Below are 53,480 nucleotides of genomic sequence, written 5' to 3'. Positions count from 1 at the left end.
CGCGGAACTGCTGGGGCGTGAGGCTGGCCAGGCCATCACGAGCGGCCTTGGCTTCGTCGGACACATTGATTTCTTCAAACGCCTGGGGCGGCCAGGACACGTCGCCGTCGAGCACCGTGCGCACGGCGTTCTGGATATCTTCCATGGCGCTGGACTTTGGAATGAAACCGCTGGCGCCAAACTCCTTGGAGCGCACCACCACGTCGGCCTCTTCCTGGGCCGAGACCATTACCACGGGGATCTGCGGGTATTGACCGCGCAGCAGCACCAGCCCGGAAAAACCGTAGGCACCGGGCATGTTGAGGTCGAGCAGCACCAGGTCCCAGTCGGATTTTTCGGTGAGGCGGGCTTCCAGCTCGGCAATGCTGGCCACTTCGACCAGGCGCACGTCCGGGCCGAGGCCCAGGGTCACCGCCTGGTGCAGCGCACTGCGAAACAGCGGGTGGTCATCGGCTATCAGGATGTCGTATGTGGCCATTGATTAAATGATCCTGTTTTTTATGGGAGCCCTGATGGGTTCAGGGTTCGCCAGTACACAAGGCGACGGCCAGGCAGCCATCGCCACAGGGCACACTCAGCGTCAAAAACACCTGGAACGACGCTGAAAATTCACGGTTACGCCCCAATCGGCGCCCAGCATGCCCAGCGTAGCCTGGGGGGTCAAGCACTACGCCCGTGGGCATTTTAGCGGGTTACCGGTTTGCGGTGCCATCATGCAAACGTCGTCTGGTTATACCGCCGGGATATAGGGTGCAAGACGAGTATGGACGATGTCCGCAGGGTCCAGCGGCAGTTGGAACTTGGCCGCCAGGTAGTGGGTGCTGAACACATCAAGGTAGGCATCCAGCACTTCACTGGCGGTTTGGTCGTCGGCCAACTCCAGGCACAGCGCTGCCACTTCAGCGGTACAGAAATGATCATCGCGCTTCGATCGGCGCAGCTTGTAGCGAGACAGCTGTTCCGGCGCTAGGCTCAGGACCGGCAGGTGCTCCAGGTACGGGCTCTTGCGAAACATCTTGCGCGCTTCGCTCCAGGTGCCGTCCAGCAGGATGAACAGCGGGCGCTTGCCCGTCTCCACCGTGACCTCGCTGACCACCCGCTGTGGCGCAACAAATTCGCCGGGAAACACGATGTAGGGTTGCCACTGCGGGTCGCCCAGCAAGGTCAGCAGCTCAGGGTCGACCTCGGTGCGGGACCAGGCGAACGCGGTGGTGTCGTCGATCACATCGGCGATCAGCCAGCCGGTGTTGCTGGGCTTCATGGGTTCCACATCGTGCATCAACAGGCACATGGCGGACCGCGCCTGAACCTTGGGGCGCCAGGCACACAGGCAATACTCGGGGATGACCCGGCAACCGGCGCAACGTTCGGCGCGGGAACCACGGTTGAGGAACGGCCGGACGGCACGGGCCAGGCGCTGGGCGCGCAGGCGGGAGACGGCGTGGCTCATCGGATGCGTCGTTGGGACGGGTAAATCGACACGGTGAAAACTCGTGGAGGGCTTAAGTGGCCGCAGTTTACCAGCGATACGCCTGGCTGTAGTGGCAAGGGGTCACCTATAATTGCGCGCCACTGAACGCACAGCGCAGTGGCTGGTCTATGCACCAGTAACCGAATCAGGAGAGTTTCATGCTGCGTTCCATGCTGCGCCTTGTTGTTCCATCCGTCGCCTTGGCGCTGGTCTTGCCCATGGGTGCCCAGGGCGCCTCGTTGCTGGAGGCCCAAATGAACCGCAAGCTGCAAAGCGTCGCGGCTGAAAGCAACAAGGACCTGCCCCGGGAAATCGATGAAAAGACACTGGAAGTGGCCTACACCGTCGAAGGCATGCAGCTGATCGACCACCTCAGCGTGCAGCCTGATCGGGCCGAACAGATGCGCGCCAACCCCAAGGCTGTGTATTTCCAGCTGGGCCAGAGCGTGTGCCTGAACAAGGGCTACCGCGAGCTGATGGCCAAGGGCGCAGTGATGCGCTACGACATCACCGAGAACAAGACCAACCGCCCCGTGGCGTCGGTAAAGTTCATCGAGGCTGACTGCCCGGCACCGGCTGCAGCGAAGAAGAAAAAGTAACCTCGTGACCTGCGCGCACTGCCGTCCGGCGGTGCGCACGCCCCCCCGCTTCAAGTCCTCTCCAGCAGCTAGACTCCCTATCAAGCGGCCAATTAAGTGGTTGCCAGCCAAGGGTTTTCCGGCCCATGATCAAGTCATCCCAACCGTTCAATCACAGCGCTTTTCATGCTGTTCTGTAACATTTTCAGGGCAAAAGAAGGTTGCCCCCTGCGGCAAGCAACGACACATGCAGTGTCGTCGCCTCCGGCGAATGGCTCGTCGGCCACCCGGGCCCTGCAAAAAGGAGAAGTTGAATGCCTTACGAATCGAATGACCGCCTATTACGGCACTTTGAAGAAAACGGGGCCGACCTCACGCAGCAGGTCGACGCACAACTCCAGCTGATCGCCCCCAACAGCCCGAACATCCCCCTTTATCGCGACATGATCCTGACTGTGCTGCGCATGGCCCAGGACGACCGCAACCGCTGGAACGCCAAGATCACCCTGCAAGCGATCCGCGAGTTGGATAACGCTTTCCGCGTCCTGGAGCAATTCAAGGATCGCCGCAAGGTCACGGTGTTCGGCTCAGCACGCACCCCCGTCGAAAGCCCACTGTATGCCCTGGCCCGGGAAGTGGGCGCCATGCTGGCGCAATCGGACCTGATGGTGATCACGGGCGGCGGTGGCGGCATCATGGCCGCTGCACATGAAGGTGCGGGCCTGGAACACAGTTTGGGGTTCAACATCACCCTGCCGTTCGAGCAACACGCCAACCCGACCATCGATGGCACCGACAACCTGTTGTCGTTCCACTTCTTCTTTACTCGTAAGCTGTTCTTCGTCAAGGAAGCCGATGCGTTGGTGCTGTGCCCGGGTGGCTTTGGCACCCTGGACGAAGCGCTGGAGGTGCTGACGCTGATCCAGACCGGCAAGAGCCCGTTGGTACCGGTGGTATTGCTGGACGCACCGGGTGGAGGTTTCTGGCAAGGCGCCCTGGACTTCATCCGTAGCCAGTTGGAGGCCAATCGCTACATCTTGCCCACCGACCTCAAGCTGGTACGGCTGGTGTACAGCGCACAAGAAGCGGTGGAGGAGATCAACCGGTTTTATGCCAACTTCCACTCCACTCGCTGGCTGAAACGTGAGTTTGTGGTGCGCATGAATTATCCGCTCAGTGATCGGGCATTGGCTCATCTGCAGAGCGAGTTTGCCAGCCTGCGATTGAGTGGGGAGTTCCAGCAGCTGGCGTATACGGGTGAGGAGCATGATGAAGCGCGCTTCAGCCATTTGACGCGGTTGGTGTTCAACTTCAATGGACGGGATCAGGGGCGGCTGCGGGAGTTGGTGGATTACATCAATTTGCCGGAGAACTGGGCGCAGGCTCAGGGGAAGGCGCAGCAGCGGGTGGCGCCGGAGCCAGCGTGACTTTTTGAAAGCCGAAAAAAAAGGCCCACTATTTTCATAGTGGGCCTTTGTTTTTTGGTTTGCTCAGTCGTCCAGATCTCGGCCGCTCAAGAGGCGGTTGATCATTTCCATCGAGAAACCGCGATAGCTCAGGAAACGGCCCTGTTTAGCGCGCTCCTTGGCATCGATCGGCAGATGGCCGGAAAACTTGCGACGCCAAGTGTCTTCCAACTGCGCCTGCCAGCTGATACCGCACTCACGCAGGGCAAGGTCGATATCGGCACGCTGCAGGCCACGTTGGCTCAGCTCTTCGCGAATTCGCGCGGGGCCGTAGCCAGAGCGCGCTCGGTAGGAAACGAAACTTTCGAGATAACGGGCTTCCGACAGCAGTCCCTCTTCCGTCAAACGGTCGAGGGCACTTTCGATCATCTCAGGCTCTGCGCCGCGCTGACGCAGCTTACGCGTCAGCTCGACTCGACCATGCTCGCGGCGAGCGAGCAGGTCCATTGCAGTGCGCCGAACGGCGACGAGTGTATCCAGTACAACAGTCATCGTTTGCTTCAGATGTCAGTGTCGACTTCTTCCATCTCGTCAACCGGCTCACGGTTGGCGGCCGCTTTTACGTCTGGTGCGGCGGTCAACAGCTTGTCGCGGATCTGCTTCTCAAGCGTGGCTGCGATGTCCGGGTTGTCCGCCAGGAACTTGGCCGAGTTGGCCTTGCCCTGACCGATCTTGCTGCCGTTGTAGGCATACCAGGCACCGGACTTCTCGACGAAACCGTGCAGCACGCCCAGGTCGATCATCTCGCCGTTCAGGTAGATACCCTTGCCGTAGAGAATCTGGAACTCGGCCTGACGGAAAGGCGGAGCCACTTTGTTCTTCACGACTTTAACGCGGGTTTCGCTGCCGACAACCTCGTCACCTTCCTTCACCGCGCCAGTACGGCGGATATCCAGACGGACCGAAGCATAGAACTTCAACGCGTTACCACCGGTGGTGGTTTCCGGGCTGCCGAACATTACGCCGATCTTCATACGGATCTGGTTGATGAAGATCACCAGGCAGTTGGCGTTCTTGATGTTACCGGTGATTTTACGCAGCGCCTGGGACATCAGACGAGCTTGCAGGCCCACGTGCATGTCACCCATTTCGCCTTCGATTTCAGCCTTGGGTACCAGGGCCGCCACGGAGTCGACCACGATCACGTCGATGGCGTTGGAGCGCACCAGCATGTCGGTGATTTCCAGGGCTTGCTCACCGGTGTCCGGCTGCGAAACCAGCAGGTCGTCAACGTTGACGCCCAGCTTGCCGGCGTACTCGGGGTCCAGGGCGTGCTCGGCGTCGACGAACGCACAGGTGGCGCCCATTTTCTGCGCCTGGGCGATCACCGACAGGGTCAGGGTCGTTTTACCGGAAGATTCAGGACCGTAGATTTCAACGATACGGCCTTTTGGCAGGCCGCCAATGCCGAGCGCGATGTCCAGACCCAGAGAGCCAGTGGAAATAGCCGGGATCGCCTGACGGTCGTGATCGCCCATACGCATTACGGCACCCTTGCCGAATTGACGTTCGATCTGACCCAGGGCCGCAGCCAAGGCTTTCTTCTTGTTGTCGTCCATTAAAGTCCTCACGTAATCAATAAGGCCTGGTCGGCCAACACCTGTATAAGTAGACAGTATTGTTCCACAAAGATCCGGGATCGCCTACCCCTGATTTTCGATTTCTGCTGCAGCTCGTCGCAACAAGCCCTCCAGGGCGGCCTTTACCGTTTGTCGGCGGACCTCGTCGCGGTTGCCGGTGAAGTGCTCACGCTCAGCCGTCACCTCATCACCCACGCCAAAAGCCAGCCATACGGTGCCCACCGGTTTGTCCGGCGAACCACCGTCCGGCCCCGCTACACCGCTGACTGCCACGGCAAAACGCGCCAGGCTTTTTTCCTGGGCGCCCCGGACCATCGCTTCCACCACTTCCTGGCTGACAGCGCCCACTTTTGGAAACAACGTTTCCGGCACATTCAATTGCCGGGTCTTCTGACGATTGGAGTAAGTGACATAGCCCGCCTCGAACCACGCCGAACTCCCTGGAATCCGCGTGATGGCTTCGGCAATACCGCCACCGGTGCAGGACTCGGCAGTGGTGACATGGGCATTGAGCACCTGCAAGCGGCGACCCAGTTCAGCGGCCAGTTGAGTGATTTCCTTCACGGTCGTCTCCAGGAATGGGCGGGGGTTCGACTACCCTACAGGAGCCCATTGGCCATGCAAGTTACAGAGTGCATCAAGACGCTAATGCGCGACGGCCTGCACATACGCCTGGCACGCACGCAGGGCGATCAGCGCACTGTCGCCGTCGTCGGTGATGGCGATAATTCGTTGAGCATGCGCCGGGTCAAGTTGGGCTCGCGCGGCTGCATGAACCACGCCGCCGGTGGGGGTGGCAGCTGGCACTGCACAACCACGGGAGGTGTCGGCGGTGTCGAGAAGGACTGACAACCGCACATCAGCAGTGGCCAGGCGGTCACGCAGAGCCGCCTGATGACGTTGGGCATCGTTCAATTCCTGGGCATGTTGTTGGTCGCTGGCACTGAGCTGTTGCTCCAGCGCCAGCCGTTTTTCCTGCTGTATCTGTTGCTGGTGCAGGGCAGACGCAGATTGCTGACTAAGCGCCTGCACTTGCTCAGCCGCTTGCTGTTCAAGCTGCGCGCCATAACGCCAGGCCTGGATTTGCCACACAACGGCCATCAGCAGGCAAACGCCGACCACGCGACAACCGACTAGGAAACGCATAGCACCGCCTTCGCCCGCGCCCACCGTTGCAGGCGGTCCTCCAAGCCATTGAGCCCGCCATTGATCCGCCGCGTGATCGTGGTGAACTGGTCCTTGTCAGCCAATTCATTCAAACCGTTGCTTTGCCAGAACCAGGCAGCGGATTCGCAGGCCCATTGCGGTTGCTCCAGCAGCTCGGGCTGTCGCAGCAAACGATCATCACCGAACAACGCCTGGCTGCACGCCAGGTAATTACGCCGACCGGTAATCTGTATCAGCCCCCTGCCCCGGTACATCTGGCCATCGCCGTCGGCTTGCGGGGTATTGCCCAGGCGTATGGCCAAGGTGCCGGTGTCGTATTTGCTCAGGTATTGATCACTGCCCAGCTCGCGCACATAGCGCAACTCGCCGGATTCGTGACCGATTTGGGCGAGGAAGGCAGCGATGCGTTTGGGGGTAGTGATTTGATAGCGGGCAATGGCCGCGTTCAGGGCGGATATGAAAACGCCGGCTCGTGGGCCGGCGTTTTGAAAGACCTGCGACAACTGTTGCCGTGTAATAGGCATAACGGTCCTCACGCACTGTCTTCAACAATGTGAACGGGATCAACCGGCGCCTCTGGAACAGGCAGCGGCCTGACCTTGAATCCACCCTCGATGATCACTTCAAGGCCATTGCATAACCCCTCAAGCGCCTCGGCGTATTCAAGCGGGGTGATTTCAATAGCACCCTCAAACACATCCTGGGCGATTCGATTCTTGGCTGCGTAGGGCATTACTTGATCCTCATGTAATAAGTGGCGCCGATGTTTTTAACGCGGGTTTCGTTGGCCTGCCGAGGTACGCCGTTAACGCCGTCATCCACCGGATCACCCAATACCCCGCCGCCGATTGCGGCCAACGACATGCTGTCGCCTCTTCCCAGGTAGTAAGGGTTCCAACCCGTGACTCTGACTTTGTGTCCTTGAAACGCATCCTGCTCAAGCACCCCGGACGTACCTGCGCGAAGCGAGCGCCGCTCCGTGTTCAACAGCGAGACCGACCGTGCGTTGAACGGGCTGCCCGCCAAGTTGACGATCGCACTGGCGACAATCAACGGCGCTACCCCCGCTACGCTCTCGGAGACCAGAACCCCGGCGTTGTAGGGGTCAGAAGCCGTGAGTTTTATGTACCGATACTGGTTGCTGTTAATCGGTGGGATTGCGACACCCGGCACATGATCAAATATCGCAATCGGCACCCCCACCAGTTGCATGGCCCAAGGGTCAAAGCCGGCCAGGCTGGCGGCCGTCACCGGCTTGGCATTGTCCGTGCCCAAGGCAACGTCTGCAGGCGTGGCCGGCGTCATGCCGAAGCCTTGAATCGTGGTGGGCTTGTTGAGCAATTGGGGCCAGGTCACATTCGACGCAGCGATTTTGCCGACGGCTGCGGCAAGCTGATCGGTTTTCAGCTCATCGGGCACAATCCCCGCCGCACTGAGTACGTTCAAAATCTCCTGCGTCACCCCATTCCCCCAACTCGCCGGCACCAGGCTTCCTGGCGTCCCGGTCACGGGGTTCTCGTCCACAAACTTGCCATTTACCAGCCCAACGCTGGGCACACTTTTTGGGTAATCCACTGTTTTATCCCCTAGTCATAATTAATGTTCACCTGCGTGTGTGCAGGTGCGCTGCGATGGATCAGGCATTCCAGGGCACTGCCCGGGTCGGCGCCGAAGCGTTCGCCCCAATAGCTCGCGCCGAACCGACGGCCCAGGTGTTGTCGCCCGCCCGTGTTAAGGGTCCACATGAAGTGAGCGCGCCAGGTGCCGAAGCACGCGGCGCCAAAGCGGGCGTGGCCCATGCGCGGTGCGCGCAGTTCGGTGACGCTGGCGTCGGGGTAGCCCTGACTGCGGGCGATGTCGATGTAGTACGCGGCACGCTGGTTGCCCACGGCCAGCAAGCGTCGACGTACTGCCAGGCGTCGGTCGTCGTAGAGCGGGCTGAGGCCCAGGCACGGGTCAGGCAGTTGCATCACCTGTTCCCATTCGGGCACCAGTTCGCTGACGTTGGCCGGGTCCATTTCGTTTTGCAGGGCCCAGGCACGGGCGTCGACGCGGGCCAACTCCTCGGCAAGCCCGCTGAGCACCTGGCCCAGTTGCGGCACCGTCTCCAGGTCCCAGGCCGGGCCGCTGGGCAGCAGGTCGACCAGTTGCTGCCGATACTGTTTCGCCGTTCTCATCCCACCCATGTGATACCTCCAAACACCAGCAGTTGGTTATTGGCAGCGGTCACATCCGCCACGGGGCTCGCCAGTCGATGATCGGTCTCGCCGGTCGCGCTGCTGATGGCTTCTGCGATGTGGCTGAGCAACAGGGTGTCGCCCAACCCCGCCTCGCGGCTGTGCAGGTCGCGCAACTGGGCTTCCACCGCCGCGCGCACCGCCGTCGTGTCCGGGGTCAGCCGCAGTTGGTAGCTCACCGGTTTCATCACCGGCGCCAGCACATACACATCTGCCGTCACCGGGCGCAGGGGTTCGATATGGGCCTGTACCGCTGCCAGTTGGGCTGCATTGGGGATGGGCTGCGCATCGTCATCACGCATCACGAAGACACCTACCGTGCCCGGTCCCAAATAATTGCCTTGGCACCAGGCTCGGGTGACGCCGGGCACTTCCAGCGCCCAGGTCTCGTAGTCCTGGGCCGAGCCCCCTTGGGGAATCACGCGGTAGGAACGAATCACCCGAGTGCGCAGCGCCTCCAGGCTTTCCCGTGCAACACCGCCGGTCAGCCCCGGCGCCAGCACGGTGAAGGTCGAGCCAATGCCTTGCAGCGGCTGCACCGCCACCAGGTTCAACCCGGCGTCAGCGTTGCCAAGAAGGCCCGCGTCCACCGCCTGCACGGTGGTGGTGTTGAGCCCGGCCTGGGTCGTCACCGCAGCCGTCACGACGTAACCGCGCCCGTCGCTGGCTTGCAATACGCGGCCCACGTCCAGCACCGCACCGGCCGCGGCGGTAAAGCTCACGCTGCCGCTGGCGGCCGTCGCAGCCTTGCGTGGCTGGCTCAAACGCAGTACGGCCATGCGCTCCAGGGTCGCTTCGTCGGCGGTGTCCGGCAGGATCTGCTCGGCGATCCAATCGAGGTAGCCATACAGGCCAAACGCGGCACCGCTGAGGGTGCGCGCCAACACCTGGGCATCGGACTGGCGCAGCGAATCGCTGGCCAGGTCGCTTTGGGTGCGGTTGATCAGCACCGGCAGCGAAGGGGTTTCAAAGGGCATAGATCACCTGCCAACTGTTATCAGGGTTGATGTCCAGGCGCTCGCCGTCGGCCAGGGTCAATTGCGTGCGCAGGTTGAGGCGCTGGGCGTCGATGCGTTCGCTGAGGACCTCAATGGCGCGGCAATGACCGTCGTCGATCAGCCATTGCAGCGCCTCGCGGGCATAGAATTCAGCATCCAGACGGGTTTGGCGGGTCAACTTGACCCGCCTGAGCAACCACAGCCTGGAGCCAATGCGGTCATCGGCCACACTGGGGAAACTGTCGCCCCACCAGCCGAAGCGTTCGTCGTCTTCAACCGGGTCATCGGGTGCCGCACGGCGCCAGGTGAACAGGCTGATCAGCACCGCCCGGGTCAGGGCATTTTTCAAGGTGTCGGATACAAACATCACGGCCCTCCTACCGGCGCACCGGTCTGGCCGTTGCCGGGTTGCACGCCGGGATGCAGGTGCTGGATCTGGCTGATACCGCCCGCCACCTGGTCGCCCTTGGAAACGATCTGCCCACTCTGGGTCAGCGTCGGCGTATCAATGTTCACCGCCGTGCTCGCGCGGATATTCAAAGTGCCGGTCTCAATGTCGATCACCCGCCCACGCTTGAAGTGAATGCGATCACCTTCGTCGGTGTAGATCGCCACTTCGCCCGCGGCCAGCGACTGCAAGCGATAGCGACGGTCGGCCACCACCAGCACCACCGCATGGGAGCGATCCCCCCCGAGAAAGGTGGCGATTCCCTCGGCACCTGCCAGCGGGTTGCTGGTGAAACCGTAGGGTTCGAAATGCTCCATGTCGTCATTCACTTCGCCTGCGGTCAGGCGCATCTGCAGGGTTTGCAGCTTGGAAGCCGACTGGGCGAGCACGACGGTGCCGCGCGCCAGCAGGCGTGTCAGTAGGCTCATACAGGTTCCTTGAAGGTCAGGCAGGTGGCGCCGGGTTGGCGTCGAAGGTGGAAGGCGGCGCCACCTGCAGGGTGGTGATCGAGCCGCTGTCGGACAGCGAGTAAGTGACCTTTGAAATCAGCAGGTCCCTGTCGAACCCCAGCACCGGATCGATCACGCGCACCAGTCGGTTGTGTCGCCAGAGTTCCCCGTTGGATTGGCGCCAGCCCTGCACCCGATAGGTGGTGGTCAGGGCTTTTCCGGTGCGCGTGGCACGCTCCCAGTTCGCACGTTGCTGGGCCATTTCCGGGGTGATCTGCGTGGCTTCGCTGATGACCGTGATGCGTTTGCGCGCGGCCTTGTCGTCCACCGAAACGCCATACACTTCGCTGATCGCCGCCGCACTTTTCTGGTCGTCACCCTTGTGCTGACCAATCACCCGGTATTCGGAAAACACACCGCCAAAGTCCCGGGGCGCATCGGCCGAGAGAATATTCTTGCCCAGCGCCAATGCGTCACTGGCGCGTCCGCCGCTGCCCGGTTGCGCCAGCACCAGGCGGCCTTGTTCGTCATCGGTGGAGAACAGCCGGTACAACGTCAGCAAGCGATCAATAGACTGAAACACCGTCTCACCGGGCACCACGCTGTGGGTATGCAGGCGTGGGGTTTCAGGGATTTCGCTGCGCACCTCGATGCCATAAGGCGCGGCCAGGGCGCGAACAATGCTCGGCAAGGTTTGCCCGCGCCATTGGCCGGGCGTGTTGATGGCCGCGCAATCGACCAGGTCCTGGGTCAGCGAACTGCCCTCGAGGGCCAGGCTGATGCTGTTGCCGTCGTAGGTGACCGGCGCCTTGAACACATACCCGCTCAGCACCAGGTCGCAGCCGATGCGCACCTGGCAACGTGCGCCGGGCTGGATCGGCACCTCCAGGGTTTGCCCCGGCCATTGCCAGGTGATGCTCAGGTTGAAGGTGCGGAACTGGCGCTCCAGGTCCGCGGTGATTTCCACGCTTTTCCAGCCACCGTACTCCAGGCCGTCAACGGTCAAGGTGACGGTATTGTCCAGGTCATTCATGGCTTACTCCCGAACCACTTGCAGGTCAGCCGGTGGCAGGAACCCCGGGTGAGCCACCCGGTTGCGCTGCACCACTTCACCCACGCGGGTGGCATCGCCGAAGCGCTGATACGCCAGCACCAGCGCCGGCATGCTGCGCATCGGCGTGAGATTGACCAGGCGCACACCGGACGATGCCACCGCGTTGAGGTGGGCAAACAGTTGCTGGCGCAGGTCATTGAGCGCCACGTAATGCCCGGCATCGGCCTTGAGCGCGGCGTGCCACAGGGCTTCGTTGAGTTGATCACGCAGCGCCAGCACATCGTCGGCCACCGGTACTTCGCGGCGTTGCACCGGTTGCGTCGCCTGTTGCGCCAGTGTCGGCGTGGTGGTGAGGGTGACAGCCTTGGTTGCGACCGGGGTGTCCGCCAGCCAATGGGCTATTTGCACCCAGAGCGCGTCCTGCACCAGGTTGGCCGTCGCTTGCACGGCGGCAACACTGTCCTTGCCGGTGGTCAGTTTCGGCGCATCAATGCGCCGCGCTGCCTCCACCTGCTGCGAAACGTTGGCCAGCATGCCGCGATAGCCAATGCGGGCAAACTCGCCCAGCTCCTTCACATCGCCGAGCAGGCCCTTGAACTCGGCACTCAGTTCCCGAGGCAGTTCCTTGATGCCTTTGACCAGCGCATTCACATCCCCGTACAACTCGATCAGCGGCGCGAATTGATGCTCGATCACCTGGTAGACATCGGCCAAGCCATTGCGCAGCGCTTGTATGCCGACACGCGCCTGCTGAACAAGCGCCGTCGCCTGCTCAAAACGCAGCATGGCTGAACCCAACAGGCTGTCGGCCGACACCAGCAATTGCTGGCGGGTATTCACGGCAGCGGTGGGAAACTTGAGGGGCGCGTCGGGGTAGAACTTCAGTGCAAACGTCACCAGCCCGCCATCCTGTCGGGTCTGGGTCATCTCGCACTCGCCCACCTTGACCTGCAAGCGTCCCAGCCACGGGTGTACCAGTTCACCCGCGCCTTCTTCCAGCGCCTTGAGCAGCTTGTCGCGCTGCTCCAGGCAATCCTCACCCACCACAAACGCGGTCAGTTCATGCACCCGCGACTGCTGCCCCAGGCGCTCGAAAAACGGTTCGTCGCGCTGGGGGTATTCGTGCAACTGGCCCTTCTTGCCGACCGGGGTTTTCGCCTGGTCGACCCAAAACCCGACGCCGCGAAACGACGCCGGCAACAAACGATCACGCCAGCTCATTGGAGCCTCCAAGGGACAGCGAGCGGTAGCCGACGCGCGGCGTCACGCTCAAGCCCGGTTGATTGGTCTGCGGCGGGCTGACCCGCAGGCCCGCCGGCGCATTGTCGAAGCTCACCCGCAGGTCGCCGTTGAGTTGGGTACGGTTATTCGCGGCGCTCTGCTGCAGCAACGAATGGGAGGTCGATGCCAAGTGCGTTGAGGTCAGCGAATGGCTGTTGGATACCCGGCTCGACGACGTCATCGCCACCGCAGCCGGCGGCAGCAACGAAGCGCCCTGCTCACCCGCCAGCCCCGGCCGCGCAGCGTTGTGCGTGACCTGCACGTCACCGCCCGTGAACAGCGCCATCCAACTGCCCAGGGTTTGCGAAAAGGCTTGTCGGATCGGCTCGAGGATCGCCTTGAGCTTTTCCCAGAGCGCCGAAAACCACCCCAGCACCGGTTCCCAGACTTGGGCGAGCGTTTCCAGCGGCGATTGGCTGAATATCGTCTGGAAGAACTCGACGGCGGGCATCGCTGCCGCCTGCAAGCTGCCCCACAGGTTGGAGAAGAACGCCGAGATCGGTGTCCAGTTGGCGACAATCAGGCCGGCCGCCACCGCAAAGGCCACGGCAACCAGCGCAATGGGGTTGGCCGCCAGCACCAGGTTCATGAAGGCCAGGGCTTTAGAGGCCCCGGTGACCGCCGCCTGAACCACGGAAAACGCCGCGGCACCGGCTGCCAGACCCTGCACCAGTTGCGGGTTGTCAGTCAGCACCTGCGTGACCTTGCCAAGCAACGGCTCCAGCCCAACCGTGACCGCCCCCACCGCCGGCAATAACGCCGTGCCAATGGTCACCGAAACCTTGTCCATCGACGCGCTGAAATCCTTGAGGTTCTGCGCAGCCACTTGCGGCACACTCGGCAGCACGGTGGCCTTGGCCTTGGAACTGACCGAAGCCACTTGTTCCTTGAACGCCACTGCCGACTTGATGCCGCTGACAAAGGGGGCCGCCAACCCGCCACCCTTGACCAACCCGGACACATCCAGGCTACCCAGCCCGCTTTTCGTCAGGTTCTGCTTGAAGCGCTCTACGGTGGCACGCAGCCCGGCGAGTTTGGGCGACAGTTCATCAACACCGTTCAGGCGCACCGCCTTGGTTTTTTTCTTGCGAGATTTGGCCATCACTGCACCTGCTGCGTCGCGTTGATTCGTTGCGCATGCTCCAGGCATTCCCGGAGCACATCCAAAGGCCTGGCCAGCATCTGTTCGGGGTCAACCTTCCAGAACCAGGCCAGGTCATAGGCCACCGCAATCAGCTCGGCGACGGTGCCTGCGCCGCACTCATGAAAAAACCGGCGACCGCCCAGCTCAGGGTGTTGAAGTCCACCAGATCCAACTGGTTGACCGACGATGGCGGGATGCCGGCGCACACGGCGATGTATTTGGCCGCCACGTCGAGGTCCAGGCTGACGTCCTCGCCCTTGTCGATCTTGTACGGCAGCGCCTTGATCGCCCGCACTTCCTGCACCGTCGGGCGGCGCAGGGTGAGTTCACGCAGGGGCTCGCCGTGGGCCTCGATGGCCACTTGCAGGGTTACCGTGTCAGTCATTGCCAGGTCCCCTTGATGCCTTCGAATTTCAGCTCGATCACTGCGTCGTCGCCCTTGGCCACCGGCTCCTCCACCAGGTAGGCGCCGGCCAGCACGTAGACTTTGCCGTTGCTGAATTCGCAGGTGACGGTCATGTCGGTACCGGCGACCAGTTGCTTCAACGGGAAGTCCGGCGTGTGCAATGCACTGACCTTGAACGAGGGGGCGATGTCGGTTTCCTTGTAGAAACCCGGTACCACGGTTTCCCGCTTGATGCTCAACAGCGGTGCTTCACAGCCGCCGCTGATGGTCAGTTGAGCGCCGTCCACTTTGACGTAGCAGGTGCCCGCAATCAGTTGACCCATGATGTTTCTCCCAAAAATAAGCCCGCACGCGGCGGGCTGGAATCAGTTGCGAAAAGCGCGAGGCTTAGAGCGCCGCGTCGTACTGCAAGCGGAATTGGTTGAGCAGCGCAAACACCCGCAGCCCGTTGATGTAGTCCGGCGGGAACAGCACGTTGACCCGGCTCGGGTCCTGGCTGTCGCGCTCCACGATCAGGTGTTCGGCGAACAGCTCGGCGTTCTCCACATGACCTTCCAGCTCCAGCTTGGCGTACTGGGCGATCAACTCACCGCGGATCGTGCTCGGGGTCACGATCGGCTGGCCGGCACCGAACCGCGTGCCGTCGCTGGCCAGTTTGTGGCGCCCGTATTTGCTGGTGATCACGCTTTGCAGGCGGCGCACGATAAAGGCCGACTGGTGCAGGGTCTCGCTGTCCAGGTAGGAGTTGTCGGCTTGGCCGAACGCGTTCTTCTGGTAGGTGGTGATTGCCCGCTGGATACGCACATAACCGCCTTCGTAGTAGGCGGTGGCGATGCCGTAGTTGAGCAGCGACTGACGCTCGGTCAGGGTGAAACGCTCGCTCGCAGCGGCCGGATCAAGGCCAGGCAGGCTACCGCTCTGGGTCGGGCGGCTGGCGTCTGCCGAGATAAACACTGCGGTGCGTGCGGCCAGGGCGGCGGCTTGTACCCAGACCGGTTGCGGCACACCCGGCTCCATGGCCTGGAGGGTGACGTGCTGATCGTTGCGGGCCTGGCCAGCCGCTACCAGCGTGCCGACCGTGCCGCGCTTGGCGGTGTACACGTGACCGAACAGTTGCTTGGCCCAGGACCAGCGACCCGTGTTGTCATCCATCACCGCCTGCCAGGCATTCAGGCTGGCGGTGTCAGCCCACGGCATGCAGATGAATTCAAACGGTTCATCGCCCAGGGCTGCCAGCGCCGCCAGTTGATCAGGTACACCGGTGCCCGTCGCCATTTTGCCCAGGGTCACCGTCAAGCCGTCGGGGATCTGCTCTCCATTGCTCTGGCCCAGGCGGTTGAGTTGCAGGCTGATGTCGTTGCCGCTGTCGCCAGTCCATTTCGCCGCCAGTGCGACGGTGCCGTCCACGGCGACCGCTGTCACCGGCAGGTCGTTACTGGCGTTGATTTTCACCGCCAGCGCACTGGCCGCGACGGCGGCGGTCGCCCCATTGATGACGCTGGCCTGCACGCGCACACCGCCGACATACAGGTTGAGCACGCCGCCCTGGGTGGCGGTGCCGGCGAGCTTGAGCTCGGCCTTGGCCACGCTGCCTTCCGTGCTGTGCAGGGGCAGGCACCAGATCTCTCCCACCGGATCGCTTTTGCGAAAGGTCTCGTACATCGCCGCCAGCATCGAGCCCGAGCCGCCAATACGCTTAGCCATCGCCGCGCTGGACACCAGCACCAGGCTGCCGACTTCGGCGCTGGTCACGTTGTCGTTGACCTGGCCCACGATCAACCGGCGCAAGGCCGAGCGGGCACTGTTGGCTGCCGAATTGTCCATCTCGGCGTAGAACAGCGGCACACGAATGTCCGCTGGAATTTGACTGAATCCAATCGCCATTATTTGGCTCCCTTTGGTTTTGCCGCCTTGGCGGCTTTGGTGATGATGTCGCCATCAGCCAGACGTCGACGCCACCAGGCGTTGTCCGGGACTTCACGACCCTCGGCCGGCAACAAGTCGCCAGCCTGCGGGTCGGGTACGGCACGGCCGGCAACCGGCAGTACGGTGATACGTGTGCTCATGGTGTTACCTCGGCAGAAAACGTCAGTTCCAGGCGCCCGTCGGGGCCTGGGCGTTGCAGGTTGGGGTCGGCCGGGTCAATCGCATCGACCCGCACCGTGGCCCCGTTGAAGGACGGCAAAGCGTCCAGCTCAAGCTCGTGCCAGGTTTCCGCCGGCTGCGTGCTGAGGTTACGGCCGAGCTGGAACCCGGCAGAAAAACGCAGGCGATACAGGCCCCGCGTCTTGTTCAACAGCAGCCAGTGGCCGCCGTCATACCGGATGGGCTCGTAGAAACGTTCCGGTTTGAACCCCACCAGCGCGCGCCAGACTTCGGCGCGCAGGGTATGCAGTTGGTCCATCGCCTGGGCCTGTTGGCCGTCCACCAGGTCGATCACCAGCACCACGCCAAAACGCTCGCGAATCACTTGGCGCAGGGTGTTCTGTGAATGGCTGGGGGCAGCTGCATCGGCGATAGGGGTCACCACCGCTGCCGGCGTGCCGACCAGCGCTTGCAGGCTTTCGAGGTCGAGGCCGGCATGAAGATGCGGGGTGAGGCTGGGGCAGTGGTCGTGCAGGTGGGTGAGTAAGGGCGTGATTTTCATGGGACTTTCCAGGCAATAAAAAGCCCGCTCGTGAGCGGGCCTTGGGGGCGACACCAATACCAACTAAAGCGCCAGGCCACTGGCGGTGATCGTGCTTCGGTAGCCCTTTGCGTCACTGCTATGGACCACCTTGTCGATTGACCAGCGCCCTCGCATATACACCGGCCAGGACTCATCCAGCAGCACCAGGCCTTCGGCAGACAGCAGCGGATTGCCGGGACAATCGATGGCCATCGTCAGCCCTTGCTGGCCGACTCGGCGCAATTCGCCTTCGGCCACCGCTCGTGCTTCCGCTTCGTTCTGATAGCGTTGGCGCAGGGTCTTGAAAGGAGCGATACCTACCTGTACCACCCGCTGCTTACAGGCGGCGCCATCCCACCAGTTGACCCGGCACCCCTGGTATTTTGACCGGGCCTTTTCGTCGATCTTGGCCGTGGTAAACGCCTGGCTTCCCGGCCGATTGTCTTGGGTCACCGACAGGCTGACATCGGGCAACTGCTGACCAGACAGCGACTTGACTTGCCCGCTTTGAGCCAGCACATACAACTCGTTGATCGGCTTGCACACGGCGTTGTAACGACTCGCGAGCCGTGTGATAAAGCCCATGTCAGTCTCGTTGGACTGATCGATATGAGGGATCGAAATACCTTCCAGGGCGGGCGCAACGCGAGGTGAATAGCCATGACGCGTTGCCAGTTGACGAAACAGCGCGCCCAACGTCGTAGGGCCATGGCTGACAGAGCGTCGCTGGCGATAGCCACTGGCATCCAACACACTGAATGGCGCGGCAGAGGCCACGATGTGCAGGCGCATGGGAAACAGCACCGGCGTGCGCTGGGTGACCACAAACTCGCCCTTCTCCACCAACCCGGATTCCTGGTAGCCGACCCGCAGGCCGATTTTGCCACCCAGGCTCGGCAACCCGTCCAGCCCCTCGATGTTGATCGTCAGTTCCAAGCGGTCAGACTCGATACCGGCCGCATCGGTATGGGTCCAGCTCATCACCCGTTGATTGAGCAGCGCCGCATTGGCGCCGTAAAACTCCACGCTCGGCGTAAATCCAAAGGGCATGTCGCCTCCTTAATCCCAGGCAGTAACAGGGCGCGCAGCGGCCGGCTGCGGCGGCACTTCGGGCACGCTTATCCAGACGCCCGCCGGCAATACCGGGCCTTGCTCCGCAAGGTCGGGGTTCAAGCGCCAGAGGAGCTCTTCAGCCGTATCGTCACAACGACCCAGCTCCCGATAGAGCAACAGGTTGACCGAATCACCGGCAATACTTCGTGCTCTACGCATTGACGAACTCCTCCAACGTGAGTGTCCAGCCGATGAGCATGGCCGTGCCGTCATCGATCACGGCGCTCTGGTTTTCTGCAATCGTATTGATACGCCACAGGCCCCAGTTACGGCCAATACCATCAACCAAGGGCAATGGCCGGCGTTCGTTTTGCAACGCCCGCAACTCATCCAGGCGCTGCATGCCGGTGCCGTACATGGCTTTGCCAGTGAAGGTCAGGGTTTCAGCCTTTTGCCCGGATTGCCGCGTTTGGGGTTTGCTGGCAATGATCTCCAGGCTGGTCCAGCCGCCATCAGAATTGCGCGTGAGCGTGTCATAGGAAAACTCGCGGGAGAGTCCGAAAATAAAATTGCCTAACACCATTTGTTGTCGCATCAGACCCTCACATCGTTCATGGCAGCACCGCTGCGCGTACCTAACAGATCACTCATCGACAGCGGGTTGAACTGCGCTTCGATCTGCTGAACCACCAGGGTGGCGAGTTCTTGGTGGCTGGCCTGTTCAGGCGCGTTGATCGTGATCTGGGGCGCGAAATTGATTGCGCCGCTGTTGGTTTGCGCGCCATTGAGACCTTTGCTGACGTCCGCAGGCGTGGGCAGCCGATCGGGTGTGCCGATAAATTTTTCGCTCAGCCATACGCCGAGGTCACTGCCAACAAAATTGCCGACGGCGCCACCAACAGTCTTACCCACTGCGTTGCCCAGCACACTGCCCAACACCCCACCTAGTAATGTCCCGGCACCGGGAATGATTGAACCGAGGGCAGCACCGGCGAGCCCGCCAATCCTTGCCCCAACGACTGAACCAACAGCACTGCCCGTGTAACCGCCTGCCACGGCACCGCCCGCTGAGGCCACACCGGCACCGACAGTTTTCATGTCACCTGACGCAAGCCCGCGGCCAATATCAGCACTTGCGCTGACCAGCAGTAGCGGCAATGCAGCTTTACTCACTGCACTCCCAACCCTGGCCACCTTACCGAACAAGCCTCGGCGGCCCGGCGCTATCGAGGCGCCTTTGTTATCACCCGGCTTGTTTTCAGCCGTTTTGCCTGCCGCCCCGGGGCTCGCCGATGAGGCACCACCGCCCAGCACCTTCTCGGCAACTTTTTCGTAAACCTTGTCCGTGACAGCACCGAAAACGCCAGAAACAAGAGGCGCCAACGCTGCACCGGCCAAGCTGATCGCGGCAGTGGTTTTGGGCAAAACCCCAGCCAGTGCAGTCAAACCATCGATCACCTCGGTCAGGATCATCAACGAAGTATCCACCACCGGCGCCTGTGCTTTATCGACAGCAGTGGAAAGGCGCGTGGTACTCGCCTCATACGCTTGACGCCTAGCTTGTGTAGATTCCGGCTCCGTGGAGGCCTTTTTCTCAGCGGGGCTGCCATCGGTCGTCTGCCGCAGATCATTCAGCTTGAGTAACGAGGCATTGAACGTTTCAAGCGTTCCCCTGAGCAGCACCTGCTCCACTGCCAAGCGATCGATCACAATACTGGCGTTGGCCAGCGCAAGGCTCAGGCTCGAGAACGGCAGTTGCGCGGCATCCAGAGATGAAGGCCCTGTGAGACTTTGCTGCTGGGGTGGTGCGTCATCCATGACACTCGCGCTGTACATCAGCCCGGCCGACGCCAGCGAATAATTGATTTGCATACCGCTCTACTCCTGTTTAACGCCAAGGCGAGTCATCGCGATGTCGTAGCGGCGCAATGCTTTTGCGGCATCCCATTCCAGGATCTCCGCTTCGGTTACCGAGTAAACCAGCGGCACCACATCGAGGATTACGTCGATGTCGCGTTGCGAAAAAAGGCCGCCGGTTGATTTAAAAAATCGTCGATGCGCTCCTGCAGCTCGGTCCAGTCGGGCACGGTCAGCTGGGCGAGGTCGGGGATCATCAGGCCGGTGCAGTGAGCAGTGATGAACTCGGCGCGCTCTTTGTTGGTGGTGAGTTTTTTCATCACCTTGGTAGCACGCAGGGCCGGCATTTCCAGGGAGAGTTCGGTGTGGGTACGACCCGCTGCGTCCAGGGGCAGCAGCAGCTTGACCTGTTCGTGGGAGGAGGACTCTTCCGGTTCGCCGAGGAAGAACGCCGCAGGGCGGGTCGACATCTCGTGTACGTAGTGGGCGATGGTCACGTAGTCTGGTCGCTTGAGCTGGTCGAGTTCTTTTTCCGACAGGCCGGTGGCGAGCTTCGCCAGTTCGAAGAACTGGTCGTCCTCGTCATCACCGGCCCGGGCCAGCGCGTCTTTTTGCGCGGCGTAGTACAGCGGCTTGAGCTGGACCTGCTCGATCGTCGCGCCGGTGTCAGCGGTGATCGGCGAAAGCAGGCTGTGCAGCGGTGGCATCCAGGCCATGGGGCAATTCCTTTATGTAAAAACGGTACCTGTAGGAGCCGGCTTGCCGGCGATGCAGGCGACTCGGGTTTTCGGATGTACCGAGGTGATGCGATCGCTGGCAAGCCAGCTCCTACAGGGGGGTGTGCCGGGTTTAAGGCATGAGCACGGCGCGGCGGGCGTCACCTAGGATGTCGACGCCGTTGAGCACGAACTTCTGGGTACGCACGTCGATGTCGATCACCGGGATGCCGTTTTCCTGGCGGTTGTAGGTGCGGCAGGACAGCTCCAGCGTGGTGAGGGCCTTTTCGCCCATCTTCAGCTTCGCTTCCGTGAGGGATTTGAGCTTGCCGCCGACGGTGTGGTAGGTGAAATAGGTCTTGCCGTCCTGGTCCTGGCCGGCTTCACGCACGTTCAACAGGATGTCGTCACCCAGGCGCACACCCAGGGCCAGCATCACTTCCGGGCCCGCGCCTTGCAGCACCAGCGTGGCGCCCAGCACCTTGCCACTCTTGGCCATTTCCTCAGCGATGAAACGCCCGCCGGACATGGACTCCATGTCGAACTCGATCTTCGGCGGGGTGAACTCCTCCACCGTCGCGGACAACGGCAGGCCTTGCAGGGTGGCCGCAATGGCCTGTCTTACACGGTTGGTAAACATTAGAGAACGTCCTCCAGGAACTGCTCGATGATTTCATCGCGGGCATTGAGTTGATAAATCATGTGTTCGTTCGGCGCGTAGCGGCCGTAGTCGATAACGATGTACCAGGTGCCGTTCTTGTATTTCTCGACACTGTTGAGTTCCGGGTGCAGGTACACGCTGCCGCCGGGGATGGTCTCGTCGGCGACCAGGGTTTGCAGCCAGTCGTTGATGCGCTTGACCTCCTGGTCCATGAAGGACTTGGTGAGGTTCTTGGCCATGGCTTTCTGGCCGGCCTTGACCAGCTTGCGGCTGATGGCATCTTCCAGGCCGACGTAGCTGATGAACTTGCCGGTGATGGAACGGTTGCCCAGCAGCGAAAAACCGCCAAGGATGGTCCGGGCGTAGTAGCTCACGCCGTAGCGGTTGAGCAGGTCGCCTTCGGTGGAGGTGTCGAGGATGTTGTACTCGACGACGCGGGATACGTCCTCGGCGAACGTCACCTGGTTGCCCGGGCTTTCCCACTGTTTGACCTTGGCCAGTGCGGCGATGGCCAGGGACGACGGCGACAGGAACACGTTCTTCTTCGCTGCCTTGGAGTACACCGACGGCATGTTGTGCACCAGCAGGCAACGGTCGAAGCCGAGGTCGGCACCGCCCAGTTCACCGCTGTAAGTCACTTGATCGGCGACGCTGGCGTCTTTTCCGTCCAGCACCACGCGGGCCTTGATGCGCTTGCCGAAGGCGGCGAACTCACCGGCCACAGCCTTGGTGCCGGTGAAGCCCGGGGCGCCGATGATGGTCAGGTCTTCCGGCACGCTGGCCAATGCCGCCAGGCCCAGCTTGCGACCGGTGACCGGCTCGTCGCCGCCGATCACGTTGTTGATCGTGTCAGCCGGGGTCGTGCCCTCTTCGACGATCACCACGTAGACCGGCACCTTGACCACTTTGAGGATCTGGTAAACAGCGTGGAACAGCGTGCCCGACTCAGTGCCGGTCGGGTCCAGCAGCGCCTGGGTGGTGAAGCTATTGATGCGGAACGGCGCATTCTTCGGGATCGACGCATGGGCCTTCGGCGCAGTGCCGACCAGGCCGATCACGTTATCACCGAGGCCACCCATGGCCTCGGGGGATTCGGTGGCATTCACAGTGATGCCGTTGTGCTCGAAGTTCAAAACCTCAGCCATGATTAGTCAGCCTTCTTGGTGGTGGCCTTTTTGGCCGGGGTGGCGTTGAGGACGCTGGTCAATTCCAGACGGCCAGCGGTGCGCAGGGCGGATGCTTCAACGTCCAGCAACTCCAGTTCCTGGCCGACGGTGGACCAATGGCCGGCGCCGATGGGGAATGGGGTGAGGACGGTGTAGGTTTGGCGGGTGGGCATAAGTAGGATCTCCAGGCGAAAAAAAACCGCTCAAAGCGGTGGGTGTTCGGGTTGCTAAAGAAACGCCCCGTCAATGCGGGGTGTTTATTCGGTTTGGTCCGCGATCCAGCGCGGTGCTGCAGGGCGTTGTGCGCTATCCGGGAAGTCAGATGATTGGGGCCACGCTCGCAATGCCTGCATATAGGCCAACAACTCAACGAATTGCTCAGCGGACAACGTTGTATCCACGCCCAGCTCCTGTTGATCACGATGACGTTCGCGCAGCCATGTAACCGACGTCAGCTCAGCGTCCCGCCAAGCTCTTTCGGAAACCTTCAAGGCAGCTTGCAACGCGTCAGGTGAAGGAACTGGCACTACCCAGGTGCCACCCTCCGACGCAATATGCTCAGGCGACGGGCGATCACTCTGCATAACCATCCAGCCCGCCGGGCAAACACCCCCTACCTGCTGGAAACCACTGTTCAATTCTGCATAGACATTCATGCAATCACCCCCTTCAATCGCCATACAAGGACACGGCAAGGCAACGGCGAAACAATAGTGGTTGCCGTTACTAAAAATGGAGCTCCAGAGAAGGCGTTCGGATAGACCAAGCCAGTCGTTCCGGTTTGGACAACAATTGAATTGCCTATTTGATTGGCCTGCACACCATGAATATAACGATCAGGGCCGCCTATGCCGCTGTAGTGATCCCCAAACTCGGGGTTCGCCCACTCACCGTTGTAGAGCACTTGCGCGGTGCAAAACACGTGATATCCGGGAAAAGGATTCGTGACGACGTAGCGACTATTGACCGCTACGCCTCCCGGGGTGGCCTTGTTACCACCACCCGGATAAACAACCGTAAAGTCAGCCATGTTTGCCAGGTTGGAAACTTCCAGCGCAAGTGCGCCGATGTCTATTTGCCCTTGATTGACAGGGGCGTTCCAGGCCTTGATGCACCACATGACAGCCAGGTTTCGAGGCCGTGTAACCCCAAAATTGTTACCTTCCGCAGCCATCGTGCCGCCGCTGCCACTAATGCCACCATATGCGGCACCGGGATAATCCCCTGCGTTACCGATATCCAACCCGTATGCAGCACGAGCGTTCGATTCCGGCGTTACCGTTGCGTTGTACAGCCCGGTGACCGTGACGGTGGTGATGGTTGAATCCACAGTCTGAAGGCTGCCCTTCTGTGCGCTTCCAAGCTCCCGTCCGGTATCCACGCCTCGGCCATGATCCCAGCCTCGGAGGAACTCTCCGCGCGACTCAGGCAAGCGGAAATACCCTGCGGGTTCGCTCCCGGTGTTGAACGTAGTGCCTAGGTATGCAGCCAGGTCCGGGTAGGTCGCAATGCTCTTTACGCTGCCGTCAAGCTCCAGGTAGCCAGGCGGTACGGCAGCTTTGGGGAAGGGAACAATCGAACCTACGGGAACGGCGGATTTCAAAGCATCGAGTTCACTAACAAGTGCAGCGACGTCAATACTTCCCTGATTGATCGGAGCGTTCCAAGCCTTGATGCACCACATCACAGCCATATTTCGGCCACGAGTCTCGGCACCCACCCTTGGAGCACCATTGACACCATCAGTAACGGGTGGATATTTCAGTGAAACGGGAGTCCCGACATTTCCCCATGTATCAAATGCGGGCGTACTTCCACCTGCCGCAGCCGCACCAGAAAATGTATGGCCCTGAAACTGATCAAGTTGATAAGTACCGATCATTCGCCCTGGGTCAACACCCCGCCCATGATCCCACCCACGCAAAAACTCCCCACGCGACTCAGGCAGCCGAAAATTCCCAACCCCCTCATCCCCCTTATTGAACGCAGTCCCCAGGAACTTCGCCAAATCGGGATAAGCCGCAGCACTCTTCACGCTACCGTCAATTTCCAGGAAACCCACCGGTACCTTGTCCAACGGAAACGCCACCATCGAACCCACGGGCAGCGCCGAAGATTGAGCAATCAGCGTCTCAATCTCAGCCTTGGAATACGTCCCCTGCTTCAGGTAATCCATCACCCAAGCCCGAGTCGCCTTCACCACCGTGTCATCAATCAACAACGTGACAATCGAGGCATTGCTCGTCTCGAAAATCGAGCGGATATAAAACTCCTTACCCGACCCGGACGTGGCCAACACCGGCTTGTACGACTCCGGGTATTTCACGATGGCATACAAAATACCGGTGTCGGTCCACAGCCCGGCCTCTCGCACGTACCAGCCACCAACATCCGAAGGAATGGTGACTTCGGCCATCAGCCAGTTGGCGTTTTTTTCATCTTGAAACAGCGCATTCAACGGCCCGCGCCAGACTTCGCGTTTCAGCGCTTTTGCGTTGGCATCCGGGTTGTAGACGGCGCCGTTGCCGTCGCCGACGGAGATCTGCGCCAGTTTGATCGGCACGCCCGCCGCCTTGCAGGCGGTTTCGTAGGCGATCCCCGCATTCGTGAGCAGGGTGTAATAGTCAGCCATTTAGTGCTCCTGTGGATAAAGGGTGGTGGTTTCGACGGTGTACAGCCCGGCCGCCATAAAAGCGCGGCCCGTGGCCTCGACTCCTGCCAGCACGTTGGGGTAGATCGTGGTCAGTTCGCCGCACAACGTGGCGGCGCCGATGAAGTGACGGCCCGAAGCACTCAGGCCTACGGAGATCGACAAAATGTCGCGCTCGCTCTTGGCGTCAGCCAGGCGGCGATCGAGTCGGGCGTCGATGATTTCGCTGTAGGGCAATTCGGTGTAGGCCCGTACGGAAAAGCTGTAGGGCACGCCAGGCGGTGTTTGTTCGTACCAGGCACGCACCTCTGGGGTGAGTTGCAGACCTTTGGCCGCGTTTTCCAAAGCCTGTCGCGTGCCAGCCTGGCGAGCGGTGGGCCAGGCGAGTTTGACGGTCAGGCGTTTCTCGGCCTCGGGGGCCGTGGAACTCCATTCGTTCACCGCGCGGTCTGCCGCCAGGTAGGGCAGGAACGCCGCCGGCGTGCGATCCGGGTCCATCAATTGCGGGAACGGTGGAGTCACTCGCTCCAGCAACTGGCCAAAGCCCAGGTCCAGCGCCTTTTCCAGCGGTGAGCTGTTGGCGGGCAACAGGCTCGCTTTGGGTTCACTCATAGCGTGCGCACCTCCACCTCGACGCCCGTACAATACGGGGCCTGGAACGCGCTGCTGATGATCGGTTCCAGAGGCTCGAGAATCTGCAGTTGCGCCGCCCCCGCGCTGTGGATGGCGTAGTCGATCCAGCTTGGGTCGACACGACCTTCCAGTCGGTGGCAGGAGTCGGCGTAGGTTTGCAGCAGCTTTTGGGCCGCGACTTGGGTCAATCCTGAATCGGGGCCAGCGTTGATCTTGGCCACCACGCGAATTTTGTAGCGCTGGATCTGCGCGCCCTGGACGGTCACTCGATCAGTTTCCGGTCGCACATCGGGCCGTGCGAAATGTCGACGCACACCGTCAAGCAAATCGGCAGAGGCCGTGCCATCGCCATCCCGTGAAAGCACGGTGACCATCACCTCGCCGGGGGCGGTGCGCCGGCCATTGCCGTCCTTGACCTGTGCCGCATAACCATCCGGGTCGAAGGTGTAGCTGACGGTGACCACGCCTGGTGTAGCGCTTTGCACCTTGACCGACGGCCGTTCGCCGAGGGTGAAGACTTCACGGCGATACTGCATGCGCGAGCCCGCTGCCGGCGCATGGGGCGCCAGGTAATACCGCAGGCGGGCGTCGTCGTCACTCTCAAGAATCGGCGGCACCGGCGGGAAGGCGGCCGGGTCGCCGGGGTCGAGTACCTGCCGCTCCAGGCCCATGTCGGCCAGACGAGCATCCAGGTTGCTGCCGGTGGCCCACCACGCCAGCATCTGTTTGATGCGGGCGTTGTATTTGCGCTCGTGGGTTTGCAGGCGCACGCAAAACGCTTCCAGGGCCAGGGTCAGCAGTTCGCTTTCGTTGTCGAGACTGACCTTGAGTTTGGCCGCGCTTTGCGGCGCACGGATGGCGACGTAATCGACGACGAAGGCTTTGAACTCGGCCAATAAAGGTTCGAACTCATCGACAGCGATGATCGCCGGTTCTGCCAGTTGGTTCTGGCCAGGGATCAGCATGCTCATGTCACGACCTCGAAAGACTGTTGGCGGTTTTTCCAGGTGCCGGCAAAACGCAGCAACAAACCGGCGCCCTGGCGAGTGGCGACGATGACCTGGGGTTGAAAATCGGCGATGCCGTTCTGGGCGTTATAGAACGCCTGGGCGGCATGGCTCTGGGCGAGAATCAGCAAGTCGTCGCCCAGGTTCTGGCCGAGCAGTTGGGGGATGAGCGAGCCGTACAAAGGCCGCTTCTGACGCGTGCCCACGGGGGTGGTCAGCGCTCGGGTGGCACGCTGCACAAATTGCAGCCAGTCATTGACGGCTGCTCCGGTGTTCCTATCGATTCCGATCATGGCAAATCCTTATGCGCTGCTGATCACTCGGCCTTGGTGATCCACCACCGGGCCGCTCAAATGCACGCCGGCCGCATCCAGCAACACGCCGCTGGCGCCGAGTTGCAGGGTGATGCTCTGGGCCGTCATCGTCAGGCTGGCGGCACCGACCTTGACCTCGACCTGTTCGCGGGAGCCGCTGAGTGTGGTGGGGCCATTGACCCAATTGAAGGTGTGGCTGGCATCGTCGTAATCGCTTTGGGTGCCGTCCTGATGGCGGCGGCGTGTTAGCGAAGCAACACTGGAGACAGGCGGAAACAGACTACTGTTGAGGCCGAACAAAGCCACCGACTGCGAGCCCCCTTCCCCACCGCCATAGTTAAGCAACAGGCATTGCTCGCCGACTGACGGAATGCGGGTTTCGGTCTGCGCCCCCGCGCTGGGGTTGAAGAACCGGATGGCCGGGGTAAGCAACTCGCCGTGGCTGACCTTGCAGGTATTGCTGACAGCGTCCACTTCCTGGCACACACCGATGCGGCAGAAGCTTTCGGCGCGACGGTAGAGGTCTTCGAGTTGGGCTTCCATTTCAGCCAGGCGCTCGACGATCGGCCCCAGTTGCATGCGTAGCAATGCATCGAACATGGACTACTCCTGCAGGGGGCGATATTGGTCAGGATCATCGATGTTCGAGACTTCCCAGGTGCGGGCAAACAGCGGTGTGCCGGTGGGGTCTTCGAGCAGCGACGGGCCGAGGTAGAGGGTTTGGGTGAAGGACACGGTCCAGGTGTCGTAGTCCGTTTCTGCAATGGATGAAGTCGACGGCGCCGCGACAATGTTGGTGGGCAAGTCGCATTGGTCTGGCGGCAGGCCCCAGCGATTATCCAGGGCCAGGTCCATCACTTGGCTGGCCAGATCGCAGGCGTCGAAAGGGGCTGAGCCGGCAGGTACATTGACCTTAAGCAAAACCGTGAGGGCATGAGCCTTGCGCCCGTCCATGGAGCGAAAACCAGGCCCATTGCGTTCAATGCTGATCAAGACGCCGGGGCCCTGAGCGTCCAGGTGTGTTCCCAAGCTCAGCTGTGGGAAAGCGTTCTTCAACGCCAGCCCAATGGCTTCGGGAAGCCGGGAAGGTTTTTCAATAAGTGTCATTGGGTCGCGTCCTTGCAGCGGGTTACGGCTGATCCGGGCGAGACGTCGGGGTCTCGTTGACCCCGATGCGCTTGGCCGCCCAGCGTTCATAAAGGCCGATGGCGACGTCCGCGCCGGCCATGGCGGTGAGGCAACCAATGGCACCCGCGGTCCAGATCGACATGCCGGCGGCGTAGCACAGCATCAACGCCGAAACCCCGCAGACCATGCACGCCCCGGACCGCAGGGCCAGGCGCCGTATTAGCGACCAGCCACGGGCGCCCTCTTTGTCGGCGCGCCACATTTCGCCGGACACCCCGCCGATCAGGGCCAGTGCGATCACCAGCCAGATCGGCATTTCCGCTAACGCTTGCTGCTCGTTTGTCATGTCACGCCTCCTGGCTGAGCACTGCCGGCAACGTGCCGGCTTCCTTGGTAAATCCATGCAGTGGTAGGCATTCCAAAAAGCCCGGTCGCCCGGGCTTTTCAGTAATGATGTCCTCGGTCTTTCGGCGCTACTGGCGCGGTACGGACCTTTCCTCGATGTTTTTCCGACCACGATCCCTGTCTGCCGGATAACTGCTTCTGGTGCTTTACGCTGCACACCCGGGTCAGTTGCCAACCCTCTGAACCGTTATGAGGCCGGTTCATCGCTGCCTGTTCTTGAAGCGGTGGTGAAACTAAAGAGCGTCGGCATCCTTGCCGGTGTCACCTGGCATCCCTGCCATCGCTTCGATGGCGTCCTTGCCGATGTTGCGTGCCTTCCTTGTCTTCCTTGGCAGCATCCTTGCCGCCTCCACCAGGCCTTGTTGGCTGGCTTGAGACGAAGAATATGCATGTATGCATATACAGTCAATGCACAAATGCATTTATTTTTCCTGATGAAATGCATGAATGCATTTTCAGCCTTGTAGGCAGTGGGGTTGGTGGTTTTTTGCGAACGAAAAAAAGCCCGCTCGTGGGCGGGCTTTGTCTTACTGAAGAAGGTTAACGAGCGTACATGCCCCACCAGAATACATGGCCGAGGATGCTGATCTGCTCATCCTGGATATCCTGGAAGCTGTAGTCCTCGTCAGGGTGCTCATCGCGATTGAAACTGCGCAGGCGAATCCCGGAAGGCAGGCGGTAGAGCTGTTTCACGCGCAACTGACCATTGTGATTGATGGCATACAAGTCGCCATCGACAATGTCGCCGATGCCGCTCTTGCCCGCATTCACCCCAACGGTGGCGCCGTCACGCAGTACCGGCAACATGCTGTTGCCACGTACTGTCACGCACTTGGCCTGGTCGAACTGCACACCGTTGTGGCGAAGGCTGCGCTTGCCGAACCGCAGGCTGGCTTTCTCGCTTTCCTCGATGACGAATCTTCCTGATCCAGCAGCCAATTCAACCTCGCGCAAAAAGGGGATCGACACCTCGTCATCATTAACGGGCGTGTCGTCGTCCCACAGGCTTATGTCCTTGAGTTCGGAATGCATCGGGTCACGCCCCTCCTCCCGCGAAACGCCCACCGCCACGCGCCCGCGCAGTTGATCGGTGCTCACGCGAAAGTACTCGGCGATGCGGGAAATATGCTTGTCCGACGGATCCACGATCTTGCCGCTGAGGATCCGTGACAGCGTGGATTGAGGCACGCCGGTACGCCGGTGAAGCTCCGTGGGGGAGATCCGGTCGCGGTCCAGCAGTTCTCTTAATACGGTTGAAACGTTGCGTTTTTGCATAACGGGGATGATGACGGGGGATTTAGGGGTTGGCAAATGCAAATTTGCATATTTCATGCATTTACCTTGCCGGGATACCTATCCGTTTGCGAACTGCGTAGCCACGACCTCGCGTGTTAACCTTGCCGCCATCGCAAAATCGCAGGGCCGAATGCCCCACCTTTGCCCCACTCCTTTCAACGAATTTGCCTACGACCCAATGAGTAAAGCCACTTCAGATCTATCCTCCCACACCCCGATGATGCAGCAGTACTGGCGCCTCAAGAACCAGCACCCTGATCAGTTGATGTTCTATCGCATGGGCGACTTCTACGAGATCTTCTATGAAGACGCGAAGAAGGCCGCCAAGTTGCTGGACATCACCCTCACCGCGCGCGGGCAGTCGGCGGGGCAGTCGATTCCGATGTGTGGCATTCCTTACCACTCGTTGGAAGGCTACCTGGTCAAGCTGGTGAAGCTGGGCGAGTCGGTGGTGATTTGTGAGCAGATCGGCGACCCGGCGACGAGCAAGGGGCCGGTGGAACGTCAGGTGGTGCGCATTATTACGCCGGGGACGGTGAGTGATGAGGCGCTGCTGGATGAGCGTCGCGACAACCTGATCGCCGCTGTACTGGGGGATGAGCGCCTGTTCGGCCTGTCGGTGCTGGATATCACCAGTGGCAACTTCAGCGTGCTGGAGATCAAGGGCTGGGAGAACCTGCTGGCGGAGCTGGAGCGTATCAATCCGGTCGAGCTGTTGATACCGGATGATTGGCCAAAGGACTTGCCGGCAGAAAAACGCCGTGGGACCAAGCGTCGTGCGCCGTGGGATTTCGAGCGTGATTCGGCGCTGAAAAGTCTCTGCCAGCAATTCTCTGTGCAGGACCTTAAAGGCTTCGGTTGTGAAACCCTGACCCTGGCCATCGGCGCTGCCGGTTGCCTGCTCAGCTATGCCAAGGAAACCCAGCGCACCGCCCTGCCGCACTTGCGCAGCCTGCGCCATGAGCGCCTCGACGACACCGTGGTGCTGGATGGTGCGAGCCGTCGCAACCTGGAGCTGGACACCAACCTGGCCGGCGGTCGCGATAACACCCTGCAATCGGTGGTCGACCGTTGCCAGACCGCCATGGGCAGCCGCTTGCTGACCCGTTGGCTGAACCGCCCACTGCGGGACTTGAGCGTGCTGCAAGCGCGCCAGTCGTCTATTACCTGCCTGCTGGACGGATACCGTTTTGAGAAGCTGCAGCCGCAGTTGAAGGAAATCGGCGACATCGAGCGCATCCTGGCGCGGATCGGCCTGCGTAACGCTCGCCCCCGCGACCTGGCACGCCTGCGCGATGCCCTCGGCGCCCTGCCGCAGTTGCAGGCCGCAATGACCGATCTGGACACGCCGCACCTGCAACAACTGGCCGTGATCGCCAGCACCTACCCGGAACTCGCGGCGCTGCTGGAAAAAGCCATCATCGACAACCCGCCGGCGATCATTCGTGATGGCGGTGTACTCAAGACAGGTTACGACAGCGAGCTGGATGAGCTGCAGGCCCTCAGCGAAAACGCCGGGCAGTTCCTGATCGACCTGGAAGCCCGCGAAAAAGCCCGCACCGGCCTGGCCAACCTGAAAGTCGGCTACAACCGTGTGCACGGCTACTTCATCGAATTGCCGAGCAAGCAGGCTGAATCAGCACCGATCGACTATCAACGTCGCCAAACGCTTAAAGGTGCCGAACGTTTTATCACCCCTGAGCTGAAAGAGTTCGAAGACAAGGCACTGTCGGCCAAGAGCCGTGCCCTGGCTCGGGAAAAAATGCTGTATGAGAACCTGTTGGAAGACCTGATCAGCCAACTGGCACCGTTGCAAGACACCGCCGCTGCATTGGCCGAATTGGATGTGCTGAGCAACCTGGCCGAACGTGCGCTGAACCTTGACCTGAACTGCCCGCGTTTTGTGAGCGAGCCGTGCATGCGCATCGTGCAAGGGCGTCACCCGGTGGTGGAGCAGGTGTTGACCACGCCGTTCGTCGCCAACGACCTGTCGCTGGACGACGATACCCGCATGCTGGTGATCACCGGTCCGAACATGGGCGGTAAATCCACCTACATGCGCCAGACCGCGTTGATCGTGTTGCTGGCACATATCGGCAGCTTCGTGCCGGCTGCCAGTTGCGAATTGTCCCTGGTGGACCGCATTTTCACGCGGATCGGCTCCAGCGATGACCTGGCCGGCGGCCGTTCGACCTTTATGGTGGAAATGAGCGAAACCGCCAACATCCTGCACAACGCCACCGAGCGCAGCCTGGTGCTGATGGACGAAGTGGGGCGCGGCACCAGCACCTTCGACGGCCTGTCCCTGGCGTGGGCGGCGGCGGAGCGATTGGCACACCTGCGTGCCTATACGTTGTTCGCCACCCACTACTTCGAGCTGACTGTACTGCCGGAAAGCGAGCCACTGGTGGCCAACGTGCACCTGAACGCCACCGAGCACAACGAACGCATCGTGTTCCTGCACCACGTACTGCCGGGGCCAGCCAGCCAGAGTTACGGCTTGGCCGTGGCGCAATTGGCCGGTGTGCCGAACGATGTGATTCTGCGCGCCCGCGAGCACCTCAGCCGCCTGGAAACCACAGCCCTGCCCCATGAAACCGTGGTCGCAAGCCCTTCCAAGGCCCCTAGCAAACCTGCCGCTCCACACCAGAGCGATATGTTCGCCAGCCTGCCCCACCCGGTGCTGGAAGAGTTGGCCAAGCTTGACCTGGATGACTTGACGCCGCGTAAAGCGCTCGAAATGTTATATGCACTGAAGGTTCGGATATAACGCTGGCGCTTGCAAGCTGGTAGACTCTCGCGCGGTTTGGGATGCTGCGGGCTATTAGCCTGGCCTGCAGACTATCGCTCCCGAACCTCGCGAGCCCTGCCACAAAGGGTTTCGCTGCCGCCGCCTGAGGAGAGAATTAGAAATGACCTTCGTCGTCACCGACAACTGCATCAAGTGCAAGTACACCGACTGCGTGGAAGTATGTCCGGTGGACTGCTTCTACGAAGGCCCGAACTTCCTGGTTATCCACCCGGACGAGTGCATCGACTGCGCCCTGTGTGAGCCAGAATGCCCGGCCGTCGCTATTTTCTCCGAGGACGAAGTCCCGGCAGAGATGCAGGAATTTATTCAGTTGAACGTCGAGCTGGCGGAAATCTGGCCGAACATCACTGAACGCAAGGATCCGATGCCGGATGCTGCGGAATGGGATGGCAAAAAAGGTAAGATTGCAGACCTCGAACGCTGATAGCGTCGTCGCCCCAAAAGGCCCCTTGCGGGCCTTTTTGCGTTTCTACAGGGCGGGCTTTACTTTTCTACAGGCAAAAAAAAGGGGCGGTATGACCCGCCCACATTTTTTCCCTAGTCCCTGTGTTCCTTTTCATCATCCTGATGAATCGCATCCTGCGACGTTCCTTGAACCATCGTTCCTTGATGGCTGTGTCAATCCGTGGACACAGGGCTGATCTTAAAGAGTTCCAATGTAAGTTCAACGGGATCCAAGCGCAGGGACCACCATTGATCTCGGTCAACTCGAAAAAAATAACCCTTTAATATCAATGAGATAAAAAACACTCTCAACGATTCAAGACGGCCAAGGCGGGTAAAAAAACCAATCACTTACGAAAAAGTAAGCGAATGCTTACACGAGCAATTGCGTAAAAGCGTAACTGCGACCTTTCTCCGGCCATCCAGATAAGAAAAAGCCCCGACACGTCGAGGCTCCTTTTCCCGCCAACGGCTCAGTCGTCGCTGACCGTAATGGTCGGCATGGCTGGCGCGGCGGCTTCCTGCAGGACGATTCGTGCGCCCACATGGCGCGCCAATTCCTGGTAGATCATCGCGATCTGGCTGTCCGGCTCTGCAACCACCGTTGGCTTGCCGCCGTCGGCCTGCTCGCGGATCAACATCGACAACGGCAGCGAAGCCAACAGTTCCACACCGTACTGGGTGGCCAGCTTCTCGCCACCGCCTTCGCCGAACAGATGCTCGGCATGGCCGCAGTTGGAGCAGATATGCACCGCCATGTTTTCCACGACGCCCAGTACCGGGATGTTGACCTTGCGGAACATCTCCACGCCTTTCTTCGCGTCCAGCAGCGCCAGGTCCTGGGGCGTAGTGACGATTACAGAACCGGCCACCGGGACTTTCTGCGCCAGGGTCAGCTGGATATCACCGGTGCCTGGCGGCATGTCGATCACCAGGTAGTCCAGGTCGCCCCAGGCCGTCTGGGTCACCAACTGCAGCAGCGCACCCGAGACCATCGGCCCGCGCCAGACCATCGGCGTGTTGTCATCGGTAAGGAAGGCCATGGACATGACCTCCACGCCCAGCGACTCGATCGGCACGAACCACTTCTGGTCCTTGACCTTGGGCCGCGTGCCCTCGGCAATGCCGAACATCACGCCTTGGCTCGGACCGTAGATATCGGCGTCGAGAATCCCCACGCGCGCGCCTTCACGGGCCAGGGCCAGGGCCAGGTTGGCGGCGGTGGTGGATTTGCCCACGCCGCCTTTGCCGGACGCGACCGCAACCACGTTCTTGACGTTGGCCAGGCCTGGAATCTGCGCCTGGGCCTTATGCGGGGCAATCACGCATTGGATGTCGACCTTGGCGGTCGCTACGCCGTCGAGGCCTTCGATAGCCATTTGCAGCATCTGCGCCCAGCCGCTTTTGAACAAGCCGGCGGCATAGCCCAGTTCCAACTGGACCGAGACCTGGTCGCCCTGGACCTCGATGGCCCGTACACAACCGGCACTGACCGGGTCCTGGTTCAAATAGGGGTCGGTGTACTGGCGAAGAACGGCTTCCACCGCTGCGCGATTGACGGCGCTCATGGGCTACTCCCGAAAAAAGACTGACTGAAACAGGCGGCTATCCTAACCGTTCCGACCGGTTAACGGCATGCTTTCGCAGCCAGGGAATGTTCTGAAACAGCGCCACGGGGTGAAATATATTTCCCGGCGCTTTATAGTGGCCGACCTCCGTTTCATCAAGTAGCCGAGCCCCATGTCCGAGCCACGCAAGATCCTCGTCACCAGCGCCCTGCCCTATGCCAATGGTTCCATCCATCTTGGCCATATGCTTGAGTACATCCAGACCGATATGTGGGTGCGCTTCCAGAAGCATCGCGGCAATCAATGCATTTATGTCTGCGCGGACGACGCCCACGGTTCGGCCATCATGTTGCGCGCCGAAAAGGAAGGCATCACCCCGGAACAACTGATCGCCAACGTGCAGGCTGAACACAGCGCCGACTTTGCCGAGTTCCTGGTGGATTTCGACAACTTCCACTCGACCCACTCCGAAGAAAACCGCGAGCTGTCGAGCCAGATCTACCTGCGCTTGAAAGAAGCCGGGCATATCGACCAGCGTTCGGTGACCCAGTATTTCGACCCGGAAAAGAAAATGTTCCTGGCCGACCGCTTCATCAAGGGCACTTGCCCGAAATGCGGCACCGAAGACCAGTACGGCGACAACTGCGAAAAATGCGGTGCCACCTACGCGCCGACTGAGCTGAAGAACCCTAAGTCGGCGATTTCCGGCGCCACCCCGGTGCTCAAGGACTCCCAGCACTTCTTCTTCAAGCTCCCGGATTTCCAGGCCATGCTGCAAACCTGGACCCGCAGCGGCACCCTGCAGGACGCCGTGGCCAACAAACTCGCCGAATGGCTCGACAGCGGCCTGCAGCAGTGGGACATCTCCCGCGATGCGCCGTACTTCGGCTTCGAGATCCCGGGCGAGCCAGGCAAGTATTTCTACGTGTGGCTGGACGCGCCGATCGGCTACATGGCCAGCTTCAAGAACCTGTGTGACCGCACGCCCGAGCTGGACTTCGACGCGTTCTGGAACAAGGACTCCACCGCCGAGCTGTACCACTTCATCGGCAAGGACATCGTCAACTTCCACGCCCTGTTCTGGCCGGCGATGCTCGAAGGTTCGGGCTACCGCAAGCCGACCGCCATTGCCGTGCACGGCTACCTGACGGTCAACGGCCAGAAGATGTCCAAGTCCCGTGGCACCTTTATCAAGGCGCGCACCTACCTGGATCACCTGTCGCCGGAATACCTGCGCTACTACTACGCCTCCAAGCTGGGCCGTGGCGTGGATGACCTCGACCTGAACCTGGAAGACTTCGTACAGAAGGTCAACTCGGACCTCGTGGGCAAAGTCGTCAACATCGCCAGCCGCTGCGCCGGGTTTATCCACAAGGGCAACGCTGGTGTGCTGGTGGCCGAAAACGCCGCACCCGAGCTGACCGACGCGTTCCTCGCCGCCGCGCCAAGCATCGCCGACGCCTATGAAGCCCGTGACTTTGCCCGCGCCATGCGCGAAATCATGGGCCTGGCCGACCGTGCCAATGCCTGGATCGCCGACAAGGCACCGTGGTCGCTGAACAAGCAGGAAGGCAAGCAGGCGGAAGTCCAGGCGATCTGCGCCACGGGCGTCAACCTGTTCCGCCAGTTGGTGATCTTCCTCAAGCCAGTGCTGCCGTTGCTGGCCGCCGATGCCGAGGCGTTCCTGAACGTCGCGCCGCTGACCTGGAACGACCACGCCACGTTGCTCAGCAATCATCAGTTGAATGAGTTCAAGCCGCTGATGACCCGTATCGACCCGGTGAAGGTGCAGGCCATGACCGACGCGTCGAAGGAAGACCTGGTTGCCAGCCAGACCGACACCGGTGAATCCGCGTCTGCAGGTAATGGCGAGTTGGCCAAGGACCCGATTTCCCCGGAAATCGAGTTCGACGCCTTTGCCGCCGTGGACCTGCGCGTGGCGCTGATCGTCAAGGCTGAAGCCGTGGAAGGTGCCGACAAGCTGCTGCGCCTGACGCTGGACCTGGGTGGCGAGCAACGCAACGTGTTCTCCGGGATCAAGAGTGCCTACCCGGACCCGTCCAAGCTCGATGGCCGCCTGACCATGATGATCGCCAACCTCAAGCCTCGGAAAATGAAGTTCGGCCTCTCGGAAGGCATGGTGATGGCGGCCGGCCCTGGCGGCGAAGAAATCTACCTGCTGAGCCCTGACAGCGGCGCCAAGCCGGGCCAACGCATCAAGTAAGCCCATGGGCCTACGATGAGCGAAACAGGTCTACTGTAGGAGCCCGGCTTGCCGGCGATGGCGTTCTCAAGGACGCCATCGCAAGCAAGCCGGGCTCTTACACATCCACTACCCGCCCGTTCGCTTGACCGGCATGCCAATGATCACCCCATGAACCTGATTCAACGTATCGACGCGCTGCTGCCACAGACCCAATGCGGCAAGTGCGGGCACCCGGGCTGCAAGCCTTACGCCGAGGGCATCGCGCTTGGCGAGGCAATCAACAAGTGCCCGCCCGGTGGCCAGGAAACCATCGCCGGCCTGGCGCAGTTGCTGCAGGTGCCTGTGCTGGAACTGGACACCAGCCGTGGCGAGGCTCCCGCCCAGGTCGCCTATATCCGTGAAGCCGAGTGCATCGGCTGCACCAAATGCATCCAGGCTTGCCCCGTGGATGCGATTGTCGGTGCGGCCAAGCTGATGCATACCGTTATCGCCGATGAGTGCACCGGTTGCGACCTGTGCGTCACACCCTGCCCCGTCGATTGCATTGAGATGCGCCCAGCAGCGGCCGTGCTGCCTATCGTTGGAGGCCTGGCGTCCAATGCTCATGAGTTCCATGAACGCAGCCTCAAGCGTGATCGCGCCCGACGGCGTTATGAACAACGCACTGCACGCTTGCAGCGGGAAGAAGCGCATAGACTCGCCGAGCGCCTGGCTCGGGCCAAGCGCCCAGCAACGGCTGCCCCCGTGCAGACAGATACGACTCAGGCCGCTCAGGATGCAGCGATCAAGAAAGCCAAAATCTCGGTTGCAATGAGTCGCGCCCAGTTACACAAATCGCTGAAGGCATTTGGTCACCCACCTACATTTGAGCAGCAGTCGCAATTGATCGTGCTCCAACAGCAGTTCGAAGCGGCTGAACAGGCACTCGCGGCATTGGAGCTCAGCACTCCGACACCTTTGCCCACACAGAAGGACCCGGCGCTCAAACGCGCAAAAATCCAGCTGGCCATGCGCCGGGCCGAACTGAAAAAAGCCCAGGACTTGAACGCTGACGAGCAACAGTTGGCAACCTTGAGTGCAGCCCTGTCCAGTGCGGAGCAGGCGCTGCATGATGCCGAGGCGGAAAGCGACCAACCCAGGCCCGACTTGCAACGCGTGGAAAAACGCCCTATCGATGCCCAGTTGCGCCAGCTGAAAACGGCGCTGGCATATGCACGGGCTGAAGTCAGCAAGCTGCAACGCCAACCCGGTGTCAGTGCACAGGAGCTGGACGTCGCGCAACAGAAGCTCGAGCAAGCGCAGCTTCGGGTAGATACCCACACCAGCCCTTGACCCGCGACAGGCGCTGCAAGAGGTGCCAACGATGGTTTATCCTGCAAGCGCTGCCCCTATTCGAAGATCATGCTGACCGCCTGCAAGGAACCGCCCGCCCGATGAATGCCGCAAAACGCCTGGAAATATTCCGCAGGCTTCACGAAGACAATCCAGAACCCAAGACCGAACTGGCCTACTCAACGCCGTTCGAGTTGCTGATTGCGGTGATCCTGTCGGCCCAATCCACGGACGTGGGCGTCAACAAGGCCACGGCCAAACTGTATCCGGTGGCCAACACGCCAGAAGCGATCTATGCCTTGGGCGTGGAAGGGTTGTCGGAATACATCAAGACGATCGGACTGTACAACAGCAAAGCCAAGAATGTCATCGAGACCTGCCGTCTGCTGGTGGAACTCCATGGCAGCGAAGTGCCACAAACTCGCGAAGCACTGGAAGCCTTGCCTGGGGTCGGCAGAAAAACGGCCAACGTTGTACTGAACACTGCATTTCGGCAACTGGCCATGGCGGTGGACACCCATATATTTCGTGTCAGCAACCGCACCGGCATTGCCCGTGGCAAAAACGTGGTGGAAGTCGAAAAGCAGTTGATGAAGTTCGTGCCCAAGCCCTACCTGCTTGACTCCCACCACTGGCTGATCCTGCACGGTCGCTACGTTTGCCAGGCGCGCAAGCCGCGTTGCGGCAGCTGCCGCATAGAAGACCTGTGTGAATACAAGGAGAAAACGTCCGACGATTGAGTGATCATTGTTTTTTTCGATCAATCGATTGAAAAAATCTTTTTTACCCGTTCATGGATTATCGTTATAAGGGGCGCCAACGGCAGTCTTAGCCTGGAGTTAACCTTATGAGCACTGGCAAAGAACAACTCGATGTAGAAGACGACCTCGTTGCGGAGTCGGACGATGATGGGGAAGCACCTGTTGCAGAGGTGGCCAAGACCAATTTGAGCAAACGCCGCACCATCGACAATCTTCTGGAAGAGCGACGCTTGCAAAAACAACTGGCCGACTACGACTTCGACCTCTGATCAATCCGTTGACGACCGGAAGCCTCCCTGACGGAGGCTTTTTTGTGCCGGTAATCCTTCCTAATGCCTGCGGCGTAACACGTTCGCCTATACCAGGCCGTTGCGTTGGGCCAATTCGATCAAGTCGACAAGGGAGCGGGCGTTAAGCTTGAGCAGAAGGCGAGTCTTATAGGTACTGACGGTCTTGTTGCTAAGGAACATGCCATCGGCAATCTCCTTGTTGGTTTTGCCACGTGCCAGTTGCTGCAACACCATCATCTCCCGACCTGAAAGGCGCTCGACCATATCTGCTTCACTGGCGTTGCCAATGGTGGAGCGCACCGAGTTCAGTGCCTGGTTCGGAAAGTAGCTGTAGCCGGACAATACCGCCTTGATGGCGCTCAGCAGTTCGGCCAGGTCCTGTTGCTTGCACACATACCCTGCTGCGCCCGCCTGCATGCAGCGCATGGAGAAATGGCCCGGAGCCTGGGACGTCAGCACCAGCACCTTGAAGGGCGCAGGTTGTTTGGCAGAAGACAGCCGGCAGATAACTTCCAGGCCGTCGAGCTTGGGAATACCGATATCCAGTATGACAATGTCCGGCGTGTATTCCTTGGCAAGTTGCAGCGCATCGACACCGTTATCAGTCTCGGCAACGACCTCATAACCATGACGCTCCATTAGCATGCGCACAGCAAGTCGAATGACAGGATGATCATCCACGATCAGCACTTTATTCATGAGAAAGTCCAATTTCGCTGTTCGAATTATTTAGAGCAAGCACAATAGCCTAGTCGTTTCCTAGTTGGCATAGTGTTCCCCCCCAAGCAACAGCAAGCAGAGACCCAACCCACACAGATAAAGGAATCGCCCTACAAAAAAACGCCAACTTGGAGGTATAGCGTTTTATGGAGCCTTTCAGATCTTTCCTTGGGCTTACATATTTTGAGTGAAATTTCCAAAGGGTAAGGGGCCTTGGGTAAACGTTCTGCACAAGGCTTTCAGGAAATTCCCCTTGCTTGGCGTTTTCCACAGGGACGGCATGCGAAATAAATTCGACACTTTTAGTTCCATTTAACATATTTACTTTCACCCCAAAGTCCTACAGACCATTCAGCACATTGCTGCTTATCTGCACTTTCATGAGTGAGGTTTCTGTAAGACCAGTTCCTACGCAGGTGTAAATATTCATGCCGACCTACATAATGCTAGTGACCTGCCAATAACCGCCATCGAAGTTTTTCTGACAAAAAAAACATCAACATTTTTTAAACAAAATTAAACATCACAAAGCCGGACAAATAGACAGGCAAAAAAATGGCCCCTTGAACAAGGGGCCATTTCTATAACGCGTGAAACACTCAGAACAACGAGCGACCTTTGTTGGCCGCAATGCGCATGCGCAGAGCATTCAACTTGATAAAGCCAGCTGCGTCCGCCTGGTTGTAGGCGCCGCCATCTTCTTCGAAGGTAGCGATGTTGGCGTCGAACAGCGACTCATCGGACTTGCGGCCGGTGACGATCACGTTGCCCTTGTACAGCTTCAGGCGCACAACGCCGTTCACGTGGACCTGGGATGCGTCGATCATCTGTTGCAGCATCAGACGCTCAGGGCTCCACCAGTAGCCGGTGTAGATCAGGCTGGCGTACTTGGGCATCAGCTCGTCTTTGAGGTGAGCCACTTCGCGGTCCAGGGTGATCGACTCGATGGCGCGGTGGGCGCGCAGCATGATGGTGCCGCCTGGGGTTTCGTAGCAGCCACGGGACTTCATGCCCACGTAACGGTTCTCGACGATGTCGAGACGGCCGATACCGTGCTCGCCGCCGATACGGTTCAGGGTCGCCAGCACGGTGGCCGGGGTCATTTCGACGCCGTCCAGTGCAACGATGTCGCCGTTACGGTAGGTCAGTTCCAGGTACTGTGGCTTGTCTGGAGCGTTCTCCGGGGAGACGGTCCATTTCCACATGTCTTCTTCGTGCTCGGTCCAGGTGTCTTCCAGCACGCCGCCTTCATAGGAGATGTGCAGCAGGTTGGCGTCCATCGAGTACGGGGACTTCTTCTTGCCGTGGCGTTCGATCGGGATGGCGTGCTTTTCAGCATAATCCATCAGCTTTTCACGGGACAGCAGGTCCCACTCACGCCAAGGGGCAATCACTTTTACGCCTGGCTTGAGCGCGTAGGCACCCAGCTCGAAACGTACCTGGTCGTTGCCCTTGCCGGTAGCGCCATGGGAAATGGCGTCGGCGCCGGTTTCGTTGGCGATTTCGATCAGGCGTTTGGCGATCAGCGGACGTGCGATGGAAGTACCCAGCAGGTACTCGCCTTCGTAGACGGTGTTGGCGCGAAACATCGGGAAAACGAAATCGCGGACGAACTCTTCGCGCAGGTCGTCAATGTAGATCTCTTTCACGCCCATGGCTTGCGCCTTGGCACGTGCAGGTTCGACCTCTTCGCCCTGACCCAGGTCAGCGGTGAAGGTCACCACTTCACAGTTATAAGTATCCTGCAGCCACTTGAGGATCACCGAAGTGTCCAGGCCGCCGGAATACGCGAGAACGACCTTGTTTACGTCGGCCATGCCATCACTCCACGGGGTTGTACGGAAAGGCGTCGATTCTACCGACCAAAACCGTGAATTTACAGAGGCGCGACAGCAAATGAAGATAAAGCGACAGATTATGTCGAGCGGGCGACCGATGGTCGCACCTTACGACGTGTGCGCGGGGTTGCTCGGGCCGGTGGCCGTGGGCGCCGGTTTCTCGGGGGCTGCCACACGCTCAAGCTGAATGTTGACGCGGCGATTGCGGGCCCGGTTTGCCGCGTTGGTATTGGGCGCCAATGGGTAGCTTTCGCCATGAAAGCGCAAGGTGATCTGCGATTCCTGGATACCGTTGGCCTTCAGGTAATCCATTACTGCCAGGCCGCGACGGCGCGAGACATCCCGGTTGGTCAAACGGTTGCCGCTGTTGTCCGAATGGCCATTCAATTCGATATGGTTGACCGTGGGGTCGGCTTTCATGAACGCGAGTATCACATCCAGCTTCTTCTTGGCGGCCGCGTCCAGTTCGATGCCACCCCCGGGGAATCCGACTTCGGTCTGCTTGACCTGGTCGTAATTCATCGGCAACAGCTTGGTGGTGCACAACTGGTAGTCGTTGTAGGCCTTGCTGAATTTCACCGGCAACAGGCGAATTTCCGAGTACCCCCCTTCGCGCCCGTAATGTCGGACCGTCGGGCTGCGCCCTTCAAGCAAACCGGTGAACAGTCGCCCGGCCTGGGCCTGGGAGCTGTTGAACAGCACATCGCCACTACCTGCACGTACGGCGCCAAGGTTGATATCACCGCGCCCCGGCTGCCAGGGCGCCGCAGCGGCCAAGAGTGTCGCGGAACCTGCGCCCAGCGAGCCGTTATAGGCTTTCAGGCGGAACGTCGCCTGCTCACCGGCCCGGCGCACGAACTCACCCGAACCGAAATCCGTGATCGGCTGGGTCAGGCGGCACTCGAACTGGTCGCCTTCCACCTTCCACTCAATATTCTCCAGACGTGTCTGGAACGTGAGGGCCATCGCAGGCAGGCTGGCGAACACACTGAGCAGGGCTAGATAATGCTGGCGCACGGGAGGCTCCACTGGTTTCTACAACACTTCAAAGCGTCATACATCGATAAGGCATACAAAAGGCTATCGGATGCATCCCGCAAAACTTGATAGCGAGTGCCTGATAGAGTCTTTTCCGGTAGCATTCCCACCAGATTGACCCGCCTGGAATCCCCAATGTCCGACCGCCTGACCCTGCTGCGTCCCGACGACTGGCATATTCATCTTCGCGATGGTGCTGCGTTACCCCACACCGTGGCCGATGTAGCGCGCACGTTTGGCCGCGCCATCATCATGCCTAACCTGGTACCTCCGGTGCGTAACGCCGAGCAAGCCGATGCCTATCGCCAGCGAATCCTCGCTGCACGACCGGCCGGCAGCCGCTTCGAACCGTTGATGGTGCTCTACCTCACCGACCGCACCCAGCCCGAAGAGATTCGTGAAGCCAAAGCCAGCGGTTTCGTGCACGCCGCCAAGCTGTATCCGGCAGGCGCGACCACCAACTCCGACTCCGGCGTGACCAGTATCGACAAGATCCTGCCGGCGATCGAAGCCATGGCCGAAGTTGGCATGCCGCTGTTGATCCACGGTGAAGTCACCCGTGGCGACGTCGACGTGTTCGATCGTGAAAAAATCTTCATCGATGAGCACATGCGCCGTGTGGTCGAGCTGTTTCCGACCCTGAAGGTGGTGTTCGAGCACATCACCACCGCCGATGCCGTGCAGTTTGTCACCGAGGCCTCGGCCAACGTTGGCGCAACCATCACCGCGCACCACTTGCTGTACAACCGCAACCACATGCTGGTGGGCGGGATTCGGCCGCACTTCTATTGCCTGCCGATCCTCAAGCGCAACACCCATCAGGTGGCGCTGCTGGACGCCGCGACCAGCGGTAATCCGAAGTTCTTCCTCGGCACCGACTCCGCGCCTCATGCCCAGCATGCCAAAGAAGCCGCGTGCGGTTGTGCCGGTTGCTACACGGCATTTGCTGCCATCGAGCTGTACGCCGAAGCGTTCGAACAACGTAATGCGCTGGACAAGCTCGAAGCATTCGCCAGCCTCAACGGCCCGCGTTTCTACGGCTTGCCGGCGAACACCGACCGCATCACCCTGGTTCGTGAAGACTGGACCGCCCCTGCCAGCCTGCCGTTTGGCGAGCTGACTGTCATCCCGCTGCGCGCCGGTGAAACACTGCGCTGGCGCCTGCTGGAGGAAAGCAAGTGAGTGAAGACCATTACGACGACGAACACGAGCACAGTGGTGGCGGTTCCCGTCACCCGATGGCCGAGCGGTTTCGCGGCTATCTGCCGGTTGTCATCGACGTAGAAACCGGTGGCTTCAACAGTGCCACCGACGCCCTGCTGGAAATCGCTGCGACCACCATCGGCATGGATGAACAGGGCTTTGTGTTCCCGGAACACACCCACTTCTTCCGCGTCGAGCCGTTTGAAGGCGCGAACATCGAAGCGGCCGCTTTGGAATTCACCGGGATCAAGCTCGATCACCCGCTGCGCATGGCCGTGAGCGAAGAAGCGGCGCTGACCGACATCTTCCGTGGCGTGCGCAAGGCGTTGAAGGCCAATGGCTGCAAACGTGCGATCCTGGTGGGTCACAACAGCAGCTTCGACCTGGGCTTCCTGAACGCCGCCGTGGCGCGGCTGGACATGAAACGCAATCCGTTCCACCCTTTCTCCAGCTTTGACACGGCCACCCTCGCCGGCCTGGCGTATGGCCAGACCGTGCTGGCAAAAGCCTGCCAGGCAGCCGGTATCGACTTTGACGGTCGCGAGGCCCACTCGGCTCGCTACGACACCGAGAAGACGGCCGAGCTGTTCTGCGGCATCGTCAACCGCTGGAAAGACATGGGCGGCTGGGAAGACTTCAACGATTGAGATCGTTTCCCGCGCATAAAAAAACCGGCCTTCTCAGGCCGGTTTTTTTGTACCGCTAACGTGGCTTACAGCTTGCCAGCGTTCTCGGTCAGGTAAGCCGCAACGCCTTCTGGCGAAGCGTTCATGCCTTTGTCGCCTTTTTTCCAGTTGGCTGGGCAAACTTCGCCGTGCTCTTCGTGGAATTGCAGGGCGTCAACCAGACGGATCAGCTCTTCCATGTTACGGCCCAGTGGCAGGTCGTTGATGATCTGGGAGCGAACCACGCCTTTGTCGTCGATCAGGAATGCGCCACGGAAAGCCACGCCGCCTTCGGATTCAACGTCGTAGGCCTTGGCGATGTCGTGCTTCATGTCGGCAGCCATGGTGTATTTGACTTTGCCGATGCCGCCATCGTTGATGGCGGTGTTGCGCCAGGCGTTGTGGGTGAAATGGGAGTCGATGGAAACGGCGACCACTTCAACGTTGCGCGCCTTGAAATCGTCCATGCGGTGGTCCAGAGCGATCAGCTCCGAAGGGCAGACGAAAGTGAAGTCCAGCGGGTAGAAGAACACCAGGCCGTATTTGCCTTTGATGGCTTCAGACAGTTTGAAGCTGTCTACGATTTCGCCATTGCCGAGAACGGCGGGTACGTCGAAATCCGGGGCTTGTTTGCCGACGAGTACGCTCATTGGGTATCTCCTGATGTGAGGGTGACGATTGAAGTAAAAGGACCGCCTCCAAGTCTGCCGTGTGTAAGCGACAGCCCTGTGACGCAGTCACGCTTCGTGAAGACCGACCATCATACACTGAAAAAACCGTTCGTCAGCGCACGGGCAACGTCGGTGAATACCCTACGATTCTACTTTGACAATCATTCTCGTTAACATTAAGATCCATCGCACTTAAGCCTTAAACCCGCGACGGTTCTCCCTTATGTATGTGTGCCTGTGTACTGGCGTCACCGACGGACAAATCCGCGAAGCAATCTATGAAGGTTGCTGCAGCTACAAGGAAGTGCGTGAAACCACCGGCGTTGCCAGCCAGTGCGGCAAATGTGCTTGCCTTGCCAAGCAAGTGGTACGGGAAACCCTGACGCAGCTGCAAACAGCCCAGGCCGCGATTCCCTTTTCAGCAGAATTTACACATGCTTAATTGAGCGTGTTTTAAAGAACCGGACTTAGTGTCCGGTTTTTTTATGCCCGTAATTCAATTAGTTAGCGTCAAGACGCGGAACACAAACATTCTTATTCCGATTAATTTTCATTTATTATTCAATAACTTAGGTTTGACACTCAGGATTTCGCCGCTCAAACTCCGCCTTATACACAGCTATTACAGGGCAGGACCCCAGTCATGAAAGGCGACATCTCAGTCATCCAGCAACTCAACAAAATCCTTGCCAATGAACTGGTCGCGATCAATCAGTACTTTCTGCATGCGCGCATGTATGACGATTGGGGCCTGGAAAAGCTGGGCAAGCGTGAATACAAAGAATCCATCAAGGCCATGAAGGACGCCGACGCGCTGATCAAGCGTATCCTGTTCCTCGAAGGCCTGCCGAACGTGCAGGACCTGGGCAAGCTGAACATCGGCGAGCACACCCAGGAAATGATCAGCAGCGACTTGAAGTTCGAGCACAAGAGCCACAGCGACCTGAAGGCCGCTATTGCTCATTGCGAAACCAAGGGTGATTTCGGCAGCCGCGAACTGCTGGAAGATATCCTGGAAGACCAGGAAGAACACATCGACTGGTTGGAAACTCAGCTAGGCCTGATCGACAAGGTCAGCCTGGAAAACTACCTGCAATCGCAGATGGGCGAGTAAGCCCAAACGCACCGGTATAAAAAAGCCCCGCTCTCTTATGAGAAGCGGGGCTTTTTATTGACCGCAGATTATGTAGGAGCCCGGCTTGCCGGCGATGGCGGTTTCAGAGTCACCGCTTGGCTCAAGGCCCTATCGCCGGCAAGCCGGCTCCTACAGATTACGCGTCGGTCTTGGCGGCGGCGTTGGCCGCTGCTTCTTTGATCAGCGCTTGCAGCGAGCCATCGGCCGCCATCTCAACGATGATATCGCTACCGCCGACCAGCTCACCGGCGACCCACAGTTGTGGGAACGTTGGCCAGTTGGCGTATTTCGGCAGGTTGGCGCGAATTTCAGGGTTTTGCAGGATATCCACGTAAGCGAATTTCTCGCCACACGCCATGATGGCCTGGGAAGCCTTCGCGGAGAAACCGCACTGAGGAGCGTTTGGCGCGCCCTTCATGTAAAGCAGAATGGTGTTGTTGGCAATCTGCTCTTTGATCGTTTCGATGATATCCATGGAACACCTCGGCTGGAACTTTGCGACTCACAGGTCGGCACGGTGGCGCATTGTAACGCAAAATCCCAGCGTGGTGCTCAGGCTCCTTATGCGGCCGCCACCTGCACGGGAACCCCGTTCAGCGCGGCATTTCCGGACAATTCGTCCAGTTGCCGCTCGTCGGTCAAGTCATTCGCGCTCGCCCCGGGCTGCCCGCTGGCAATCGTCATCTGCACCCCTGGCCGGCCGTGGCCCCACCCATGGGGCAGGCTGACCACGCCGGGCATCATGTCCTGGCTGGCCACCACTTCCACCTCGATCATGCCGATACGCGAACTCACGCGCACACGCTGCCCATCAACCAGTTGCCGACTCGACAGGTCATCGGGGTGCATCAGCAATTGATGGCGCGGCTTGCCCTTCACCAGCCGGTGATAGTTATGCATCCACGAGTTATTGCTGCGCACGTGTCGACGGCCGATCAGTAGCAGTTCGCCCACCTGGGGCACGGGCTGCGCTGCAAACCGCACCAGATCCGCAAGGATCACCGCCGGTGCAGCCTGGATGTGGCCATCGGCGGTTTTCAACCGCGCAACGAGATTGGCCCGAAGTGGCCCCAAATCCACGCCATGCGGGTGATCGGCCAACATCGCCACCGACAGTTTGTGCTCGGAGGCATCGCCATAAACCCCGGCACGCAGGCCGAAGTCGATCATCTGGGCCGGCGCCATGGTCGGCTTGAGCGTTGCGCCGGTGCGCGCCGCGAACGCCTGGGCCAGGCCGACAAAGATTTCCCAGTCATGCAGCGCGCCTACGGGCTTGGGCAGGATCGCCCGATTGAAACGGGTGACATTACGCACCGCGAACATATTGAAGGTGGTGTCGTAGTGATCATTTTCCAACGCTGACGTGGACGGCAGGATCAGGTCGGCATATCGCGTGGTTTCGTTGATATACAGGTCGACGCTGACCATAAACTCCAAGCTTTCCAGGGCTTGTTCCAACTGGCGGCCATTGGGCGTCGACAACACCGGATTACCGGCGACCGTCACCAATGCGCGGATTTGTCCTTCGCCTTCAGTAAGCATTTCCTCGGCCAAGGCCGACACGGGCAATTCACCGCCGTACTCAGGGCGCCCGGAAACCCGGCTCTGCCAACGATTGAAATGCCCACCACCGGTAGACGCCACCAAGTCCACCGCTGGCGTAGTACACAAGGCGCCGCCCACCCGATCCAGGTTTCCGGTCACCAGGTTGATCAACTGCACCAGCCAGTGACACAACGTGCCGAACGCCTGGGTCGACACACCCATGCGCCCGTAACACACGGCCTTATCCGCACCTGCAAAGTCGCGCGCCAACTGGCGGATCTGCTCGGCCGGCACCGCGCACTGGCCGCTCATGGCCTCGGCAGTAAACCCGGCGATCGCCTGGCGCACCTCATCCAGCCCCGTAACCGGCAAATGCGTGGCACGGGTCAGGTTTTCGGCAAACAGCGTATTGAGCACCCCGAACAACAGCGCTGCATCACCACCCGGGCGAACGAACAGATGCTGATCAGCCATCGCCGCCGTTTCGCTGCGCCGCGGGTCGACCACCACCACTTTGCCGCCCCTGGCCTGGATCGCCTTAAGGCGCTTCTCCACGTCGGGCACGGTCATGATGCTGCCGTTGGAGGCCAGCGGGTTACCGCCCAGGATCAGCATGAAGTCGGTGTGATCGATATCCGGGATCGGCAGCAGCAAACCGTGCCCATACATAAGGTAACTGGTGAGGTGGTGGGGCAGTTGATCCACGGACGTCGCGGAAAAGCGGTTGCGCGTCTTGAGCTGGCCCAGGAAATAGTTGCTGTGGGTCATCAGGCCGTAGTTATGCACGCTGGGGTTGCCCTGGTACACCGCCACGGCGTTTTGCCCATGCTGCGCCTGGATGCCCGCCAGCCGTTCGGCGACCAGCGAGAAGGCTTCATCCCACGGGATCGGCCGCCACTCGCTACCTTCGCGCAGCATGGGCTGGTGCAAGCGATCCGGGTCGTTCTGGATATCCTGCAGCGCCACGGCCTTGGGGCAGATGTGACCACGGCTGAAAGTGTCCAGCGCGTCGCCCTTGATCGAGGTGATCTCCAGGCTGCCGTCGTCGGCCTCGGTGGTTTCCAGGGTCAGGCCGCAAATGGCTTCGCACAGATGGCAGGCACGGTGGTGGAGAGTCTTGGTCATGGCCAGTCTCTTTATCAGGGCTTTGATTGCACTATGGGCCGCGACCGGAGCAGGCACCAGTATCGTTCGCCCCGTGAATCCAAGCCCATCAGGCCAAACCATGGGCAAGCGTGAGCAAATGTTTCAGAACCCGGCGCACAGCCCCTGAAACCGACACAGCCTGGTCTGGGCCCGCCCCCACACATTGCAAAAGGTCTCGGCGCCAGTGTACAAATGGGCCGCTGCTGTCTGGAAATCGTCTTCAAAAGCGCTCTGGCGCCCTTCTTGAACACCCTTAAAAACCGTAGCCCTATTGGTAAGACGCGACATTTAATTATAAGATCGCGCCTTCCCCTATTTCGTCGCCCCGTGCGGCTTTCGCCGCAGGTCTCGCCCGTTGTCACAATAAACAAGGCTTTGAGTATCTGCGGTCTGTTGCAAAAAGGTAGTTAATGATGAGCGCAAGGCACTTTCTCTCCCTGATGGATTGCACGCCCGAAGAGCTGGTCAGCGTGATCCGTCGAGGCATTGAGCTTAAAGACCTGCGTAACCGCGGCGTACTGTTCGAGCCTTTGAAAAACCGTGTGCTCGGCATGATTTTCGAGAAGTCCTCGACCCGCACCCGCGTGTCGTTCGAAGCCGGCATGATCCAGTTGGGTGGCCAAGCCATCTTCCTGTCCTCGCGCGATACCCAACTGGGCCGTGGCGAACCGGTGGCCGACAGCGCCATCGTGCTGTCGAGCATGCTCGATGCGGTGATGATCCGTACTTTTGCCCACAGCACCGTCACCGAATTTGCCGCCCACTCCCGCGTACCGGTGATCAACGGCCTGTCCGATGACCTGCACCCGTGCCAGTTGCTGGCCGACATGCAAACCTTCCTTGAACACCGTGGCTCGATCCAGGGCAAGACCGTGGCCTGGATCGGTGACGGCAACAACATGTGCAACAGCTATATAGAAGCGGCGATCCAGTTCGACTTCAAACTGCGCGTCGCCTGCCCGGAAGGCTACGAGCCCGACGCACGTTTCCTGGCCCAGGCCGGTGACCGCATCACCCTCGTGCGCGACCCACGTGACGCCGTGACCGGCGCTCATCTGGTAAGCACCGACGTCTGGACCTCCATGGGCCAGGAAGACGAAACCGCCAAGCGCCTGGCGCTGTTCGCCCCCTACCAGGTGACCCGCGCCCTGCTCGACCTGGCCGCGCCGGACGTGCTGTTCATGCATTGCCTGCCCGCGCACCGGGGCGAAGAAATCAGCCTCGACCTGCTGGACGACCCACGCTCGGTCGCCTGGGACCAGGCCGAAAACCGTTTGCATGCACAGAAGGCCCTTCTGGAATTCCTCGTGCCGCCGTCGTACCACCACGCATGAGCCAGCCTTTACTGCTGAACCTGCGCAATCTGGCATGCGGCTATCAAGATCAACGGGTGGTGCAGAACCTCAACCTGCACCTCAATGCCGGCGACATCGGTTGCCTGCTGGGCTCTTCGGGTTGCGGCAAGACCACCACCCTGCGCGCGATTGCCGGGTTTGAACCGGTGCACGAAGGCGAAATCAGCCTGACGGGCGAAGTGATCTCCAGCGCCGGGTTCACCCTGGCACCCGAGAAACGTCGTATCGGCATGGTGTTCCAGGATTACGCGTTGTTTCCCCACTTAAGCGTGGCGGACAACATCGCCTTTGGCATTCGCAAGCACCCGCAAAAAGAGCGCGTGGTGGCCGAGTTGCTGGAACTGGTGAACCTGAAGAACCTGGGCAAGCGTTTTCCCCATGAGCTTTCCGGCGGTCAGCAACAGCGTGTTGCCCTCGCCCGCGCACTGGCGCCGGAACCGGCACTGTTGCTGCTGGACGAACCGTTCTCCAACCTTGATGGCGAACTGCGCCGCAAGCTCAGCCACGAGGTGCGCGACATCCTCAAGGCCCGGGGCACCAGTGCGATCCTGGTGACCCATGACCAAGAAGAAGCGTTTGCCGTGAGCGATAAAGTGGGCGTGTTCAAAGAGGGCCGCCTGGAGCAGTGGGACACACCCTACAACCTCTATCACGAACCACAGACGCCCTACGTCGCCAGCTTTATCGGCCAGGGTTACTTCATCCGTGGCCAATTGAGTTCGCCGGAGTCTGTGATTACCGAATTGGGTGACCTGCGCGGTAATCGTGCCTACACCTGGCCTACCGGTGGCGCGGTGGATGTGCTGCTACGCCCGGATGACATCGTCTACGCGCCGGACAGTGCGTTGAAAGCACGGATCGTCGGCAAGACGTTCCTCGGTGCGTCAACCCTGTATCGCTTGCAATTGCCGACGGGCGCGCAATTGGAATCGATCTTCCCGAGCCATGCCGACCATCAGGTTGGGGCGGATGTAGGGATTCGTGTTGCCGCCGAACACCTGGTGTTGTTCCAGGCTTCGGGCAGCACGGCGGCGCAGATTCCGCAGTCCGAATCAGGCGTGCGGCGTTACAGCCCAGCCCACTGACCGCACCGGATCACAAAATGCAGGCGCTGGCTTGCCAGCGATGCAGGCACTTCGGTCTTCCAGTGACACCGAGGGGATGCTATCGCCGGCAAGCCGGCTCCTACAGTTAGATTCCAGTCAAAATTGGTTCAGGGCCGGCCAATCGGCGCGAACTTGGCCTGGGTGTGCTCGGCCAGCACCGCCGCTGGCAATTCAACTTCCAAGCCCCTTCTCCCCGCGCTCACAAAAATCGTCGCAAACGGCTGCGCCGTCTCATCGATAAAAGTCCGCAAGCGCTTCTTCTGCCCCAACGGGCTGATACCGCCCAGCAAATAACCCGTAGAACGCTGCGCTGCTGCCGGGTCGGCCATCTCGACTTTTTTCACACCCGCCGCATGGGCCAACGCTTTCAAGTCCAGGCTTCCGACGACCGGCACCACGGCAACCAACAATTCACCTTTTTCACTGCTGGCCAGCAGGGTCTTGAACACCTGCGCCGGGTCCAACCCCAATTTTTCCGCGGCCTCCAGGCCATATGACGCAGCTTTGGGATCGTGCTCGTAACTGTGGATACGATGTTCGGCGCGAACTTTTTTCAACAGGTCCAATGCGGGGGTCATGACGTCTCCGGGCGTGGCAAACAGATGGCCAATTCTAGGCCAAGCCCACCTAAAAGGCTCTAGTCCGCCCACTCTTAAGGTGCACGCGTAATGTGACAAGCGTGATCATTCACCAGACCAATAGTTTGAAAGTGACTGACAGTTCACTTTCGACCTTTGACAGCCGTCATTCTTGTCTATATTTTTTCGTTTCCGAATACTGTAGGAATAGATCTACAGCACTCGAGCAGCAAGCCGCGACCGGGATGGGGATCCTTGCCACGGTGAAAATCGCGCAACAACCCGTTGAGGTTGTGCGCCAGACAAGAACAACAACTGAGGTTTTCCATGACGACTGCTCTTCAACAGCCTTCACTTTCGAGCCAATGCATGGCCGAGTTCCTGGGGACTGCGCTTCTGATCTTCTTCGGTACAGGATGTGTCGCTGCGCTCAAGGTTGCGGGTGCCAGCTTCGGGTTGTGGGAAATCAGCATCATCTGGGGGGTGGGCGTCAGCATGGCGATCTACCTGAGCGCCGGTATTTCCGGGGCGCACCTCAACCCTGCCGTCAGTATTGCCCTGTGTATTTTCGCCGACTTCGAAAAGCGCAAACTGCCCTTCTATATCCTTGCCCAAGTCGCCGGCGCCTTCTGCTCCGCCGCGTTGGTCTACACCCTGTACAGCAATCTTTTTTTCGATTACGAACAAACCCACCATATGGTTCGTGGCACACAAGCGAGCCTGGAACTGGCCTCGGTCTTCTCCACCTACCCTCACCCACTGCTGAGCACGGCCCAGGCCTTCCTGGTGGAAGTGGTGATTACCGCGATCCTGATGGGTGTGATCATGGCCCTGACCGACGACAACAACGGCCTGCCGCGTGGTCCATTGGCACCCCTGCTGATTGGCTTGCTGATCGCCGTGATTGGCAGTGCCATGGGCCCGCTGACCGGCTTCGCGATGAACCCGGCGCGTGATTTCGGGCCGAAGCTGATGACCTTTTTCGCAGGCTGGGGTGAAATGGCTTTCACTGGCGGCCGAGATATTCCTTACTTCCTGGTTCCGATTTTCGCGCCAATTGTTGGCGCATGCCTCGGTGCTGCGGCCTATCGCGGGCTGATCGCCCGTCATCTGCCGAGCGCCGCACCTGCTATAGCTGAAGAAACACCTGACACGGCTGTCAACGGCAAGACCCGTATTTCCTGATAGCGCCAGCCTGGACGCACCTGCCCTTTTTGTGGCCCAGGCTGATTAC

The 53,480-nt window shown here is 60.2% G+C and carries 60 protein-coding genes and 1 pseudogene (1 of these 61 only partly in view); 15 read left to right on the top strand and 46 right to left on the bottom strand.

What is annotated here, in order from left to right; all coding sequences use genetic code 11:
* Together erdR and AC07OV_RS04920 are read right to left on the bottom strand one after the other, a co-directional pair.
* On the bottom strand, positions 1 to 478 hold the 5' portion of the coding sequence (gene erdR, locus AC07OV_RS04925; RefSeq protein ID WP_176994813.1) for a response regulator transcription factor ErdR. The gene continues 173 nt to the left of window position 1, outside the view; the window shows 478 of its 651 coding nt (coding positions 1-478); it begins with the start codon at positions 476 to 478; its stop codon lies beyond the left edge, outside the window.
* A gap of 252 nt (positions 479 to 730) precedes the next feature.
* Positions 731 to 1,450 (bottom strand): tRNA-uridine aminocarboxypropyltransferase, encoded by a 720-nt coding sequence (locus AC07OV_RS04920; protein ID WP_495091708.1) that lies wholly within the window; start codon positions 1,448 to 1,450, stop codon positions 731 to 733.
* A gap of 179 nt (positions 1,451 to 1,629) precedes the next feature.
* Here AC07OV_RS04920 and AC07OV_RS04915 point away from each other — a divergent pair, with 179 nt between their 5' ends.
* Positions 1,630 to 2,070: a PA3611 family quorum-sensing-regulated virulence factor gene (locus AC07OV_RS04915; protein WP_495091707.1), complete on the top strand. Its 441-nt coding sequence runs from the start codon at positions 1,630 to 1,632 to the stop codon at positions 2,068 to 2,070.
* Between the two features lie 293 nt (positions 2,071 to 2,363).
* Positions 2,364 to 3,476, top strand: coding sequence for an LOG family protein (locus AC07OV_RS04910; RefSeq protein WP_494997703.1), 1,113 nt, complete (start codon positions 2,364 to 2,366; stop codon positions 3,474 to 3,476).
* Positions 3,477 to 3,539: 63 nt separating this feature from the next.
* Here the strand turns inward: AC07OV_RS04910 and recX are convergent, their stop codons facing one another.
* The 36 genes from recX to AC07OV_RS04730 all read right to left on the bottom strand — a co-directional run bounded on the left by recX (position 3,540) and on the right by AC07OV_RS04730 (position 29,812).
* Positions 3,540 to 4,007 (bottom strand): recombination regulator RecX, encoded by a 468-nt coding sequence (gene recX / locus AC07OV_RS04905; protein ID WP_176994817.1) that lies wholly within the window; start codon positions 4,005 to 4,007, stop codon positions 3,540 to 3,542.
* Positions 4,008 to 4,015: 8 nt separating this feature from the next.
* On the bottom strand, positions 4,016 to 5,074 hold the full coding sequence (gene recA, locus AC07OV_RS04900; protein WP_016970800.1) for a recombinase RecA: 1,059 nt from the start codon (positions 5,072 to 5,074) through the stop codon (positions 4,016 to 4,018).
* 84 nt (positions 5,075 to 5,158) lie between these two features.
* A complete protein-coding gene (locus AC07OV_RS04895) occupies positions 5,159 to 5,659 on the bottom strand; it encodes a CinA family protein (RefSeq protein WP_176994818.1) in 501 nt (166 codons plus the stop codon).
* A gap of 81 nt (positions 5,660 to 5,740) precedes the next feature.
* Complete coding sequence (locus tag AC07OV_RS04890) at positions 5,741 to 6,241, bottom strand: lysis system i-spanin subunit Rz (RefSeq protein WP_495091706.1); 501 nt, start codon at positions 6,239 to 6,241, stop codon at positions 5,741 to 5,743.
* Positions 6,229 to 6,786, bottom strand: coding sequence for a glycoside hydrolase family 19 protein (locus AC07OV_RS04885; RefSeq protein WP_495091705.1), 558 nt, complete (start codon positions 6,784 to 6,786; stop codon positions 6,229 to 6,231). The genes AC07OV_RS04890 and AC07OV_RS04885 overlap by 13 nt, the downstream gene beginning before the upstream one ends.
* Before the next feature lie 8 nt (positions 6,787 to 6,794).
* A complete protein-coding gene (locus tag AC07OV_RS04880) occupies positions 6,795 to 6,995 on the bottom strand; it encodes a hypothetical protein (protein WP_494997706.1) in 201 nt (66 codons plus the stop codon).
* Complete coding sequence (locus tag AC07OV_RS04875) at positions 6,995 to 7,837, bottom strand: hypothetical protein (protein WP_495091704.1); 843 nt, start codon at positions 7,835 to 7,837, stop codon at positions 6,995 to 6,997. The genes AC07OV_RS04880 and AC07OV_RS04875 overlap by 1 nt, the downstream gene beginning before the upstream one ends.
* An 11-nt stretch (positions 7,838 to 7,848) precedes the next feature.
* Positions 7,849 to 8,448 (bottom strand): YmfQ family protein, encoded by a 600-nt coding sequence (locus tag AC07OV_RS04870; protein ID WP_495091703.1) that lies wholly within the window; start codon positions 8,446 to 8,448, stop codon positions 7,849 to 7,851.
* Positions 8,436 to 9,476, bottom strand: coding sequence for a baseplate J/gp47 family protein (locus AC07OV_RS04865; RefSeq protein WP_176994824.1), 1,041 nt, complete (start codon positions 9,474 to 9,476; stop codon positions 8,436 to 8,438). Before AC07OV_RS04865 ends, AC07OV_RS04870 begins: the two co-directional genes overlap by 13 nt.
* Entirely contained in the window at positions 9,466 to 9,864 is a 399-nt protein-coding gene (locus AC07OV_RS04860) for a phage GP46 family protein (protein WP_176994825.1), read from the bottom strand. Before AC07OV_RS04860 ends, AC07OV_RS04865 begins: the two co-directional genes overlap by 11 nt.
* The gene (locus AC07OV_RS04855) at positions 9,864 to 10,373 is read right to left on the bottom strand and encodes a phage baseplate assembly protein V (protein WP_176994826.1); all 510 of its coding nucleotides are present in this window, start codon (positions 10,371 to 10,373) and stop codon (positions 9,864 to 9,866) included. Before AC07OV_RS04855 ends, AC07OV_RS04860 begins: the two co-directional genes overlap by 1 nt.
* Before the next feature lie 16 nt (positions 10,374 to 10,389).
* On the bottom strand, positions 10,390 to 11,427 hold the full coding sequence (locus tag AC07OV_RS04850; protein WP_494997707.1) for a phage baseplate assembly protein: 1,038 nt from the start codon (positions 11,425 to 11,427) through the stop codon (positions 10,390 to 10,392).
* Between the two features lie 3 nt (positions 11,428 to 11,430).
* Entirely contained in the window at positions 11,431 to 12,669 is a 1,239-nt protein-coding gene (locus AC07OV_RS04845; RefSeq protein ID WP_494997708.1) for a DNA circularization protein, read from the bottom strand.
* Entirely contained in the window at positions 12,656 to 13,831 is a 1,176-nt protein-coding gene (locus AC07OV_RS04840) for a phage tail tape measure protein (protein WP_495091702.1), read from the bottom strand. The genes AC07OV_RS04845 and AC07OV_RS04840 overlap by 14 nt, the downstream gene beginning before the upstream one ends.
* A 130-nt stretch (positions 13,832 to 13,961) precedes the next feature.
* Complete coding sequence (locus AC07OV_RS04835; protein ID WP_176994830.1) at positions 13,962 to 14,258, bottom strand: phage tail assembly protein; 297 nt, start codon at positions 14,256 to 14,258, stop codon at positions 13,962 to 13,964.
* Positions 14,255 to 14,602 carry a phage tail tube protein gene (locus tag AC07OV_RS04830; RefSeq protein WP_176994831.1) on the bottom strand — a complete coding sequence of 116 codons (348 nt, stop codon included), beginning with the start codon at positions 14,600 to 14,602 and terminating at the stop codon, positions 14,255 to 14,257. The genes AC07OV_RS04835 and AC07OV_RS04830 overlap by 4 nt, the downstream gene beginning before the upstream one ends.
* 64 nt (positions 14,603 to 14,666) lie before the next feature.
* Positions 14,667 to 16,163 carry a phage tail sheath subtilisin-like domain-containing protein gene (locus AC07OV_RS04825; protein ID WP_495091701.1) on the bottom strand — a complete coding sequence of 499 codons (1,497 nt, stop codon included), beginning with the start codon at positions 16,161 to 16,163 and terminating at the stop codon, positions 14,667 to 14,669.
* Entirely contained in the window at positions 16,163 to 16,345 is a 183-nt protein-coding gene (locus AC07OV_RS04820; protein WP_176994833.1) for a DUF2635 domain-containing protein, read from the bottom strand. The genes AC07OV_RS04825 and AC07OV_RS04820 overlap by 1 nt, the downstream gene beginning before the upstream one ends.
* Positions 16,342 to 16,926, bottom strand: a complete 585-nt coding sequence (locus AC07OV_RS04815; protein ID WP_176994834.1) for a phage tail terminator protein — start codon at positions 16,924 to 16,926, stop codon at positions 16,342 to 16,344. Before AC07OV_RS04815 ends, AC07OV_RS04820 begins: the two co-directional genes overlap by 4 nt.
* 63 nt (positions 16,927 to 16,989) lie before the next feature.
* Positions 16,990 to 17,997, bottom strand: coding sequence for a phage late control D family protein (locus tag AC07OV_RS04810; protein WP_494997710.1), 1,008 nt, complete (start codon positions 17,995 to 17,997; stop codon positions 16,990 to 16,992).
* Between the two features lie 9 nt (positions 17,998 to 18,006).
* Positions 18,007 to 18,219 carry a tail protein X gene (locus tag AC07OV_RS04805; RefSeq protein ID WP_176994836.1) on the bottom strand — a complete coding sequence of 71 codons (213 nt, stop codon included), beginning with the start codon at positions 18,217 to 18,219 and terminating at the stop codon, positions 18,007 to 18,009.
* A complete protein-coding gene (locus AC07OV_RS04800; RefSeq protein ID WP_494997711.1) occupies positions 18,212 to 18,595 on the bottom strand; it encodes a phage tail protein in 384 nt (127 codons plus the stop codon). The genes AC07OV_RS04805 and AC07OV_RS04800 overlap by 8 nt, the downstream gene beginning before the upstream one ends.
* Positions 18,595 to 19,872 (bottom strand): hypothetical protein, encoded by a 1,278-nt coding sequence (locus tag AC07OV_RS04795; RefSeq protein ID WP_256349796.1) that lies wholly within the window; start codon positions 19,870 to 19,872, stop codon positions 18,595 to 18,597. The genes AC07OV_RS04800 and AC07OV_RS04795 overlap by 1 nt, the downstream gene beginning before the upstream one ends.
* 128 nt (positions 19,873 to 20,000) lie before the next feature.
* Positions 20,001 to 20,573, bottom strand: a complete 573-nt coding sequence (locus AC07OV_RS04790) for a phage tail assembly protein (RefSeq protein ID WP_495091700.1) — start codon at positions 20,571 to 20,573, stop codon at positions 20,001 to 20,003.
* Between the two features lie 133 nt (positions 20,574 to 20,706).
* Positions 20,707 to 21,213, bottom strand: coding sequence for a phage major tail tube protein (locus AC07OV_RS04785; RefSeq protein WP_494997713.1), 507 nt, complete (start codon positions 21,211 to 21,213; stop codon positions 20,707 to 20,709).
* Positions 21,213 to 22,379 carry a phage tail sheath protein gene (locus tag AC07OV_RS04780; protein WP_176994840.1) on the bottom strand — a complete coding sequence of 389 codons (1,167 nt, stop codon included), beginning with the start codon at positions 22,377 to 22,379 and terminating at the stop codon, positions 21,213 to 21,215. Before AC07OV_RS04780 ends, AC07OV_RS04785 begins: the two co-directional genes overlap by 1 nt.
* A 2-nt stretch (positions 22,380 to 22,381) precedes the next feature.
* Positions 22,382 to 22,573 (bottom strand): hypothetical protein, encoded by a 192-nt coding sequence (locus tag AC07OV_RS04775; RefSeq protein WP_176994841.1) that lies wholly within the window; start codon positions 22,571 to 22,573, stop codon positions 22,382 to 22,384.
* Positions 22,574 to 22,657: 84 nt separating this feature from the next.
* Entirely contained in the window at positions 22,658 to 23,056 is a 399-nt protein-coding gene (locus AC07OV_RS04770; protein ID WP_495091699.1) for a phage tail assembly chaperone, read from the bottom strand.
* A complete protein-coding gene (locus AC07OV_RS04765) occupies positions 23,053 to 25,032 on the bottom strand; it encodes a phage tail-collar fiber domain-containing protein (protein ID WP_495091698.1) in 1,980 nt (659 codons plus the stop codon). Before AC07OV_RS04765 ends, AC07OV_RS04770 begins: the two co-directional genes overlap by 4 nt.
* Entirely contained in the window at positions 25,033 to 25,662 is a 630-nt protein-coding gene (locus AC07OV_RS04760; RefSeq protein WP_495091697.1) for a phage tail protein I, read from the bottom strand.
* Positions 25,659 to 26,654, bottom strand: coding sequence for a baseplate J/gp47 family protein (locus AC07OV_RS04755; RefSeq protein WP_495091696.1), 996 nt, complete (start codon positions 26,652 to 26,654; stop codon positions 25,659 to 25,661). The genes AC07OV_RS04760 and AC07OV_RS04755 overlap by 4 nt, the downstream gene beginning before the upstream one ends.
* Positions 26,651 to 26,983, bottom strand: coding sequence for a phage baseplate protein (locus AC07OV_RS04750; RefSeq protein ID WP_495091695.1), 333 nt, complete (start codon positions 26,981 to 26,983; stop codon positions 26,651 to 26,653). Before AC07OV_RS04750 ends, AC07OV_RS04755 begins: the two co-directional genes overlap by 4 nt.
* Before the next feature lie 9 nt (positions 26,984 to 26,992).
* A complete protein-coding gene (locus AC07OV_RS04745) occupies positions 26,993 to 27,604 on the bottom strand; it encodes a phage baseplate assembly protein V (protein ID WP_494997718.1) in 612 nt (203 codons plus the stop codon).
* A gap of 3 nt (positions 27,605 to 27,607) precedes the next feature.
* Entirely contained in the window at positions 27,608 to 28,111 is a 504-nt protein-coding gene (locus AC07OV_RS04740) for a hypothetical protein (protein ID WP_494997719.1), read from the bottom strand.
* Positions 28,112 to 28,133: 22 nt separating this feature from the next.
* Positions 28,134 to 28,478 carry a phage holin family protein gene (locus tag AC07OV_RS04735; RefSeq protein ID WP_176994849.1) on the bottom strand — a complete coding sequence of 115 codons (345 nt, stop codon included), beginning with the start codon at positions 28,476 to 28,478 and terminating at the stop codon, positions 28,134 to 28,136.
* Positions 28,479 to 29,077: 599 nt separating this feature from the next.
* Positions 29,078 to 29,812, bottom strand: coding sequence for a LexA family transcriptional regulator (locus tag AC07OV_RS04730; RefSeq protein WP_259172023.1), 735 nt, complete (start codon positions 29,810 to 29,812; stop codon positions 29,078 to 29,080).
* A gap of 199 nt (positions 29,813 to 30,011) precedes the next feature.
* Between AC07OV_RS04730 and mutS the strand changes: the two genes are divergently transcribed.
* Positions 30,012 to 32,603: a DNA mismatch repair protein MutS gene (gene mutS, locus AC07OV_RS04725; protein WP_495091694.1), complete on the top strand. Its 2,592-nt coding sequence runs from the start codon at positions 30,012 to 30,014 to the stop codon at positions 32,601 to 32,603.
* 142 nt (positions 32,604 to 32,745) lie between these two features.
* Positions 32,746 to 33,069, top strand: coding sequence for a ferredoxin FdxA (fdxA, locus tag AC07OV_RS04720; protein WP_003208688.1), 324 nt, complete (start codon positions 32,746 to 32,748; stop codon positions 33,067 to 33,069).
* Positions 33,070 to 33,562: 493 nt separating this feature from the next.
* Here fdxA and apbC read toward each other — a convergent pair whose 3' ends face one another.
* Entirely contained in the window at positions 33,563 to 34,657 is a 1,095-nt protein-coding gene (gene apbC, locus AC07OV_RS04715) for an iron-sulfur cluster carrier protein ApbC (protein ID WP_494997721.1), read from the bottom strand.
* 172 nt (positions 34,658 to 34,829) lie between these two features.
* On the opposite strand from apbC, the gene metG reads away from it, so the two are divergent.
* The 4 genes and pseudogenes from metG (at position 34,830) to AC07OV_RS04695 (ending at position 39,225) form a co-directional block, all read left to right on the top strand.
* Positions 34,830 to 36,881 carry a methionine--tRNA ligase gene (metG, locus tag AC07OV_RS04710; protein ID WP_494997722.1) on the top strand — a complete coding sequence of 684 codons (2,052 nt, stop codon included), beginning with the start codon at positions 34,830 to 34,832 and terminating at the stop codon, positions 36,879 to 36,881.
* A gap of 162 nt (positions 36,882 to 37,043) precedes the next feature.
* Positions 37,044 to 37,418 (top strand): annotated as a pseudogene (gene rsxB / locus AC07OV_RS04705) (electron transport complex subunit RsxB); the annotation flags it as partial.
* An 878-nt stretch (positions 37,419 to 38,296) separates the two neighbouring features.
* Entirely contained in the window at positions 38,297 to 38,935 is a 639-nt protein-coding gene (gene nth / locus AC07OV_RS04700; RefSeq protein ID WP_494997724.1) for an endonuclease III, read from the top strand.
* Between the two features lie 107 nt (positions 38,936 to 39,042).
* Positions 39,043 to 39,225, top strand: coding sequence for a PA3496 family putative envelope integrity protein (locus AC07OV_RS04695; RefSeq protein WP_124526113.1), 183 nt, complete (start codon positions 39,043 to 39,045; stop codon positions 39,223 to 39,225).
* 87 nt (positions 39,226 to 39,312) lie between these two features.
* Here the strand turns inward: AC07OV_RS04695 and AC07OV_RS04690 are convergent, their stop codons facing one another.
* The 3 genes from AC07OV_RS04690 to AC07OV_RS04680 form a co-directional block, all read right to left on the bottom strand.
* Entirely contained in the window at positions 39,313 to 39,945 is a 633-nt protein-coding gene (locus AC07OV_RS04690; protein WP_176994855.1) for a response regulator transcription factor, read from the bottom strand.
* A 620-nt stretch (positions 39,946 to 40,565) separates the two neighbouring features.
* Positions 40,566 to 41,783 carry an argininosuccinate synthase gene (locus AC07OV_RS04685; RefSeq protein ID WP_010212738.1) on the bottom strand — a complete coding sequence of 406 codons (1,218 nt, stop codon included), beginning with the start codon at positions 41,781 to 41,783 and terminating at the stop codon, positions 40,566 to 40,568.
* A 129-nt stretch (positions 41,784 to 41,912) separates the two neighbouring features.
* Positions 41,913 to 42,821 carry a flagellar protein MotY gene (locus AC07OV_RS04680; RefSeq protein ID WP_176994856.1) on the bottom strand — a complete coding sequence of 303 codons (909 nt, stop codon included), beginning with the start codon at positions 42,819 to 42,821 and terminating at the stop codon, positions 41,913 to 41,915.
* Positions 42,822 to 42,977: 156 nt separating this feature from the next.
* Here AC07OV_RS04680 and pyrC point away from each other — a divergent pair, with 156 nt between their 5' ends.
* Together pyrC and rnt are read left to right on the top strand one after the other, a co-directional pair.
* Entirely contained in the window at positions 42,978 to 44,024 is a 1,047-nt protein-coding gene (pyrC, locus tag AC07OV_RS04675) for a dihydroorotase (RefSeq protein ID WP_176994857.1), read from the top strand.
* Positions 44,021 to 44,692, top strand: coding sequence for a ribonuclease T (rnt, locus tag AC07OV_RS04670; RefSeq protein ID WP_016970751.1), 672 nt, complete (start codon positions 44,021 to 44,023; stop codon positions 44,690 to 44,692). The genes pyrC and rnt overlap by 4 nt, the downstream gene beginning before the upstream one ends.
* 65 nt (positions 44,693 to 44,757) lie before the next feature.
* On the opposite strand, the gene AC07OV_RS04665 is transcribed toward rnt, so the two are convergent.
* Positions 44,758 to 45,360: a peroxiredoxin gene (locus AC07OV_RS04665; protein ID WP_003172097.1), complete on the bottom strand. Its 603-nt coding sequence runs from the start codon at positions 45,358 to 45,360 to the stop codon at positions 44,758 to 44,760.
* Between the two features lie 244 nt (positions 45,361 to 45,604).
* On the opposite strand from AC07OV_RS04665, the gene AC07OV_RS04660 reads away from it, so the two are divergent.
* Both AC07OV_RS04660 and bfr read left to right on the top strand, forming a co-directional pair.
* Positions 45,605 to 45,823, top strand: a complete 219-nt coding sequence (locus AC07OV_RS04660) for a bacterioferritin-associated ferredoxin (RefSeq protein ID WP_176994858.1) — start codon at positions 45,605 to 45,607, stop codon at positions 45,821 to 45,823.
* Between the two features lie 201 nt (positions 45,824 to 46,024).
* A complete protein-coding gene (gene bfr, locus AC07OV_RS04655) occupies positions 46,025 to 46,495 on the top strand; it encodes a bacterioferritin (protein ID WP_159956755.1) in 471 nt (156 codons plus the stop codon).
* A gap of 157 nt (positions 46,496 to 46,652) precedes the next feature.
* On the opposite strand, the gene grxD is transcribed toward bfr, so the two are convergent.
* Both grxD and AC07OV_RS04645 read right to left on the bottom strand, forming a co-directional pair.
* Positions 46,653 to 46,991, bottom strand: a complete 339-nt coding sequence (gene grxD / locus AC07OV_RS04650) for a Grx4 family monothiol glutaredoxin (RefSeq protein WP_065906770.1) — start codon at positions 46,989 to 46,991, stop codon at positions 46,653 to 46,655.
* Positions 46,992 to 47,077: 86 nt separating this feature from the next.
* The gene (locus tag AC07OV_RS04645) at positions 47,078 to 49,186 is read right to left on the bottom strand and encodes a molybdopterin oxidoreductase family protein (RefSeq protein WP_495091693.1); all 2,109 of its coding nucleotides are present in this window, start codon (positions 49,184 to 49,186) and stop codon (positions 47,078 to 47,080) included.
* 434 nt (positions 49,187 to 49,620) lie between these two features.
* Between AC07OV_RS04645 and argF the strand changes: the two genes are divergently transcribed.
* Positions 49,621 to 50,541, top strand: a complete 921-nt coding sequence (gene argF / locus AC07OV_RS04640; RefSeq protein WP_494997728.1) for an ornithine carbamoyltransferase — start codon at positions 49,621 to 49,623, stop codon at positions 50,539 to 50,541.
* Positions 50,538 to 51,647 (top strand): ABC transporter ATP-binding protein, encoded by a 1,110-nt coding sequence (locus AC07OV_RS04635; RefSeq protein WP_176994861.1) that lies wholly within the window; start codon positions 50,538 to 50,540, stop codon positions 51,645 to 51,647. Before argF ends, AC07OV_RS04635 begins: the two co-directional genes overlap by 4 nt.
* A gap of 128 nt (positions 51,648 to 51,775) precedes the next feature.
* Here the strand turns inward: AC07OV_RS04635 and ybaK are convergent, their stop codons facing one another.
* Positions 51,776 to 52,246 carry a Cys-tRNA(Pro) deacylase gene (ybaK, locus tag AC07OV_RS04630; protein ID WP_176994862.1) on the bottom strand — a complete coding sequence of 157 codons (471 nt, stop codon included), beginning with the start codon at positions 52,244 to 52,246 and terminating at the stop codon, positions 51,776 to 51,778.
* A 327-nt stretch (positions 52,247 to 52,573) separates the two neighbouring features.
* On the opposite strand from ybaK, the gene AC07OV_RS04625 reads away from it, so the two are divergent.
* Positions 52,574 to 53,431, top strand: coding sequence for an MIP/aquaporin family protein (locus tag AC07OV_RS04625; RefSeq protein WP_178922054.1), 858 nt, complete (start codon positions 52,574 to 52,576; stop codon positions 53,429 to 53,431).
* Positions 53,432 to 53,480 lie beyond the last annotated feature (49 nt).

It is taken from the genome of Pseudomonas sp. GW821-FHT09A09 (assembly GCF_059418405.1).
The sequence above is the reverse complement of the archived record's forward strand: the minus strand, read 5'-3'. Positions and strand labels throughout refer to the sequence as shown.

What these genes read in the sequence shown, in the direction of transcription:
- apbC (WP_494997721.1), bottom strand. Translation starts at nt 34,657, where the DNA reads ATGAGCGCCGTCAATCGCGCAGCGGTGGAAGCCGTTCTTCGCCAGTAC.
- AC07OV_RS04915 (WP_495091707.1), top strand. Translation starts at nt 1,630, where the DNA reads ATGCTGCGTTCCATGCTGCGCCTTGTTGTTCCATCCGTCGCCTTGGCG.
- AC07OV_RS04780 (WP_176994840.1), bottom strand. Translation starts at nt 22,379, where the DNA reads ATGGCTGAGGTTTTGAACTTCGAGCACAACGGCATCACTGTGAATGCC.
- AC07OV_RS04740 (WP_494997719.1), bottom strand. Translation starts at nt 28,111, where the DNA reads ATGACACTTATTGAAAAACCTTCCCGGCTTCCCGAAGCCATTGGGCTG.
- AC07OV_RS04690 (WP_176994855.1), bottom strand. Translation starts at nt 39,945, where the DNA reads ATGAATAAAGTGCTGATCGTGGATGATCATCCTGTCATTCGACTTGCT.
- AC07OV_RS04815 (WP_176994834.1), bottom strand. Translation starts at nt 16,926, where the DNA reads ATGAAAATCACGCCCTTACTCACCCACCTGCACGACCACTGCCCCAGC.
- argF (WP_494997728.1), top strand. Translation starts at nt 49,621, where the DNA reads ATGAGCGCAAGGCACTTTCTCTCCCTGATGGATTGCACGCCCGAAGAG.
- grxD (WP_065906770.1), bottom strand. Translation starts at nt 46,991, where the DNA reads ATGGATATCATCGAAACGATCAAAGAGCAGATTGCCAACAACACCATT.
- recA (WP_016970800.1), bottom strand. Translation starts at nt 5,074, where the DNA reads ATGGACGACAACAAGAAGAAAGCCTTGGCTGCGGCCCTGGGTCAGATC.
- AC07OV_RS04890 (WP_495091706.1), bottom strand. Translation starts at nt 6,241, where the DNA reads ATGCGTTTCCTAGTCGGTTGTCGCGTGGTCGGCGTTTGCCTGCTGATG.
- AC07OV_RS04755 (WP_495091696.1), bottom strand. Translation starts at nt 26,654, where the DNA reads ATGAGCATGCTGATCCCTGGCCAGAACCAACTGGCAGAACCGGCGATC.
- nth (WP_494997724.1), top strand. Translation starts at nt 38,297, where the DNA reads ATGAATGCCGCAAAACGCCTGGAAATATTCCGCAGGCTTCACGAAGAC.
- AC07OV_RS04810 (WP_494997710.1), bottom strand. Translation starts at nt 17,997, where the DNA reads ATGCCCTTTGGATTTACGCCGAGCGTGGAGTTTTACGGCGCCAATGCG.
- AC07OV_RS04660 (WP_176994858.1), top strand. Translation starts at nt 45,605, where the DNA reads ATGTATGTGTGCCTGTGTACTGGCGTCACCGACGGACAAATCCGCGAA.
- AC07OV_RS04745 (WP_494997718.1), bottom strand. Translation starts at nt 27,604, where the DNA reads ATGTTCGATGCATTGCTACGCATGCAACTGGGGCCGATCGTCGAGCGC.
- AC07OV_RS04770 (WP_495091699.1), bottom strand. Translation starts at nt 23,056, where the DNA reads ATGAATGTCTATGCAGAATTGAACAGTGGTTTCCAGCAGGTAGGGGGT.
- AC07OV_RS04790 (WP_495091700.1), bottom strand. Translation starts at nt 20,573, where the DNA reads ATGGCCTGGATGCCACCGCTGCACAGCCTGCTTTCGCCGATCACCGCT.
- AC07OV_RS04750 (WP_495091695.1), bottom strand. Translation starts at nt 26,983, where the DNA reads ATGATCGGAATCGATAGGAACACCGGAGCAGCCGTCAATGACTGGCTG.
- AC07OV_RS04625 (WP_178922054.1), top strand. Translation starts at nt 52,574, where the DNA reads ATGACGACTGCTCTTCAACAGCCTTCACTTTCGAGCCAATGCATGGCC.
- AC07OV_RS04825 (WP_495091701.1), bottom strand. Translation starts at nt 16,163, where the DNA reads ATGGCGATTGGATTCAGTCAAATTCCAGCGGACATTCGTGTGCCGCTG.
- AC07OV_RS04855 (WP_176994826.1), bottom strand. Translation starts at nt 10,373, where the DNA reads ATGAGCCTACTGACACGCCTGCTGGCGCGCGGCACCGTCGTGCTCGCC.
- pyrC (WP_176994857.1), top strand. Translation starts at nt 42,978, where the DNA reads ATGTCCGACCGCCTGACCCTGCTGCGTCCCGACGACTGGCATATTCAT.
- mutS (WP_495091694.1), top strand. Translation starts at nt 30,012, where the DNA reads ATGAGTAAAGCCACTTCAGATCTATCCTCCCACACCCCGATGATGCAG.
- AC07OV_RS04845 (WP_494997708.1), bottom strand. Translation starts at nt 12,669, where the DNA reads ATGAGCTGGCGTGATCGTTTGTTGCCGGCGTCGTTTCGCGGCGTCGGG.
- AC07OV_RS04775 (WP_176994841.1), bottom strand. Translation starts at nt 22,573, where the DNA reads ATGCCCACCCGCCAAACCTACACCGTCCTCACCCCATTCCCCATCGGC.
- AC07OV_RS04760 (WP_495091697.1), bottom strand. Translation starts at nt 25,662, where the DNA reads ATGAGTGAACCCAAAGCGAGCCTGTTGCCCGCCAACAGCTCACCGCTG.
- AC07OV_RS04645 (WP_495091693.1), bottom strand. Translation starts at nt 49,186, where the DNA reads ATGACCAAGACTCTCCACCACCGTGCCTGCCATCTGTGCGAAGCCATT.
- AC07OV_RS04920 (WP_495091708.1), bottom strand. Translation starts at nt 1,450, where the DNA reads ATGAGCCACGCCGTCTCCCGCCTGCGCGCCCAGCGCCTGGCCCGTGCC.
- AC07OV_RS04840 (WP_495091702.1), bottom strand. Translation starts at nt 13,831, where the DNA reads ATGGCCAAATCTCGCAAGAAAAAAACCAAGGCGGTGCGCCTGAACGGT.
- metG (WP_494997722.1), top strand. Translation starts at nt 34,830, where the DNA reads ATGTCCGAGCCACGCAAGATCCTCGTCACCAGCGCCCTGCCCTATGCC.
- AC07OV_RS04830 (WP_176994831.1), bottom strand. Translation starts at nt 14,602, where the DNA reads ATGGGTCAACTGATTGCGGGCACCTGCTACGTCAAAGTGGACGGCGCT.
- AC07OV_RS04635 (WP_176994861.1), top strand. Translation starts at nt 50,538, where the DNA reads ATGAGCCAGCCTTTACTGCTGAACCTGCGCAATCTGGCATGCGGCTAT.
- AC07OV_RS04870 (WP_495091703.1), bottom strand. Translation starts at nt 8,448, where the DNA reads ATGGGTGGGATGAGAACGGCGAAACAGTATCGGCAGCAACTGGTCGAC.
- AC07OV_RS04880 (WP_494997706.1), bottom strand. Translation starts at nt 6,995, where the DNA reads ATGCCCTACGCAGCCAAGAATCGAATCGCCCAGGATGTGTTTGAGGGT.
- AC07OV_RS04805 (WP_176994836.1), bottom strand. Translation starts at nt 18,219, where the DNA reads ATGCGTAGAGCACGAAGTATTGCCGGTGATTCGGTCAACCTGTTGCTC.
- AC07OV_RS04735 (WP_176994849.1), bottom strand. Translation starts at nt 28,478, where the DNA reads ATGACAAACGAGCAGCAAGCGTTAGCGGAAATGCCGATCTGGCTGGTG.
- AC07OV_RS04730 (WP_259172023.1), bottom strand. Translation starts at nt 29,812, where the DNA reads ATGCAAAAACGCAACGTTTCAACCGTATTAAGAGAACTGCTGGACCGC.
- ybaK (WP_176994862.1), bottom strand. Translation starts at nt 52,246, where the DNA reads ATGACCCCCGCATTGGACCTGTTGAAAAAAGTTCGCGCCGAACATCGT.
- AC07OV_RS04800 (WP_494997711.1), bottom strand. Translation starts at nt 18,595, where the DNA reads ATGCGACAACAAATGGTGTTAGGCAATTTTATTTTCGGACTCTCCCGC.
- AC07OV_RS04765 (WP_495091698.1), bottom strand. Translation starts at nt 25,032, where the DNA reads ATGGCTGACTATTACACCCTGCTCACGAATGCGGGGATCGCCTACGAA.
- AC07OV_RS04785 (WP_494997713.1), bottom strand. Translation starts at nt 21,213, where the DNA reads ATGTTTACCAACCGTGTAAGACAGGCCATTGCGGCCACCCTGCAAGGC.
- recX (WP_176994817.1), bottom strand. Translation starts at nt 4,007, where the DNA reads ATGACTGTTGTACTGGATACACTCGTCGCCGTTCGGCGCACTGCAATG.
- fdxA (WP_003208688.1), top strand. Translation starts at nt 32,746, where the DNA reads ATGACCTTCGTCGTCACCGACAACTGCATCAAGTGCAAGTACACCGAC.
- AC07OV_RS04910 (WP_494997703.1), top strand. Translation starts at nt 2,364, where the DNA reads ATGCCTTACGAATCGAATGACCGCCTATTACGGCACTTTGAAGAAAAC.
- AC07OV_RS04665 (WP_003172097.1), bottom strand. Translation starts at nt 45,360, where the DNA reads ATGAGCGTACTCGTCGGCAAACAAGCCCCGGATTTCGACGTACCCGCC.
- AC07OV_RS04865 (WP_176994824.1), bottom strand. Translation starts at nt 9,476, where the DNA reads ATGCCCTTTGAAACCCCTTCGCTGCCGGTGCTGATCAACCGCACCCAA.
- AC07OV_RS04835 (WP_176994830.1), bottom strand. Translation starts at nt 14,258, where the DNA reads ATGACTGACACGGTAACCCTGCAAGTGGCCATCGAGGCCCACGGCGAG.
- AC07OV_RS04860 (WP_176994825.1), bottom strand. Translation starts at nt 9,864, where the DNA reads ATGTTTGTATCCGACACCTTGAAAAATGCCCTGACCCGGGCGGTGCTG.
- bfr (WP_159956755.1), top strand. Translation starts at nt 46,025, where the DNA reads ATGAAAGGCGACATCTCAGTCATCCAGCAACTCAACAAAATCCTTGCC.
- AC07OV_RS04850 (WP_494997707.1), bottom strand. Translation starts at nt 11,427, where the DNA reads ATGAATGACCTGGACAATACCGTCACCTTGACCGTTGACGGCCTGGAG.
- AC07OV_RS04795 (WP_256349796.1), bottom strand. Translation starts at nt 19,872, where the DNA reads ATGCAAATCAATTATTCGCTGGCGTCGGCCGGGCTGATGTACAGCGCG.
- AC07OV_RS04685 (WP_010212738.1), bottom strand. Translation starts at nt 41,783, where the DNA reads ATGGCCGACGTAAACAAGGTCGTTCTCGCGTATTCCGGCGGCCTGGAC.
- AC07OV_RS04885 (WP_495091705.1), bottom strand. Translation starts at nt 6,786, where the DNA reads ATGCCTATTACACGGCAACAGTTGTCGCAGGTCTTTCAAAACGCCGGC.
- AC07OV_RS04820 (WP_176994833.1), bottom strand. Translation starts at nt 16,345, where the DNA reads ATGAGCACACGTATCACCGTACTGCCGGTTGCCGGCCGTGCCGTACCC.
- AC07OV_RS04695 (WP_124526113.1), top strand. Translation starts at nt 39,043, where the DNA reads ATGAGCACTGGCAAAGAACAACTCGATGTAGAAGACGACCTCGTTGCG.